The organism is Candidatus Accumulibacter phosphatis (assembly GCF_012939955.1).
Taxonomy (GTDB): Bacteria; Pseudomonadota; Gammaproteobacteria; order Burkholderiales; family Rhodocyclaceae; genus Accumulibacter; species Accumulibacter delftensis.
Genome location: NZ_SPMY01000064.1, coordinates 1 through 56,964, shown reverse-complemented (window position 1 = coordinate 56,964; position 56,964 = coordinate 1). Strand labels below are relative to the sequence as shown.

Below are 56,964 nucleotides of genomic sequence, written 5' to 3'. Positions count from 1 at the left end.
GGTGCGCACTGCGCAAGCCCAGCTCTCCGAAGCGCAGAGCCGCGCGCAGCTTGCCCTTGCCAGTGCGCGTCGTTCCGCCGAACTGCACGCGCGCGGTTTCGTCAGCCAGGAGGCGACCGACGCCAAGCGACAGGAAGCCAATGCCGCGACGGCGGCGGTCGACGCCAGTAGCTCCCAGCTGGCGGCGGCGCGGCGCGATCACCAACGCGCGCTGGCCGATGTCGCCGGTGTCGGCAAGCTGCGTGCGCAGGCGCGCCTGACGAGTCCCGCCGATGGCGTGGTCAGCGCGCGGCTGGTCGAACCGGGATCGACGGTCGTTGCGGGACAGGCCGTGCTGCAGCTCATCGATCCGGCCAGCCTGTGGATCAAGGCGCGCATAGACCAGGGGCAGGCGGGTGGCGTGCGCGTCGGGCAGGCCGCCGAGATCGTTCTGCGCGCGGAGGCCGGGCGTGTCTACCGGGGCGAAGTCCAGCGCGTCGATTGGCAGAGTGACGCGGTGACCGAGGAGCGGATCGTCAATGTCGGCTTCACGGCGCGTCCCGATACGCTCTCGATCGGTGACCTGGTCGAGGTGACGATTGCCACCGTCGAACTGGTCGACGCGCAGTGGCTGCCCGCAGCGGCGGTAAAACGCATCGATCAGCAGGACGGCGTCTGGCAGATCCGGGACGGGCACGTTGTCTTCCACCCGGTAGAGGTGGGCATCACCACCCTGGATGGTCGCAGTCAGATCCTGGAAGGCCTGGCCAGCGGCGACGAAGTGGTCGTGCACAGCGAGCAGGCATTGCGGCCCGACGCGAAAGTCAAGGTCGTCGCCGCCATCGTCGCCAGCGCAGAAAGCGTTGCTAGCGTAAGTTCAGGACGATGATCAATCTGGCCGGCCGCGACATCCTCAATGGCTGGGGCAAGTTCCTGTTCACCGGCATCGGGCTCGGCTTGCTGATCGGGGTGACCTTGTCGATGGCGGGAATCTATCGCGGACTGGTTGACGATGGCCGCGTGCTGCTGAGCAACGGCGGTGCCGACCTGTGGGTCGTGCAACGCGATACGCTCGGCCCCTACGCCGAACCCTCGAATGTTCGCGACGACGCCTATCGCGCGCTGCTCGGCGTCAAGGGCGTGGTCGAGGCCGGCAACGTCACCTATCTGACGATGCAGATCGAAGACCAGGGCAAGGATGTACGGGTGATGCTTGTCGGCTTCCAGCCCGGGCACCCCGGCGAGCCCGGCTACCTCGTCGCCGGGCGTCCGATCACGCGCTCGCACTACGAGGCGATTGCCGATATCAAGACCGGCTTTCGCCTCGGGCAGCGCATCCGTATCCGGCGGCACGAGTACACGGTGGTCGGCTTGACCCGCCGCATGGTGTCGTCGGGCGGCGACCCGATGGTCTTCGTGCCGCTGCGCGATGCGCAGGAAGTACAGTTTCTCAAGGACAACGACGCCCTGGTCAATGAACGTGCACGCACGGCGGCCAATCCGGCGTTCAATCGCCCCGCAGTGCCGGGACTGCTGGAGGCCGTACAAGTCAGCCAGGCCAGCAGCCGGACGGTGAATGTGGTCATGCTGCGGCTCGCGCCGCACGCCGACGAAGCGCTCGTCGCCAGCGAGATCAGGCGCTGGAAGCACCTCGAAGCCTATACGCGTGCCGAGATGGATGAGATCCTCGTCGCCAAGTTGATCGCCACGTCGGCGAAGCAGATCTTCATGTTCCTGGTCATCCTGGCGATTGTCAGCGCGGCCATCGTCGCCTTCATCATCTACACGATGACTTTGAACAAGGTGCGCGAGATCGCCGTGCTCAAGCTGATCGGGGCGCGTAACCGGACGATCGCCACGATGATCCTGCAGCAGGCGCTCGGCCTGGGGGCGATCGGCTTCCTTGTTGGCAAGACGGCAGCCACGCTGTGGGCACCGATCTTCCCCAAGTACGTCCTGCTGCTCCCCGGGGATGCCGTGCGCGGTGCGCTGCTGGTGCTGGCGATTTGCGCGCTGGCGAGCGTCGTCGCCATCCGCGCCGCGCTACGCGTCGATCCGGCGACGGCGATCGGGGGATAGATGCCCGCGGCGATCGAAATCAGCGGCCTGACCAAGCGCTACGGCGTCGGCGATGCCGCGGTTGACGCGCTGAAGGGCGTGGACATGATCGTCCAGCCGGGCGAGGTCGTCGGGCTGATCGGCCCCAGTGGCTCGGGCAAGAGTACGCTGCTCAAGTGCCTGGGCGCGGTGATCGAGCCCAGCGCCGGGCGTATGGCGCTGGCCAGCGAGGCGATCTACGACAACGGCTGGCAGGTGGCCGATCTGCGCGCCTTGCGTCGCGATCGCATCGGCTTCGTTTTTCAGGCGCCCTATCTCATTCCTTTCCTCGACGTTACCGACAACGTGGCGCTGCTGCCGATGCTGGCCGGTGTGGCCAACGCCAGCGCGCGCGAGCGGGCGCGGGCGATGTTGACGGCGCTCGATGTCGGGCATCGCGCCCGGGCACCGGTGGCGCAACTCTCCGGCGGCGAGCAGCAGCGGGTGGCGATCGCTCGCGCGCTGGTCAACCAGCCGCCGATCATCCTCGCCGACGAGCCGACGGCGCCGCTGGACAGCGAGCGCGCCTTGGCTGTCGTCCGGATCCTGAACGAGATGGCACGGCGCTTCGCAACAGCGATCATCGTCGTCACCCACGACGAGAAGATCATCCCGACTTTCCGGCGGATTTATCACATCCGTGACGGGCGCACCTATGAGGAAGCAGGCGAGGGGCGGGCGGCTTGATCCGCGGCGGCTGAGCAAAGGAAACGTCCGGCGCTTGTCGGCAGCCGTGAATCGCGCTCGTGTGCCCGAGCTGATTGCCTAAACCTCGCCTAAACCTCGCCTAAGCCTTGTCGATTCCCCGGCGCTCGCGCATCGTCCGTCCGATGCGAGCCAGATCATCATCGCTCAACAAGCGCGCAGCCATCGGCAAGAGTTCCTTTTCCTCGCGCTCGATGTGGCGCGCATAGCGAACGGCCAGCGCTTCGACATCGTCGGCGACGAGTGGCACGCACTCTCCCGCCGCCAAACCTTCGAGGAGGTCGCGCAGGTGTCGCCAACTCGCTTCGAGTGCGCGGTGATCGGCTTTCAAGCCGTCGATCATTTCGCGCAGGCAGATGGCATCAGAACCGGCCATCGATTCGATCAAGGCCGGGAAGAGGTCGTCTTCCTCATCGGCATGATGGTGCATGGCGGCGGTGTCGAAGTAGTGCATTACCCTGGTCGCAGCTGTACGCGCTTCTTCGTCGACGCCGTGGGCAAGCAGGTAGGGAACCAGGCGTCGCAAGGTCGCGCATTGCGTTTCAATCCTGCCGTGGCAGGCGGAAAGCATCTCCAGAGGCGCCTCGGTGCCGACGGTCGGTGCGGCAAAGCCCGGAATGCGGGTAGTCACTCGGCTTGCTTCGCGCAACTCGCCGAAGACTGCGCGACGGCCTTGAGGTGGCGGGCGGTACAATCGCGGCCGATGGCCAGCGAACCGACGATCGTGCCGCTGCCGTCTCTCACCAGGCCGAAGCTGAGCTCCACGTAAAGCTTGCGCCCATCCTTGTGCATCGAGCGGGTCGTGAGTACCTGGTTCCGGTACTTCGTCTGGCCGCTGCTAACGGCTTTGTGAAAGCCGTCCCAATGCGCTTTTCGGAGTCGCTCCGGAATGATCACGTCCATGCTCTCGCCGAGGACTTCGGCCGCGGAATGGCCGAAGACGGTTTCAGCGCCGCGATTCCAGACGCGGATCGCGCCATTGCGATCGGCGAAAATGATCACATCCGGGGCCTGATCCACTAGCGCCCGATAGAGATCGGAATCTGTGTCCTCACACGCGGCAGTTGCCTGCATCCTGGCACTCCTTTTCACTTGGTCGAATGAGACAAGCGCTCGCCATCGTTGCTATTCGCGGCCGAGCGTCGTTAGGTCGGGGACCGTGAATGTTCCCTGCAAGGAGAGGAGTTCGCGGCGATGAAGGCCTGCCAGTTGCTCAACGCATTCGTTGCCTTTTTCGGTCAGTTGCACATCCACCTGCCGCCGGTCGCTGCTGCTGACGCTACGCTGTACCAGTCCGGCCGCCTCGCACCGTGAAATCAGCGACACGACCCCATGATGCTTCGCCTGCAGGCGTTCAGCGAGTTCGCCCACGTTCGCCGATTGCCGCCCGGGAAAGCCTTTGATCTGGAGCATCAACAGATACTGCAAGGGCGTGATTCCGTTCCGGTGCGTCAGCTCTTCGCTGAAGCGCAGATAACGACGCAGCTGGTAGCGGAAGTTGGCAAGTGTTTCGAAATCGGCCTTTGAAATATGGTCGTCGGGCATTTTTCTTGCGGGCGCTTAGCCATGATTTGTATCACGGCATGATATAGTTAGCTGGACGCAAGGGCAAGGTGTCTGGCCGCGGTGTTTCGCGAGCTTCTCCTGGCAGGCGTCATCCCGCGGCATCCCCAGGCAAAGGCGACTCAACCGAACCCGATGACTACTGACCCACATACACACGGCCTCTCGACGCTCTGCATTCACGCCGGCACGCATCTGGATCAGGCCACCGGTGGCGCGTGCAGCCCCATCTTCACTTCCACGGCCTACGCGTTCCCGAATCCGGCCAAGCAGAACATCTATCCGCGTTACTTCAACACGCCCAACCAGCAGGTCATCAACCGCAAGCTGGCAGCGCTAGAGAAGGGCGAGGCGGCGCTTGTCTTCGGCTCGGGCATGGCGGCCATTTCCACTTTGCTGCTCGCTCATCTCAAACCTGGCGAGCACGCAATTTTCCAGAACGATCTCTACGGCGGCAGCATGCGGCTGATCAGCAGCGAACTGCCGCGGCTCGGCGTGCAGCTTTCCTGGGGGGGCGAACGTGGCGGAGTTCGCCGCCGCCTTGCGACCGGAAACACGCTTGATCTACGTCGAATCGCCGTCGAATCCGCTGCTTCATTGCATCGATCTGGCCGCACTGGCTGCGCTTGGCAAACGCCACGGCGTCTTGACGGTCATCGACAACACTTTCGCCACGCCGATCAACCAGAACCCGATTCCGCTGGGCATCGATGCGGTCATCCACAGCGCTACGAAATACCTCAACGGCCACAGCGACGTGAACGCGGGCGTGGTCGTTGCCTCCGCTGAAATTGTTAGCCGCGTCACCGAGAGTGCGGTCAACTTCGGCGGCATGCTTGATGCGCACGCCTGTTCTCAGCTGGAACGTGGTCTGAAGACGCTGGCCCTGCGCGTGCAACGGCACAATGAGAATGCCGCGACCCTGGCGCGCTTTCTTGCCTCGCATCCGGCGGTGTCCAAGGTCAATTATCCCGGCCTGCCCGAACATCCCGACCACGCCATCGCGGCGCGTCAAATGCGTGGCTTTGGCGGCATGCTGTCGTTCGAGCTGTGTCAGCCGGAACGGCTGGATGGCTTGCTGAGCCGGCTGCGTATCGTCATGCCGGCCTTGAGTCTCGGCGGCGTGGAGAGCCTGATTTGAGTTCCCAGCCGCAGTACGCATCGCACGATGACCCCCGCCGAGCGACAGCGTGCCGGCATCAGCGACGGTCTATTGCGCGTCTCTGCAGGCATTGAGGATGCGGAGGACCTGCTCGAAGACTTTTCCGAAGCACTCGCCGTGGAATGATCGTCGTCCTGGCCACCACGAGGGAATCTTGCTTATGAGCAGCACTCACAACACGCAGTCCGCCCCATTGATGATCGTCGGCGAGGTGGCGTCTGCAGGTCTTGCCCGCGGACGCGCTCTGCTGTGCGATTGCGCCCGAACGCAGACAGCCGTTCCGCTCCGGCAGGTGAGCGAGGCGGAGGTGCACGCTGAGGTCGAGCGTTTCGATGCCGCGGTGGTCGCTGCCGAGGGGAAACTGCTGGAAGTTCAGGAGAACGTCCGGCGGACTTTGGGGAAGGACGAGGCGGAGATTTTTGAAGCGCAAATCCTCCTCCTGCGCGACGTGCAATTGCGCGATGCGGTGTGTGCGCTTTGCCTCGAAAAGCGGATGAATGTGGAGGCTGCGGTCGAAGAAGCGATCAAGCAGTTGATGGAATTGTTCGGCCACCTCGAAGATCCCTACTTCCGCGAGCGTGCCGCCGATCTGTACGACGTCGGCAGACGCCTCCTCGATCACCTGGCGGAAGACGGGCTGCCGGATGTTCCTGCTGTTCACGAGGGATGCGTGATCGTCACCAGCGAAATTCTCGCCTCCGTCGTTGCTCGCCTGGAAGGCCAGGGCGTGCGTGGCTTGATTGTCGAAAAAGGTGGCCTTACAGCGCACGCCACCATCCTTGCCCGCTCGCTCGGTATCCCCACGCTCGTCCAGGTGCCGGAGGCGACCGGGAAAATTCGTGCGGGCGATCTGGTGATCGTCGATGCTCTGGCCGGACGCGCCTTCATCAATCCGCAGGCCGAAATCCTGCGTAAGTACGATCAACTGGACAGCAACCTGCAAGTTCACCAGGGCGTCCTGAAGAGCTTGATCGGCCTGCCGACGGTCACTCGCGATGGCGTCGAAATCAAGCTCTGTGCCAACATCGGGCAGACTGCCGACGCGCTGGCGGCGGCGAACGTCAAGGCTGATGGGGTCGGACTGTATCGCACCGAGTTCGTCTTCCTGGTCCAGGATCATTTCCCCTCGGAAGACGAGTAGTACCAGTTCTACCGCGCCACGGCGGAGCACCTGCAACCGGCGCAAACGGTGATCCGCGTTCTCGATGTCGGCAGTGACAAACCGCTCAGCTACTTTCCGCTGCCCCGCGAAGCCAATCCGGCCATGGGCTTTCGGGGCATCAGGCTGCTGCTCGCGCATCCCAAGCTGCTGCACACGCAACTGCGGGCCATCCTTCGGCTGAGCGCGACGCATCCGGTCGCCATTCTTCTGCCGATGATCGACGGCATCGACGACTTGCGCGCGGCGAAAGCGGCGATCGACCATGCGAAGGAGGAACTCACCGCAGCCGGCCAGTCGTTCGATCCACTGATCCCGGTCGGGGCGATGATCGAGACGCCTTCAGCGGTGATTCTCATCGAGCACCTGGCCGACGAGGTCGACTTCTTCAGTGTCGGCAGCAACGACCTCGTCCAGTTTCTGCTGGCTGCGGACCGGATACGTGGCGAGATGGTGTCCACCTATGACCCCTTGCATCCGGCGGTCATCCAGGTGCTCGCCAAGCTGGTGACGGTGGCCAGGAGCAAAGGAACACCAATCTCTTTGTGCGGGGAAATTGCCAGTGACCCCACCTACACCAACCTCTTGATCGGCCTCGGATTTCGAAGTTTCAGTGTCAGTCCAGGACGGTTGCTGGACATCAAGCACGCCATTCGCGCGACCGACCTAAAACAGGCTGAAAAGCTCGCCGAGCAGGTTCTGTCGGTGCACTCGACGGGCGCCATCCGGGCGCAGGTGCAGGACGACTGGAACCGGCGTCGCCCGGTTGCTTCGCCCGAGTTCAACAGCCCAACAAGTCTCGTCGGCACGTCGCTCGCGGTGACACACAACCTTGCTCGTCAGCGCTTCGAGGCGCAGGCAGGGGAAAGCGCCTCGGCGTTTCTGAGCTACCGCGTCGAAGGCGAGCGCGTCATTCTGGAGCACACCTTCGTACCGGACGCGCTTCGCGGCCAGGGAATCGCCGCGGATCTGGTTCGTGTCGCGCTGGATGAGGCGCGGCAACGGCACTGGAAGATCGTCCCGCGCTGTTCCTATGTAGCCAGCTTCATTGAGTGCCACCCGGAATGCGCCGACCTGGTCGATCGCCGGGAAGTAGACCTGAACTGACGCACTTGCTTCGGTCGGGGGTGTTTTGACGCCGGCTCCATGGAGTCGTTGCGGCAGCATTTACCAAGGCTGTTTTTCCCGAAAATGGCGGCCCACAAAGAACGGAGGATTGTGTGAACGAGATCATTTCGAAACTGCTCGTGGAGCATCGAAACCTGGGGAAACTGGTCGGACTACTGGATCGCCTTCCTGTTGATATGACGGATCCGAAACTCGACGAAATCACGCTGCTGGTTGACGTCTTCGCTTACCTGACCTGCTTTCCAGATGTCCGTCATCACCCGGTCGAAGACCGGATTGTCGCCAGTCTCCTCGCGCAAAATGCGCTGTCTGCCGACATCGCTGACGAGATCGAAAGGCAGCATTGTGTACTGGCCAGGCAGGGCACGGACTTGATGCGTGACCTCGAGTCGGCTGCGCGCGAGGAAACCACTTCGTGGCACGCCGCTGTGGTCAGCGCCCGGCTATACGCTGAACGCCTTCGCCACAACATGGCGGTCGAAGAGCTCGCCGTTTTTCCCGTGGCTGAACAGCGTCTTGGCGACGCGGATTGGCATGCGATTGCCGCTTTATTGACACCTGAGCCGGCAGATCCGCTCTTTGTGTCGCTGACCGAGAAGCGCTTCGTCGACCTGCGCCGAGTGATCGCCACAGAAGCCGATTGTGATTGCTTCGACGATCCGGAAGTAGGGCGGTGATGGTGAGGAATATCGCGGAGCATCGCCCTCGCTTCGCGGTTCTTGGTGAGCTTCCGCTTACGACGTCAAGCCGGACCTGGCTTGATCTACAGAAAACCGGACGACAGCGTGCTGCAACTCGTCCGTCTCGGTTCGCACAGCGAACCCGGATTGTGAAAGGTCTGGCTCAATGGAACTCGAAAGCTTTCTTTTCTCCGCGATACTTCTGCTGAGCGCAGCAGCGGTCGGCGTGGCGCTGTTCAAGCATCTTGGGCTGGGATCGGTGCTCGGATTGCTCGTGGCGGGGATCGTGGTTGGCCCGCATTCTCCCGGCCCCTCTGTTACGACGCATGTCGATGAGGTGCGGCATTTCACCGAGCTGGGCGTCGTGCTGCTGCTGTTCGCGATCGGGCTCGAGATGCGTCCCGCGCGGCTGTGGGCATTACGCCGCGAGGTGTTTGGCCTGGGGTCGCTGCAGATTTTGCTCTCGGGCCTGTTGGTCGCGGGCTACATGCTTTTCTACCTCGATCGCTGGGAAACGGCGCTGCTCGCTGGCCTCACCATGGCCCTGTCGTCGACCGCCTTCGTCATCCAGTTGCTCAACGAACGGGGGGAACTGGCCAGCACCCACGGACAGGCGTCGTTTGCGGTGCTGTTGATGCAGGACCTGGCCATCGTACCCCTGTTGGCAGTTGTGCCAATCCTCTCCCAGACCGGGGTTCTGTCGATCGAGGTGCCGCTTTGGAAGCAAATCGGCCTGGTGATCGGCACTCTGACTCTGCTGTTCGGCTTCGGTCACTACGTGGTGCCCAGGGTCCTCGAGCAACTGTCTCGGCAGCGCAACCGCGAGGGGTTCATTCTGGTCGTGCTGCTGGCAGTGTTCGTCGCTGCCTGGGCGACCAATGAGGTTGGCCTGTCGATGGCACTGGGCGGCTTCGTCATGGGCATGCTGTTATCCGGATCACGCTATGCCTACCAGGTAAAGGCCTACATCGAGCCGTACAAGGGCATCCTGATGAGCGTCTTCTTCGTCGCCGTCGGCATGTCCATCGAACTGGAGGTCCTCGCCGCTGAACCCTGGGTTTTTATCCAGCAAGTGGCCATCATCCTGTTGATAAAACTGGCCGTAATGTTTGCTCTGGCGCTGGCGTTCCGATTCACTGTCGAATCGGCCATCCGCATGGCCGTGCTGCTCGGGCAGTCGGGGGAGTTCGGATTCGTGCTGTTCGGTGCGGCGCGTGGACTGGGCGTGATCGACGACCGTACTTTCGTGGTGTCGGTGGCGGTGATATCGATCAGTATGATGTTCACGCCGCTGATGGTGCGTGCGGGCGATGCCCTGGTGCGGCGCCTGACGAAGCCAAGCGTCGGGCCGACCGGCGCACCTGTCCTCGCGGCGGGGGACGCGGAGGGTGGTACGGTCATCATTGCCGGCGTACGGTCGGGTAGGGCACACCGTCGCCATGATTCTGCGTGCCAGTGGTGTACCGATCCTGGTGTTCGACAAAGACCCTGCGCGGGTTGCCCAGGGTCGGGCCGATCACCTGCCGGTTCACTATGGCGACCTGGCCGATCCGGAACTGCTCGCCGCGGCACCGGTCGAGCACGCGGCGCTGGCGATAATCACCGTCGATCACATGCCAACAGCGATCGCGGCCTTGGCACACCTGCGCCACCAGTATCCGCAACTGCCGATCATTGCCCGGGCACACGACCTGGAGGCTACCGCGAAACTGGAAGAAGCCGGCGCTACTCGGGTGTTTCCCGAGGTGGTGGAGAGCAGTCTTCGTCTCGGGGCTGAGGCGCTGCAGATGCTCGGCGTCGCGGCCGAAAGCACCGAGGGTCTGTTGCAGGGCGTGCGTGGTACCGACTACGCGCTGGTGCGCGAACCCTCTGCGCGTGGCTCCGGCCCCGATACCGAGGAGACTGGAGAGAGAAGACAGCGCAGTAGCAGAGTGCGCCGCGGCAGCGCAGACTTCTGAACCGCCGACAGGGTTGTGAAGGCTGTGCGATGGGCAGCCCGGGCCGCCGAGCGACATTCTTCGTAGGAGGTACCTGTGACCCACTCACCTGATTCATCCGAGCGGGCGGAAAAGCACCTCCGCAGCTTGCGCCACGAACGTGGGGCCGTGTTGGCGCCCGCGACCTGCCGCTATGAGCGGCTCACATGCTGACAGTCCCCGGCACTGCCGCGAGACTGTCGCTTCGTCAGGAGAGAATGGTCATGGCACTATCACACGCCAAGTCGGGCGATCTGGTGAACATCCAAGATGCCGCCGCCGAGTTCAGTAGCAATACTTCAGTCACGCTGGTGCGCGATGATCATATCGAGATCTTCCGCCTGGTCCTGGGTGCCGGCACCCACATGCAGGAGCACAGCGCTGCCGGTGCCATGACGGTGCAATGCCTGGGAGGCGAAGTGGATTTCAGTTGTCACGATAAAACCCAGACGCTGCGGCCGGGCGACCTTATCTATCTGAACGATGCGGCGCCGCATGCCCTGCATAGCAAACAGGGGACCATCCTTCTCATTACCCTGATGTTGCATCGCAAGTAACTGCTGTGGCATGGATGCGTGGGTAACAGCTTCGGCGGGTGTTGACCATCGGCGTGAGTTCGTACTGACACGGGCGAAGGCCTGCCAGCCACTGTTACGAGTCATCCACACTGGTTCATCATTGTTCTTGCACGGAAGCTCAAGATGCAATCGGCGTGCACAGCCGGGCTTACACCAGTGGGCGCTCTCCGGTAGAGTGCGCATCCTGTCCCTTGCCGTCGCCGCGGGGCAGGGCCTCACCGCCAGAGATGGCGATGCCAATGGGCGAAGCGAGAACCTGCCATGCACATCACCCAGCACACTGACTATGCACTGCGCGTACTGATCTACCTCGGGACCAACGAGGACCGCTGGGTGACCATCCAGGAAATCGCGGACCGCTTTGCCGTGTCGCGCAACCACTTGATGAAAGTCGTCAGTCGTTTGATCCGTGGCGGCTATGTTGATGGCTTGCGCGGCAAGGGGGGCGGTTTGCGGCTTGCCTGTCCAGCCACGACCATCGTTGTCGGCGATGTTCTGCGCCATATGGAGTCGGGCATGGACCTGGTCGAGTGCTTCGGCAAGAACTCTACCTGCATTCTGGATCCCGATTGCCAGCTGAAGCTTGCGCTTTCAGAGGCCCTCGCTGCGTTCCTCAAGGTGCTGGATGGCGTTACGCTTGCCGATCTGCTCGGCAAGAGCGAACGGGTGATCCTTCACGTCCTGCGCCCTGTGCTAGCCATTCCCAAGTAGCTCCTCCGCATTTGGCGACAATCGTCGCCAACTTCATTCGGTTCTGCCGTCACATAAGAAGCATTTTGTTTGCATCTTTTATAAGAGGTATTTAGAATGCCACTTAAAGAAGCTTGTCGCCGTTTCGTTCCCTTCCATTGGTTTTACCGATACCGTAAAGGAGCTTTATCATGCATAACACACGCAAGCTGTGGATCTGGCTAGCGCTGATCTGCGTGCTTTCCTTCGCCGCGCTGGGCTGGGTTGGCCGCGAGATTTTCGTGCACGCGCCGCCCATTCCGACGCAGGTGGTCAGCAGTGACGGCCAGGTTCTCTTTTCCGAAGGGCAGGTGCAGCAAGGCCAGCAATCCTGGCTCTCGGCCGGCGGCCAGCAACTGGGCTCGGTCTGGGGGCACGGCAGCTATCTCGCGCCGGACTGGTCAGCCGACTGGCTGCACCGCGAAGCGGTTGCGCTGCGGGCGATCTGGGCACAGCGTGATTTCGGCGCCGCCTACGAGCACCTTCAGCCCCGTCAGCAAGCACAGCTCGATGCACTGTTGAAGACCGAGCTCCGCCGCAATACCTACGACGCTGGCAGCGGCTCGATCAGCCTGAGTGCTGATCGAGCTGCCGCAGTCGCGCAGGTGGCAAAGCACTACGCCGACCTCTTTGGTGGCGAACCGGCGCTCGATGCATTGCGCGAGCAGTACGCGATGCCGGCCAATATTCTGCGCGACGCAACCGATCGGCAGGACCTGACGGCTTTCTTCTTCTGGAGCGCCTGGTCGGCTGTGACCGACCGCCCGGGCGAAAGCAACTTGAGCTACACCAGCAATTGGCCACACGAGCCGCTGGTCGGCAATACGCCGACGACCGGTACCGGCGTCTGGTCGATCGCCAGCGTCATTCTCATGCTCGGGGCGATCGCGGCGATGATCTTCTTCCACTCGACCAGCCACGAAGCAGGTGACCCAACCCCGCCAAAGGCTGACCCGCTCTTCAACTTCAAGGCAACGCCATCGATGCTGGCCACCCGCAAGTATTTCTATGTGGTCATCGCGTTGATCCTGGCGCAAGTCGGCATGGGCGTCATCACCGCACACTATGCGGTCGAGGGAACGAGCTTCTTCGGTATCCCGCTCGGCGAGATCCTGCCCTTTACCGTCAGTCGAACCATCCACACGCAGTTCGCCGTGCTGTGGATCGCCACCGCCTGGCTGGCCACAGGCCTCTACATCGCACCGGCGATTTCCGGCAGCGAACCGAAATACCAGCGCCTGGGTGTCAATGTTCTGTTCTATGCCTTACTGATCATCGTCGCCGGCTCGACGGTCACCGGTTGGCTGGGCACCTTGCAGAATATCGGTAACGACTACAGTTTCTGGATCGGCAACCAGGGGCTCGAGTACACCAGCATGGGCCGTGTCTGGCAGATCCTGTTGTTCGCTGGTCTGCTGATCTGGGTAACGCTGCTCGGCCGCGCCCTGATGCCGGCGCTGCGCACACCCTCCGAAAGCCGCGGGCTGATCGCCATGGTCTTCCTTGCTGCGCTGTGCATCGGTGGCTTTTACGCGACTTCGCTGGCCTGGGGCCAGAAAACACACTACGCGATGGTCGAATACTGGCGCTGGTGGCTGGTGCATCTGTGGGTCGAGGGCTTCTTCGAGGTCTTCGCCACGGCCGTCATTGCCCTGCTTTTCACCCGTCTCGGCCTGATCCGCGCGGCGACCGCCAACAGCGCGATCATCCTGGAAACCATTGTCTTCCTGTTCGGCGGCATTCTCGGCACACTGCACCATCTCTACTTCACCGGCACGCCGACTTCGGTTATCGCCATCGGCGCCATGTTCTCGGCACTGGAAGTGGTACCACTGGCCATGATCGGCGTCGAAGCATGGCGCAACTATCAGCGTTCGCAAGCAGCACCCTGGGTGCGGGCGTACAAGTGGCCGATTCTGTGCTTCATCGCCGTTGGCTTCTGGAACGTCGTCGGCGCCGGCCTCCTCGGCTTCACGCTCAATACGCCGATCGCCCTTTACTACATGCAGGGAATGAACATGACCGCAGCGCACGGTCATGCGGCTCTGTTTGGCGTCTATGGAATGCTCGGCATCGGCCTGCTGCTGTTCTGTCTGCGTGGTCTTGCGAACCACGGGGCGTGGTCCGACAAGTTGCTCGCTCTGACTTTCTGGTCGCTCAATATCGGTCTGGCGATGATGGTCTTCATGTCGCTCGTTCCGGCCGGTGTCTACCAGGCGTGGGCTAGCATCAGCGAGGGTGTATGGTTTGCACGTTCGCCGGCTTTCGTGCATTCGTCGTGGATGGAAACCTTCGTCTGGTTGCGCGTCCCGGGAGACATCGTTTTTGCTCTTGGTACGCTGTTCCTGGCCATCTTCGCTGGGCGCTTACTGATTGTGCAACGTAATCCGGCAGCCGTCGCCAGTGCCAACGCGTTTGCCGGCAAGACGATGTAGGACTGGATCAGGCGAGAGTTCCGGGGCAAGGGCCGGTGGCCCTTGCCCCGCACTTCCATCTGCCGTATGTCAATCCGCACGGAGCGCGACCACCAGACCATGCCAAACGCCACGGCCAGCCCGAGAAAGCGCGTCATCGCGATAAAGCCCATCGTCGACCCGGACGCCAAGTCTATCCACGCTCGATCAACGGTTACTTTCAACGTTGGCGCTGGGCCTTCATCTGGTTGACCCAACTCGTCTTCTATGGCCTCTGCTGGTTGCCCTGGAATGGCCGGCAAGCGGTTCTGTTCGACCTCGATACGCGGCGCTTCTACCTGTTCGATCTCGTCCTCTGGCCGCAGGACGCGATCTATCTGGCGATCCTCCTCGCCCTCTCGGCGCTGGCACTGTTCCTGTTCACCGCCGTCGCCGGGCGCTTGTGGTGCGGCTATACCTGTCCGCAAACGGTCTACACCGAGATGTTTCTGTGGTTGGAAAAACTCGCAGAAGGTGAGCGACCGAAACGCATGAAGCTCGACGCTGCACCTTGGTCGGTGCACAAGTTGGCCGTCAAGACTGCAAAGCACACCCTCTGGATCGCGCTTGCCCTTTGGACTGGCCTGACTTTCGTCGGCTATTTCACGCCTATTGGCGACTTGACCCACGGCATCGTCGAGCTGTCGCTTGGCCCGTGGGAGCTATTCTGGGTTCTCTTCTACGGCGCTGCCACCTATGGCAACGCCGGTTTCATGCGCGAGCACATGTGCAAGTACATTTGCCCGTACGCGCAATCACTCTACGCGATTCGCTACTGGCCGCTACTGTCACGGGCACGGCTAGACGGAAAACCCGGCTAGCCTGTTTCTTCCCTCGCTTGACCTTGAAGGCGAGGGACAGGTCATTCCGCGCCTGGAACGGCTCGACCAGGAGACGGCGCTCGAACCGTAAGCAGAAATACACCTTCCGCATTGCCTGCGATCGGGTCATGCGTCTCGATCCCGGGAAGACATGTGGACAGACTGGCAGCCACCACTATTGCCAATCCGCGCAGCTGCACATCCATAGCCGCCCTTTCGCACGGCAGAATTGAGAATAGTTGACCATTGTCAACAACTATTCGGCGGTTAAGGCGTAAATCGACACCTCGGCTTGGCGTTTTGCCGGCCGCAGGACCAAACATGGAGGATTCAGGAAAATGACGACTCATCGCAGATTGCGTAGTACCGCCATATTGCTTGCCGCTTCTTTGCCATTGGCCTTGGGCAGCGCCTGTGCACAGGAGGATGCCAAGAAACCGATTTCACAGGTCGAACAGAGCTATCAGGCCGGCGACTCGTCGCCGGTCGGCGACACCGCGATGCACCACAACATCAACCCGAAAGCGCCTCCGATGACCAAGGAGGAATTCGAGAAGGCCAAGAATATCTATTTTCAGCGCTGCGCTGGCTGCCACGGCGTACTGCGCAAGGGCGCAACGGGCAAGCCGCTGACCACGGACAAAACGCTGGCTAGCGGCACTGAGTACCTGAAGGTCTTCATCACCTACGGCTCGCCCGGCGGGATGCCAAACTGGGGGACTTCCGGGGATCTGACCGAGGCCGAAGTGGACATGATGGCGCGCTACGTCCAGCAGGAACCGCCCGTGCCGCCTGAATGGGGAATGAAGGAGATGATGGCCTCGCTGAAGATCAGCGTGCCGCCCGAACAGCGCCCGACGAAGAAGATGAACAACCTGGACCTGGACAACCTCTTTTCGGTGACGCTGCGTGATGCCGGCAAGATCGCGCTGATCGACGGCAAGACCAAGAAGATCGTCAAGATCCTGCCGACCGGCTACGCCGTACACATTTCCCGGATGTCGAAGTCCGGGCGCTACCTGTACGTGATCGGTCGCGATGCCCGCATCAACCTGATCGACCTGTGGATGGCGGAGCCGACCAACGTCGCCGAGATCAAGGTAGGCCTCGAAGCGCGCTCGGTCGAAACCTCGAAGTACAAGGGCTACGAAGACAAGTACGCGATTGCCGGTACCTACTGGCCGCCGCAGTTCGTGATCATGGACGGTGATACGCTCAATCCGCTGAAGATCGTATCGACGCGCGGTTCGACGGTCGATACGCAGGAATACCATCCGGAACCGCGCGTGGCGTCGATCGTCGGTTCGCACTACAACCCCGAGTTCATCGTCAATGCCAAGGAAACCGGCAAGATCATGGCCGTTAACTACTCGGACCTCAAGAATCTGAAGATCACCATCATCGACGCCGCGCGATTCCTTCATGACGGGGGCTTCGACTCGACGGGCCGGTACTTCATGGTCGCCGCCAATGCGTCGAACAAGATCGCGGTGGTCGATACCAAGGAGGACAAGCTTGCCGCGCTGGTCGACGTCGGCAAGATCCCGCATCCTGGACGCGGCGCCAATTTCGTCCATCCGAAGTTTGGTCCGGTATGGGCGACCAGCGACCTGGGTGACGAGTTCATCAGCCTGATCGGCACCGACCCGATCAAGCACAAGGCACAGGCATGGAAGGTCGTGCAAACGCTTACGGGGCAGGGAAGCGGCTCACTGTTCATCAAGACGCATCCCAAATCGACCAATCTTTGGGTCGATACACCGCTCAATCCGGAAGCGAAGATCAGTCAGTCGGTTGCCGTCTTCGACATCAAGAACCTGGACAAGGGTTTTGAAATCCTGCCGATTGGTGATTGGGCCGACCTTGGCGACGATGGCGCCAGGCGCATCGTGCAGCCCGAGTACAACGTGGCCGGCGACGAGGTCTGGTTCTCGGTGTGGAGCGCCAAGGACAAGAATTCGGCGCTGGTCGTCGTTGACGACAAGACGCGCAAGCTGAAAGCAGTGATCAAGGATCCGGAGTTGATCACGCCGACCGGCAAGTTCAACGTCTTCAACACCCAGCACGACGTCTATTGAGCTATTGACGCAGGAGAATGCGGGGGCCGGTTGGCCCCCCGTTTTTCTTGCGTTTGGCAGGTCCCGATACCTGTCTTCCCGGTGAGGCTACCCCATGGGAACACAAGCGAGGGACGAAGCCGATGGAAGGAGAATTGCCATGAGAACCGATACTGATGTGCGTGCGCGTATCGACACCAAGACAAAGAAGCGCGCCGTCGTCGCGCTCAAAGCAATGGGCCTGTCCATTTCGGACGCTATTCGCCTGTTGATGGTGCACGTAGCGGATGAGCGCTGCTTACCGTTTGAGGTCAATCTGAAGAGCGTGAAGACAGGCAAACGGCAGCCTGTGGTCAGCGCTTCGACTACACAGCGCGCCGCAAGAGAATAGCTCGTAAAGCTTTCCGTTCCGCCGCACTCCAAACCCCTTCATTGGCGGCCGCTGGCCAAGTAACATGCCCTTGGCTAAAGCTCTCCGCGTCAAAGCGAAGAATTCACCAGGAAGTCACGCCGCTGGTGTGCTCAGCAGAAGGCCAGAAGCCGGGCGGCTGCCTATTCCCACTCGATCGTCGCCGGCGGCTTGCCCGAGATGTCGTAGACCACGCGGTTGATGCCGCGCACTTCGTTGATGATCCGGTTGGATACCTTGCCGAGCAGGCTGTGTGGCAGTTCGGCCCATTGCGCGGTCATGAAGTCCTGCGTTTCAACGGCGCGCAGGGCGACGACGTATTCGTAGGTGCGACCGTCGCCCATGACGCCGACCGACTTGACGGGCAGGAAGACGGCGAAGGCCTGACTGGTTTTCTCGTACCAGCCGGCGGCACGCAGTTCGTCGATGAAGATGGCGTCGGCGCGGCGCAGCAGGTCGGCAAATTCGGGCTTCACTTCGCCGAGGATGCGCACGCCGAGACCGGGGCCGGGGAAAGGGTGGCGATAGACCATGTCGTGGGCCAGACCGAGGGCGACGCCGAGTTCGCGGACTTCGTCCTTGAACAGCTCGCGCAGCGGTTCGAGCAGCTTCAGGTTGAGATCTTCGGGCAGGCCGCCGACATTGTGGTGGCTCTTGATGGTGTGGGCTTTCCTGGTCTTGGCGCCGGCGGACTCGATTACATCGGGGTAGATGGTTCCCTGCGCCAGCCATTTGGCGTTGGCCAGCTTGGCGGCCTCGACCTGGAAAACTTCGACAAACTCGCGGCCGATGATCTTGCGCTTCTGCTCGGGATCGGAGACTCCCTGCAGATGGCCCATGAACTGTGCACTGGCGTCGACATGCACCACCTTGACGCCGAGATTGCGGGCAAAGGTGTGCATAACCTGCTCGGCTTCATTGAGGCGCAGCAGGCCGTTATCGACGAAAACGCAGGTCAGCTGGTCGCCGATGGCGCGGTGGATCAGCGCTGCGGCCACTGACGAATCGACGCCGCCCGAAAGGCCGAGGATGACTTCCTCCTGGCCCACCTGGGCGCGAATCCGGTCGACCGCTTCGCCGACGTAATCAGGCATGTTCCAGTCGTGGCCGCAGGCGCAGATGTCGCGCACGAAGCGGCCGAGGATGTCCTTGCCCTTGAGGGTGTGCGTGACCTCGGGATGGAACTGTACGGCGTAGAACTTGCGCTCTTCGTCGGCCATGGCGGCGATCGGCGTCGATGGGTTGCTGCCGATCAGCTTGAAACCCGGGGGCAGGGTGGTGACCTTGTCGCCGTGGCTCATCCAGACGTCGAGCAGCCCGTGCCCTTCACCGTTGCGTCTATCCTCGATGCCCCTGAACAACTCCGAGTGGCCGCGGGCGCGCATTTCGGCATAGCCGAATTCGCGCTTGTTCGAGCTTTCGACGCTGCCGCCCAACTGCGCCGCCATCAGCTGCATGCCATAGCAGATGCCGAGCACCGGCACGCCGAGTTCGAACACCACCTGCGGGGCTTTGAAGTCCTCGACGTCGTAGACCGAATTGGGGCCGCCGGAGAGGATGATTCCCTGCGGCTGGAAGTCGCGGATGAAGTCCGCGGAGACGTCGTAGGGATGCAGTTCGCAGTAAACCTGCTGCTCGCGGACGCGGCGGGCAATCAGCTGCGCGACCTGCGAACCGAAGTCGAGGATCAGAATTCTTTGGTGGGACATGGCGACGCCTCAAATGAAGCGGGCGGCCCGTAGCCGCCCGTGAATCGTCAATCGATGCTCAATCGACGTGGTAGTTGGGAGCTTCCTTGGTGATCTGTACGTCATGGACGTGCGATTCGCGGACACCGGCCGAGGTGATCTGGACGAAGGTCGCCCGTGCGTGCATTTCGGCGATCGTCCGGCAGCCGAGGTAGCCCATCGACGAGCGCAGGCCGCCCATCAACTGATGAATCACCGCCAGCACGGAGCCCTTGTAGGGAACGCGGCCTTCGATGCCTTCGGGGACCAGTTTGTCGACGTTGGCCGTTTCTTCCTGGAAATAGCGGTCGGCAGCGCCGGCGGCCATGGCGCCGATCGAACCCATGCCGCGATAGGATTTGTACGAACGTCCCTGGAAGAGTTCGACCTCGCCGGGCGCTTCCTCGGTGCCGGCGAAGAGGCCGCCGAGCATGACCGCGTTGCCGCCGGCAGCGATTGCCTTCGAGATGTCGCCGGAGTAGCGAATGCCGCCGTCGGCGATCATCGGCACGCCGCAGTCCTTGAGGGCATCATGGACGTTCTGGATGGCCGTGATCTGCGGTACGCCGACGCCGGCGACGATGCGCGTGGTGCAGATCGAGCCCGGGCCTATGCCCACTTTGACGCCGTCGGCACCATGGTCGACCATCGCCAGCGCCGCTTCTGCGGTGGCGATATTGCCGCCGATCACCTCGACATCGGGAAAGTTCTTCTTGATCCACTTGACGCGGTCGAGCACGCCTTGCGAATGGCCGTGCGCGGTATCGACGACGAGGACATCGACGCCGGCTTCGGCGAGCAGTTCGACGCGTTCTTCGGTGCCTGGGCCGACACCGACGGCGGCGCCGGCCCGCAAGCGTCCGGAAGCGTCCTTGCTGGCGTTCGGGTGTTCGGTGGTCTTGATGATGTCCTTGACGGTGATCAGGCCGCGCAGTTCGAAGGCGTCGTTGATGACCACCACGCGTTCGAGACGGTGCTTGTGGATTACCGCCTTGCCTTCTTCGATCGTTGCCCCTTCAGGGACAGTCACCAGGCGATTCTGCGGCGTCATGATGTTGCTCACCGGCTGGTCGAGTTTGGTTTCGAAGCGCAGGTCGCGGTTGGTGACGATGCCGACGACGACTCGGCCATCGAGCACCGGAACGCCGGAGATCTTGTGCAGGGTGGTCAGCGCCAGCACCTCGCGCACCGACATGGTCGGCGGTACGGTAATCGGGTCCTTGAGGATCCCGGACTCAAAACGCTTGACCTTGGCGACTTCGGCGGCTTGCACTTTTGGGCTGAAGTTCTTGTGCACGATTCCGATGCCGCCTTCCTGCGCCAGGGCGATCGCCAGGCGCGCCTCGGTGACGGTGTCCATGGCCGCCGAAACCAGCGGCAGTTCGAGGCTGATGTTGCGCGTCAAACGCGTCTTGAGCGTGACATCGCGTGGCATTACGGAAGAATGGGCGGGAACGAGGAGCACATCATCGAACGTCAGCGCCCGTTGGATTAAACGCATAGCCTTTGATCCGAGGTCACAAAAACGTATTATACAGCGTGCTCCCTTACCGCTGAACGCCCATGAAGCGCATTGCTCCTGCTGCCGCCATGCTACTTGCCGCCTTCGCTGCGCAGGCGCAGATTTATCAATGGCAGGACGAAAACAACACGACGGTAATTTCCGACCGACCGCCTCCCGGGAGCGTCACGGGCGCGCGGAAAATCGAAGCCGATTCCCCACCAGCGAGCGAGGCCAGCGACCAGACCCTGGCTGACCGCGAGATGGCGTTTCGCAAGCGTCAGAAGGAATCGCAGGAAGGCGCCGAGCAGGCCGACAAGGAGCAGCGCCTGGCGGCGCAGAAAAAGGAAAACTGCGCGAGCGCGCGTCGCTCGCTGCAGCTTCTGGAGTCTGGCGAACGCGTGGCAATGCGTGACAGCAAGGGCGAGCGCTACTACCTCGACGAGGCGCAGCGCACGCAGGCGATCGCCAAGCTACGCCAGGACGTGCAGGCCAGTTGCCACTGAGAGAAGCGTGGAGGGTGAAGTGTGCTATGGACGCTGCGGAAGTGCTGGCAAACGCGCTGCGCGAATCCTGCTTTCTCGCCTACTCGCCTTCGCCGGCGCCTTTTTTCATGACCTTGCCTTCGGCGGCACGTTGCTTGCGCACTTCTTTCGGATCGGCAATCAGCGGGCGGTAGAGCTCGACGCGGTCCTGATCGCGTAGTTCTGCATCGGGCTTGGTGAGTTTGCCGAAAATGCCGATCTTGTTTTTTGCGAGGTCGATTTCCGGGTGCTTTGGCAGCAGTCCGGACGCCTCGATCGCCTCGCGCACGGTGCTGCCCGCGGCAAGCTGCAGGCTGACCAGCTGCTGCTTGTCTGGCAAGGCGTAGATTACCTCGATGGCGAGCAGTTCAGGCATTGGGCAAGCCATGCACTTCGTTGGCGCGTTTTACGAAGGCGTCGACGAAAGTGTTGGCGATCTGGCTGAAAACCGGACCGATCACTTTTTCGAACATCTTGCTGGAGAATTCGTAGGATAGCTGGAACTCGATCTTGCACGCGTAGTCGGCCAGGGGCTTGAAACGCCAGAGGCCTTCAAGGCGGCGAAACGGGCCATCCACCAGGTGGATTCTCATCCACTGTGGCGACTCCTTGTCGTTCTCGGTGGTGAAATGCGAAGTCACGTTGCGGTAGTTGATGTGCAGCGTGGCGACCGTTTTCTGCTCGTCGCGAAACTCGCAGCGCGTCTGGCTGCACCACGGTAGAAACTTCGGATAGTCCTCGACACGGTCGACAAGGTCGAACATCTGCTGCGATGAACGTTCGATCAGCACCGATTTCTTGACCATGGCCATCCTCTGCCGTACCTCGTGAATCCTGTAGAATCAAATATTCTAGCATCGCACGCCCCCACCCACGCCCCAATTTCCCGAGAAAAGGCACCATGAGCATTGTCGCCAACAAGAAGGCTTTTCATGACTACTTCATAGAAGAGAAGGTCGAGGCGGGCTTGGTGCTGGAAGGTTGGGAAGTGAAGGCGATCCGCGCCGGTCGGGCGAGTATCAAGGAAGCCTATGTCGTCGTCCGCAAAGGCGAAGTTTTCCTTTTCGGGATGCACATCACACCGCTGATGGCGGCGTCGACGCACATCAAACCGGATGCAGTGCGTACTCGCAAGTTGCTGCTGCACGCCAGGCAGATAAGCAAGATGATCGGCCAGGTCGAACGCGCGGGCTACACGCTGCTGCCGATCGACCTGCATTTCCAGCGCGGTCGCATCAAGGTTGAAATTGGTCTGGCGAAAGGCAAGAAGCAGTACGACAAGCGGGAAGCCGACAAAGACCGCGACTGGGTGCGCGAGAAAGCGCGGCTGATGCGCGCCAAGGTCTAGGCCGCTCGGCCGGCTGCGGGCATGCGCAGCGCCTGGCCATCGGCCGCCGGCCGCGACTTCACATTAACGGTCATGACAATCGATACACCTCGGATCATGAAAGTCATGACCGCCCCTCTTCCCCCGGCCCTTCTCCCGCGAGGGAGAAGAGAGTTTCGTGAGTCGCTTGCGCGACTTCACATCAACTGAAGTGGCGCAAGGAGCGCTGTTGCCGCTGCTCCGAATCTGCGGCTTCGTCGAGCCGCTGGCGGACGAAATCGATATGCGTTTGCGCCGCCAGGCGAGCAGTTTCCGGCTCGTGTGCGCGAATCGCGTCGTGGATGGCCCGGTGTTGCGCCATCAGTTGCCGCCCGGTTTCCGGGCTCACCGCGATGTCACGGAGACTGCGCCGCACATGCTCGTGTAGCAGGCGCAGAACACTCCCCAGCAGGTGACCGAACAGCACGTTGTGCGCCGACTCCGCAATCGTCAGGTGAAAAGCGACATCGGCCGCAACCTGGGCACTGCGATCGTTCTCACCGTACGCTGCGTCAAGTTTCACGTAGGCTTGCTCCAGACGCTCCAGGTCACCCTCGGTTGCCCGCCGCGCAGCCAGTTCGGCAGCCGACCCTTCGATCAGATGGCGAAATTCGAGCACATCCTCCTGCAGGCGGGGGTGTTGCTCGATGAGTTGCTGCCAGGGATCCGAAAAACTGGTTGCGAGCCGGTCGGTGACGAAAGTGCCGCCACCATGACGGCTGATCAGCAGGTCCCGGGAGACGAGCTTCTTGATGGCTTCGCGCAGTGAAGGGCGCGAGACGCCCAGCTCGATTGCCAACTCGCGTTCGGCAGGCAGGCGGTCGCCGGGTTTGAGGGAGCCCTCGAGAATGCGCGTTTCGATCTGATGGGCGACGGCGTCAGGAATGCGCGGGAGCTGGAGCTTGGCAATATTCATGCTGATCTGTTGATGTCCTTGGCGGGTTCGCCGAAATCATTGCGCCGTTAATGTGAAAGTCGCGCAAGCGACTCACGAAACTCCCTTCTCCTTGCGGGAGAAGGGGCAGGGGAAGAGGGAAACGGTCATGACTTTCATGATTTGCGGTGTCTCCACGTGTCATGACCGTTAAAATGGTCTTACCCGTCTGTTTCGTCCGGCAGTCTACAAATTTTTTGCGGCTTCCATTCCTGCCCCGCGTATGGCGTGCCAGTTTAACCTTACGGCGCTACGAATTGCCGGTAATCGGGGCGCACTGGCTGCAGTGAGCGGCAGGCGATTGACAAAGGCAGGGGCTGCAATTAGTGTATTGGGTAATTGGTCTTACCACTTTTTGGTTGACCACTTTCCGCCGACAAGAGCACAGGAGACAGCCATGGATGCAGCAGGCCCTCGCCACTACCCGGCCAAGCCGGCCAAGGTCTACCTTTTCGGGACCTGTCTGATTGATATGTTTTGCCCGGAGGCGGGCATGGACGCTCTTCGCTTGCTCGAGCGCGAAGGGATCGAGGTCCTTTTTCCGGCCGACCAGACCTGCTGCGGGCAGCCGGCGCACAGCAGTGGCTTTCCCGAGCAGGCACGCGCCGTTGCCCAGGCGCAGTTGCAGCTCTTCCCGGAAGCGTGGCCGGTGATCGTTCCTTCCGGTTCCTGTGCCGGCACCATGCGCCATCATTATCCGGAGATGTTTGCCGACGATCCGCGCCTGAAGGCCGAGGCGACTGCGCTTGCCGAGCGGGTGTTCGAACTCAGCGAGTTCCTGGTGCATGTTGCCAAAGTCAATCTGGCAGACCAGGGTGTGCCGGCACGCGTCGCCTTGCACACTTCATGCGCGGCGCGGCGCGAGATGGGCACGCACGAGCACGGCCGCGCGCTGCTGGCGCAGCTGGGGGCGGTCGAGGTGGTGATGCACGAACATGAATCGGAGTGCTGCGGCTTCGGGGGCACTTTCTCGCTCAAGCACCCGGCGATCTCGTCGGCGATGGCTGGTGACAAGGTCGATGCGCTCAAGGAGACCGGTGCCGAGACTTTCCTGTCGGCCGACTGCGGCTGCATGCTCAGCCTGAACCACACGCTGCAGAAGCGGCGCGATGGTTTTCAGGGGCAGCACCTGGCGACTTTCCTGTGGCAGCGGACGAGTGGCGAAGGAGGACAGCAATGAGCGCGCGTGACAACATCCTGCAGCGCCTGCGCGCCGCGCCACAAGGCAGGGTGCCGCTGGCACCGGCTGTGCCTGCTTTCTATGCTGCCATCCGCGCGGCCACGCCAGCCAGCACGCGCGCGGCGAGAATCGAACTGTTCTGCGAAAAAATGGCGTTCTGGCACGGTGAAGTGCTGCGCGTCACGCAGGACAACTGGCCACAAAAGCTGCGCGAAATCTGCGCCGCCAAGGGCGTGCGCTCGCTGCTCTACGGCGAAGCGAGTGCACACGCCGAAGCGCTGAAGGCGGCCGGTATTGCCGGGCTGAAGCCTTACGACCGCCCGCTCGGCGAGTGGAAGAAGGAACTCTTCGAAGACACCGATGCCGGCCTGACTTCGACGCGCGGCGGGATCGCCGAAACCGGCACGCTGATTGTCTGGCCGGACGCCAGGGAGCCGCGCCTGATGTCGCTGGTGCCACCGATCCACTTCGCGCTGCTCGACGCCGATCAGCTCCACGACACGCTTTTCGACGCCATGCAGGCGCAGCGCTGGAGCGAGGGCATGCCGACCAATGCGCTGCTCGTCTCCGGTCCGTCGAAGACTGCCGACATTCAGGTCACTCTCGCCTACGGCGCGCACGGTCCGAAGGAGCTGGTAGTGCTGTTGCTGGACAACGCGGTCAACGCGGTCAACGAGGTCAACGACGAGGAAGGGCAATGAATAATAGCCAGCAGCTCAACTTCGTTCCGGCCAGCGAATTCAAGCAGCGTGCTTCCGTCGCCGTTGCCGATGCGCATCTGCGCAAGAGTTTTCGCGGCGCGATGGATTTCCTGATCAGCAAGCGCGCCGCGCAGTTCCCCAATCCTGAAGCGCTCGAACGTCAGCGCTCGCTCGCCGAGCACATCCGCAAGTACAGTCTGGCGCGGCTGCCGGATCTGCTCGAACAACTCGAGCGCAAGCTGACCGACAATGGCGTGCAGGTGCATTGGGCCGAGGATGGCGAAGAAGCCTGCGCGATCATCGTCGGCATTGCGCAGCGCCATTCGACGAAACTGATGGTCAAGGGCAAGTCGATGGTCAGCGAGGAGGTCGAGCTCAACCATGCCATGGCCGCCGCCGGTATCGACGCCCTGGAGAGCGACATGGGCGAGTACATCGTCCAGCTCGACGGCGAGAAGCCTTCGCACATCATCATGCCGGCGATTCACAAGACCAAGCAGCAGATCGCCCGCCTGTTTGCCGACAAGGTACCTGGCGCCGGCTACACCGAATCGGTCGATGAGTTGATCGGCATTGGCCGCGCCGTCCTGCGCGAGAAGTTCATGAACGCCGAGGTCGGACTGTCCGGGGTCAACTTCGCCGTCGCCGAAACCGGCACCCTGTGCCTGGTCGAGAACGAAGGCAACGGGCGCATGTGCACCACCGTCCCCGAAGTGCATATCGCCATCACCGGCATCGAAAAAGTGGTCGAGAAGCTCGAACACGTGCCGCCACTGTTCGGCCTGTTGACGCGCTCCGCGACCGGGCAGGCGATCACCACTTACTTCAACATGATCAGCGGTCCGCGCAAGCCCGGCGAGAAGGACGGCCCCGGCGAGATGCACCTGGTGCTGGTCGACAACGGGCGCACGCAGGCCTACGGCGACGAGCAGCTGCGCTCGACCCTGCAGTGCATCCGCTGCGGCGCCTGCATGAACCATTGCCCGGTGTATACGCGCATCGGCGGCCACGCCTACGGCACCACCTATCCGGGGCCGATCGGCGAAATCATCTCGCCGCACATGCTCGGCCTGAATGCCACGCACGTCCTGCCAACCGCTTCCAGCCTCTGCGGTGCCTGCGGCGAAGTCTGCCCGGTGCGCATCCCGATTCCCGAATTGCTGGTCCGCCTGCGCGAGGAAGCGCAGCACGATGCGCGGCCCGGACATGCTCCGCTGCGCGGTCAGGGCGCTGCCAAGAGCCGCCTGGTCGACGCCGTCTGGTCGGGCTGGGCTGCGCTGTACACCCGCCCGGCGCTATATCGCGCCTTTGGCTGGCTGGCGACTCGCTTTCGTGCGCTGACCCCGCCAATGCAGGGCGGCTGGACGGTCAGCCGCACGCCGATGAAGCCGGCGGCGCGGACGCTGCATGAGCTGATGGCGGAGAGGAAGAAGCGCTGAGACGCCAAGCGTCGCCGGCGAGGTGCGTCAGCAGTACGTCGGCCATGCTTGCCGCCCGGCGCCTGGCTCGTGAAACCGCGACACCAGCCCGCACGTCATTGTGAGGAGGCGCAGCCGACGTGGCAATCCAGTTCCATCGTCTCGCTATGTTCCGCCACAGTGACACAGTTACAACGCGAAAAGCCAAACCTCTGGATTGCCGCGTCGGCTGCGCCTCCTCGCAATGACGGTGGGTCGGCGTGGCGCTGATTGTTGATCCGGCGCTCCGCAGTCGGCAGGGTGAGCGGATCCCGTTGCTGCTTGACGGTCATGCCTACGTGGAGCCGTCAGCATCGCCCGCGCAGGTGCTCGACCGGCAGAGGACCCATCGCATACATGGATGGCGTCGCATTGAGAGACGAAAAATCACTGGAGAAGAATGATGTCTGAACCCATAGAAATCCTGCGCGGAGTTGTGCATCCGTGGTATTGCGATAACTTCGGCCATATGAATGTCCGTTGGTATAGCCATTTTTTCGATGACGCCGCCTTTCATCTTTGGCCGCTCTACTGGGGGAGTCACAAGAAAATGCAGGAGGAGTTTGGAGTGCATACGGTAACCGCCTCCGCGACGGTGCAGTTTTTGCAGGAGCTGCTGGCAGGGGATTTGATTTTGGTAGATAGTTCGCTGACCCGTATCGGCCGCAAAAGTTGTACTTTTACCGAGCGAATGTTGCATGTTGATACCAAGGAAGTGCATGCCACGTACGACACGGTAGAAGTCTTCTTTGACCCACAAACGCGCAAGGCAAAAGAAATTCCTGCCCCAATCAGGCAGGCCCTGGAAAATGCCTACCAAGTCGCTCCACAAGACCATTAGATCCGTGGTGGCTACTTCTGAACCGCTTGTAGGCGGCCCATTCCCGGGCCTTTCGTCCTATCCAGGACGCAACTTGGCTGTTGAGCGCCAGTAGCTTTCGCTTCGCAATCATCAGATTGGCAAGGGCGAACAGCGTGTGCAGTTGCGTGGCAGCTGACCAACCCCGCTCTTTTCAGAGACAGACCTGAGCTTGCCGCGCTTCATGGCAATCTCCCAGTTGACGTCCCGGTCCTTCAGTTCTTCCCGCTTGTCGCGCCGACATAGCTCGCATCCAGGAAGACTTCGATAGATAAATTGGATTTGCCTAATCCGGAGTAAGGGGCCAATCTCGCTCTCTCCAGTGAATGTCGCGTTGATGTTGTTCCACCCGGGAGGGGGGAAGCGTGAGTGGATCTGCTGTTTACCGAGACCGTGGCCGACGATGCGCCGGACTTGCAGCGGCTAGCCGCTTGCTGATGGCCACGGTGCTTCTCGTCCTTGGCGCCTGTACGACAATTAGCCCGGTGATCATTTCTCAGGAGCTAGTGCTCGAACAGACAGATCTTTCGCATACGCCGGGCGGACAGGCAGACGAGGAGTTCTACGGCGAACTGCCCGCGGTCATCGCCCGGGTCAATCGCTTGCGGATGCGCTATCTCGACGCCGTCAGCAGCGAAACGACGCTGAGCAACCTGATCAGCGCGGCGCTGATCCCGCTGTCTGCGGTCGCGATGTATCGCGGTATCACCAGCTCATCGGATTCGACGCAGAACTGGCTGGCCGCCGCCGGCCTGACCGGCGCCGCGGCTTATGCCTATGGCACGACCTTCACCTCGCAGCCGCGGCAGTTGATCTACGTGGCCGGCGCCGACGCCCTGGGTTGCGCATCGCTGGCCGCTCGCCCCTATCTCTACCGTCGGGACGAGATCGAAAGCGTTCGCCCACGCCCGGCGAGTGCAGCGATGCCTGTTGCCGCGCTCGCCAGCCCTGCGGTTGTGAGTCCTGCGGTCGTGACCCACTCCGTCGCAAGTCCGGACGGCGAGGTCGCAGCACCTGCAGCGGACGCCGCGAAACCTGCAGCCGTGGCCCACGACGCGGCACAGCCGACGCCGGCGCCCGCCGTGGCGAACCCGGACAGCGGCGGCAACAGCGGCGCGCGACCGACGCTGCTTGCTGCGATGGCGACCGCCCGTCGCGCATTGGCCACTTACGAACAGATTATTACCAGGGTCAACGCCAGCGTCGCGAGCTGGCCAGCTGCCGCAGCCGCCAAGTGCGGCAGGAAGGCGACCGCGATCGCGCCGAACACGGCTGCCGTCGACGCCAAGCTGTTGCGCATCCGGACCAGCAGTGAGAGCGACACTCAGTTTCGGCAATGCATGAAAGGTCCCGACGCGCGCGCCGTCGCGCGTGATCGTGCGAGTCGCGCACTCGTTCGGCAGCAGTCCGATGCTGCGTCGCAGCTGGCCAGGAAGGTGCGTGAAGTGATTGGCCGCGGCGAGGACCTGCTGGCCCGGATCAGGCTCGCGCCGGCACAGCTGACCGGCAAGGCGCGCGAGATCCAGAGTCAGGTGGCCGCCGAAGTCATAAAGACGCAACCCGACCTCAGCGCCATCTTCGCGGTCACCGAGGCGCTGCGCAACAACGCTTTCCGCTTTTCGGGCGCGACGCTGTTGGCGCCGGCGACGCCGGCGGCGCCGCCGGGAGTGGCGCCCGCGCAGGCAGGTGGCGTCGAGGCCGCGCCCAGCGACGCAGCGACGCAGGCCGTCGATGCGATGCAGCAGGCCGGTGAGGAACTGGCCGCCAGCACGGTTGATCTGCAGCACTGGCTGGAGCAGGCCGACATGTTGTCGCGCCAGGTCGCCGGCTTGTCGCGATGCCGCTTCAACGCCGCCGCCGGCAATGCCTTGCTGATGCTCAATCCCGAAAGCGACGAGATCCACCTCGGCGGCGGCGAGACCTTCACCTGGGTCGTCAGCGGCGGCTCCGGGGTGCCACGGGCGGCAGTGCTCGGCACGGCGCCCAGAGGCGCCGAGGTCAGCGTCAGCGGCGTCAATGGCTTGCAGGTGGTGACGCTGAAGATGCCGGCGACGGCACCGAATGTCGACTTTACGCTGCTGATCGCCGACGGGAGTGGCGTTGCCCGCCGCGAGGTTCGTGTTCGGCCAAAGGGGGAAACGGCTGGCGCTGCGGATGGGTCGCCGCCACCCGCGGCGGACAACCAGCGCACTCTTCCTGCCACACGGGACGACCTGCACAAGGTCTGCGCGCAGCGGCAGCTCGAGGACGATTGCCTTGTTGGCGGGCGGATGAAGGATGCGGTCGCGGATTGCAGGGCGAAGCTCGGCTTGCCGGGCACCACGAACAGCACTGACCCGCGAATCGTCGACGCCTTGTTGGCAGGCCGCTGCGGCAAGCCATGATCTGGCCGCCATTCTGCCCGCCGATCGTCGGTGCCACTGCCCAGGGCCCGCGACTGCTGTGCCGACCCGACTACCGCTCGGCACCGGTGCTGAGTGAACTTGCCGCCGCGCATCTGCTGTGGCTGTGGCGGCCGGCGCCATTGGCGCCATCGTCGCCATGGTTGCCGCTGGTACTTGCTTTTGCCGACGACGCTCCCGGAGGCTGTCTGCTCACACAGCTGTCGTCGGCCGACGGTCGCCAACGCTGGCCGGTGCGCTCGATTCGTGCGCCGCGCTGCGTCCAGCAAAACGTCGGCACGAGCATGGGCAGCGCCCGCAATGCGACTTGCAACGGACTGCCGGGAACGGCGGCGGCGATCCTGCGGGGACGTCGCGATGCGTCGCGCCTGTTCGTGCTCAGCGCCGCGCACGTCTTCGCCGGCAGCCCGGACGCCAGCGTCGACGACCAGATCGAGATTGACGGCCACGTCGTTGCCAGGCTGCGCGACTGGCAGCCCGTGCTCGGCGCGTGGCGGCCGCAGACGCCGATCGACGCGGCGATCGCCGAGATTTCAGCGCCGCAAGCAGACGTACTGATCGCGCGTCATCCAGGCATGGCGCAGACGCACGCCGGCAATCTCTCCTTCCTCGACCAACCCTTGAGCATCCTGTGCCAGCAGGGACCACTCGGCGCGCGCTTTCGCGGCTGGTGGTCGGGCTGGGTCGATGCCCCGGAAGTGCCCGGAATGCGGGATTACTGGCTCGAAAACGGGCTGGCGTATTTGGTCGACGAGCCAGGAACGGGGCCCGGCGACAGCGGCAGCGCGCTGGTCGACGCGCGCGGCCAATTGCTCGGCCTGCACTGTGCTGGCGCGCCACGTTCGGAAGTCGACTGGAACGCTCTCGGATGCCCGATCGGGCCGGTACTGGAGCGCCTCGGCTGCCGGCTCGGCGACGGCAGTCGGCACGGGCTCGCGCCTGCCGATAATCCGGTCCGTGTGCGGGCGGCGTCGCCGGCAGTGACGCCGCGCGTTGCCGACGCGCCGAGCAAGAGCAGCGAAGACACCTTGGCGCGGACGATCTGGGGCGAGGCGCGCGATCAGCGCAATGGTGCCGTGGCGATGGCCGCCGTCGCCCACGTCGTCCTCAATCGTTGCCGGAAGAAATCGTGGTGGGGCCGGACGATCACCGAGGTATGCCGCAAAGCGTGGCAGTTCACGTGCTGGAACGTCGGCGATCCCAATCTGAAGAAACTCCTCGCCGTGAACGAGGCCGATTCGCAATTCGTCCTGGCGCTGGCGATCGCCGGCGCCGCCGTGGCCAGGCTGGACGGCCGCCAGCACGCTGCGTCGGACAGGCTCGGTGACGACCCGACGCGCGGCGCCACTCACTACTACTCCGAGATCCTGTCGGTGCCACCGAAATGGGCGCGCGGCAAGCAGCCGTGCGCGCAGATCGGTCGGCATCGTTTCTTCAACGACATCGCTTGACGGATTGGGTACAGCATGGACAACCGCATCCTTGACGTAGCCATTGGCCTGGTGCTCGTTTTCGCACTGTCCAGCCTGATTGCCAGCGTGTTGGCCAGTTTCGTGAGCAACTGGCAGCAGACGCGCGGCAGCAACCTGCTCGCCGCCGTCGCCTCGATGCTCGGTGACGACGCGCAACTGGCTGGCAAGCTCTATCAGCTGCCGCTGGTGCGCACGCTCTACCTCAAGGACGGCAAACCGTCGTATTTGGAACCGGACATTTTCCTGAGCGCACTGTTCGAATTGCTCGGCAAGGAAGCGACACTACCCGTGCAGCGCGGCCAGGGAACGCCGCAGGGCTACGTCTCGGCGCTGCTGGCGAAGATCACACCAGCGGCCGGCAACGCCGCCACGGCGACGGGGCTGGCGGCGGTCGGCGAGACGCTGCAAAGCCTGTGCGCCGGCGTCGAAAACGATTGGCCGGCCTTCGAGGGGCGCGTCCGCCAGTGGTTCGTCGCTACCACTGATCGCTCGATCGGCTGGTTCACGCGCAAGACGCAAGCGCTGCTTTTTGGCGTCGGCCTGGCGCTGGCCGTAGTCCTCAACATCAACCCGATCGTCATCAGCATCGCCTTATGGAATGACCCGGTGCTGCGCGCGGCGACGGTCGCTGCCGCCCAGCAGGCGGTCGCCGAGCGCGAAGCGACGGTGCGCGCAGCGGCCGTACCGGCAGCCGCGCCGGCAGCGAGCGATCAGCAGCAGAAGGCTGTGAGCGCGCTGGCCAGCGCGCAGAAGCTCAGCAACGACGATATCGACCAGTTGATCAAGATCCTCAACGCCAGCAGCGGTAGTCGGGCAACCGCCTTGATCATGCAGGCCAGTAGTCTGCGCCAGGAAGTCCTGCGCGCGCGCAACATAGAAGCCATGCCGAGTCCACATTCAGAGCTGCTCGCCGAGGCGCAGAAGTCGATCGACGCGGGCCTGGTCAAACTGCAGCAGGACTTTGCCGGCGCCAGCGTCAGCGCCAGCAAGCCATTTCTGGCGACCCTGGAGCTGGCGCAGGCGCAGGCGAAACGGATCGGCCTGGCGATCGCCAACGAGCGCCACGTCGCAATGCCGGCGCCGCCGGCCGCGCCGCCGGCCGCGGACAGCACGCCTGGGTTTGCTGTGTGTCCGAGTGTCCCGGGGCTGGGCACGCTCCAGAATCTCGAGAGCAATGGCCCGGGCGACGGTAGTGCAAGAGCGCTCACACAGGGGCAGAACGAGTCCGCGCAGGGGAAAGCGGCGCTTGGTCAACTCTGCGCGCTTGGCATTCCGCTCGGCTGGAACGCTCGGCAGTGGCTGCCACCGGTGTTCGGGAGCGATGACACGGTGGCGACGCTGGGCAACCTTGCCGCGATGGTGCTCGGTTTTTTTATTACCGCCGTTGCCTGCACGCTGGGCGCGCAATTCTGGTTCGACCTCCTTGGCCAACTCGTGAAACTGCGTGGCACCAAGCCCAATGAAGCCGACGCCAGCGGCAAAGCCGGCACGGCTGGAGCGGCACCAAGTCCGCCGAGCGGCGCCGGCGGCCAGGCGCCAGCCGGCGCCAGCGGCCCCTTCCAGAATGTTTTGAACGAGTCGGAGCGGGCGCTCAGCGAGCAGCAGACGCGCGACATCCAAAGGGCGCTGAAAATGCCGAGCAGCAAGCTGAGCGGCGTCCTCGACGCCGACAGCCGGGAAGCGATCATCGCCTGGCATATAGAGACGCGCCGTGGTGGCTCGAATGAGCTGACCAGTCAGGACATCGCGACACTGCTGAACAACGAGCCGGCGGCTGGTGACGGGTCAGGGCCCGCGCCTGCCGATGACGAGGAGGAGGGCTGTGGCTGCGATGTCGCCATCGATGCCGCTGCGGCAAGCGCCGACGAGCAGCTGCCGGCGGCGAGAGGGGGGGTGCTCTGAGATGCCTGCTATCACTTATTCGCTGACCTGGTTACCCGATATCCTGCTCGGCGCCGGACTCAAGGTCGCCGAGGTACCCGGTTGGCAGAGCCGTGGCCGCGGTGACGTCGGCGCGATCTTCGGCGTCATCTGCCACCATACCGCCGGCCCGATGAGCGGCAACATGCCAAGCCTGCGAATGCTGATCGACGGTCGTCCCGACCTCTCGGGCCCGCTGGCACAACTCGGGCTGGGCCGCGACGGCACCTACTACGTGATCGCCGCCGGGCGCTGCAATCACGCCGGGCACGGCAGTTGGCAGGGGCGCAAGACGGGTAATGCCAGCTTCATCGGCATCGAGGCGGAGAACCGTGGCTTGCCCGGCGTCGACCCCTGGCCGGCGATCCAGATGGACGCCTACCAGCACGGCGTCGCAGCGATCCTTCGCCACCTCGGCAGGGGCGCCGAAGCCTGCGCCGGGCACAAGGAATACGCGCTGCCGCCAGGCCGCAAGCCCGATCCGCTATTCGACATGCCGACCTTCCGCAGCCGCGTCGAGGCGATCTTGGGCGGGCAACAGGTGCTGACGCTGATCCCGTCAAGCGAGCCGCCACAGCCCGGCGCGACGCAAGGCGCCCGCGCGACGCTGCGGCGCCCGCGCAGCGGCGATGTGGTCAAAGCGGTGCAGGCCAAGGTCGGCGTGACCGTCGATGGCGAGTTCGGGCCACGAACCGAAGCTGCGGTACGAGCTTTTCAGCGGCTTCATGGCCTGGTACCTGACGGCATCGTCGGTCCCAAGACCTGGGCGAAATTCGACGACGTTCCCTGACGGGCAACAGACTCAGCGGCTGGCACGCGCGGCTCAGGGGCCTTAACGAAGGATCAGACGCTGATGGTCGTCGCACTGCCGACGTCCATCACCGCCATATACCGTCGCCAGTTCTTGCCGCCAAACCCCTGCCGTTCTACGCCGCCGCAAACTGGCATCGCGTGCTCCGGAACAGAAGCCGCTACCACCGCCGCCTCAACTTGTCCGCGGCGAGCGGTGGCCGCCGTTCGCTGCTCGGGCCAGCGCGGCGCATTCCTTGTCGTCGAACGATAGGCCTTGAAGGAATAAGCAGGAAACTTTTTATTCTTTCGCAGTCTTTGGGCTTTGCGCTACCTTGGCGCGCTGCTTCGCCTACGCCCTCCCGACCCTTAGCCACAAAGGCCTGTTGATGTTGCTCCCCGAGTCACTGCATGCCCTGACTGTCGGCCTGACGCTGGTCGGCCTGTTTGCGTGCTTCGTGCGCGAATGGCTGAAGCCGGATGTGGCGGTGATGAGCGCGGTGGCCTTGCTGATGGCGCTCGGTTTGCTGACTCCGAAGCAGGTGCTCAGCGTCTTCAGCAACAGCGCGCCGATTACGGTTGCCTGCCTGTTCATCATCAGTGGGGCGCTGAGCAAGACCGGCTGCGTCGATCGCCTGGGTGACTGGCTGGGGGCGATGGCCGGCCACAGTGAGCGCCGCCTGCTGTTGGCAATGCTCGCGGTGGGTCTGCTGGTGTCGCCGTTCATCAACAATACGCCGGTGGTGATGGTGATGATTCCGGCGGTGATCACCATGGCCGGGCGCTACGGGGTGGCGCCGTCACGGCTGCTGATTCCGCTTTCCTACGCGACCATCCTCGGCGGCATGATCACCATGGTCGGTACCTCGACCAATATCCTGGTCGATGGCGTGGCGCGTCAGCATGGGCTCGAGCCATTCCGGATGTTCGAGATCAGTGCTCCGGCCATCGCCATCGCCTTGATCGGCTGCGCCTTGCTGCTCTGGTTGGCGCCGCGCTTTCTGCCCGTGCGCGAGACCTTGACGCAGCAGTTCACCGGTAGCGGCGACCGCCTGTTCATGAGCGAGTTGTTCGTTCCTGAAGGCTCCCATCTGGCCGGACGAAGCTTGCAGGAAGCGCGCCTGGCAAACGGCACGATCGAAGTGCTGAAGTTGTTTCGCGGTGACGAGGAGTGGTCCGCACCCTTGCCGGCGACGGCCCTGATGGTCGGCGACCGGCTGGTGGTGCATAGCCGCAGCAGCGCGATGATGGATCTGCGCAGCAGCACCGACCTGATGGGTGTGCAGGCACAGGTGGCTGATTCGCATGACCTGGAAACGCTGCGCCGCCGTGGGGTGGTGATGGTCGAGGCAATCGTCGGCCAGACCTCGCGTTACGTCCTGCGCCCGATCCGCGACCTCGACCTCACTGCCCGCTATGGTATCCACCTGGTCGCCGTGCATCGCAAGAACGCGTCGATTGCCGATATCGGCGACGACTTTCAGTTGCAGTTTGGCGACGTCCTGCTGGTCGAAGGCGGCTCGGCGCAGATCAAGCGCTTCTGCGAAAACGGCGATCTGTTCGCCATCACCGAAGGTCTCACGCCGGTGAGCAATCATCGCCAGGCGCCGATTGCACTGGCCAGCATCGTCGGCGTGATGACTCTGGCCGCTTTCAATGTGATGCCGATCGAAGGGCTGGCAATCATCGGCGCGGTGCTCGTCGTGGCGACTGGCTGCCTGCGCGCCGACGAGGCCTACAAGTCGATCGAATGGCCGATTCTGGTACTCATTTTCGGCATGCTGGCGCTGAGCATCGCCATGCACGAATCCGGACTCGACAAGTTGATGGCCAGCGCGCTGGTCGGCGTCGGCGGCAGCTTGTCGCCCTGGATGATGCTCTCGCTGGTGATTCTGCTCACTTCGATTGCCACCGAATTCCTCAGCAATAACGCCGTGGCGGTGTTGTTTACGCCGATCGTGATCGGTATCGCCGAACATCTCGGCGTCGATCCACGCCCCTTCGTGGTGGCGGTGATGTTTGCCGCCAGTGCGAGTTTCGCGACACCGATCGGCTACCAGACCAATACCCTGGTCTACACGGCCGGCAATTACCGCTTCGCCGACTTCGCGCGCCTCGGCATTCCGCTCAATCTGGTGGTCTGGGTGACGGCGAGCGTGCTGATTCCTCTGTTCTGGCCGCTGCAGCCGGTTTGAGGCAGAAGCGAGAAAGGCACGCAGTCGCCTCGACGCCGCGCGTCAAGCGCTCCTCGGCAGCTCTCGGCGCGGCGGAGTCGTAGCGTTCTCGGTCTCAGTCGCCGCTGGCTCGTGCTGCGGTGAGTGACGTGAGAGGAGAAGGGAGTTTCCTGAGTCGCTTGCGCGACTTTCACATTAAATGTCAGTGCAATGGAGTCGGTCCCGGTTGCGCGAATAGCTCCAGCGAGTGGTGGGATGGGCAAGAAGAGGGTGGTGGCCCACCAACTTCTGAGAAGCCAGGCTAGCTATCGTTTCGGATGCGCGACGAGAGGGCGCTGACCTGCCCCCGTAGCGGCGCGTTGGGGCCGCCAGCACCCCTGGCAAGCAATCGCCTTAGTTGTCGTTCGCGCGGCTTCTTCGCCAGCTTTCCAGCGCGTCGAGCGCAGCCTGCAGTGTCGGCAAGGGCACGATGCCGTCTTGCGCTGGCATGCGCTGGGCGCCTGCGCCACCCACCCAGAGCTCGACGGACGCCGGCAGCATCGCGCGCAGCTGGCTGAGCAGTGGACGCACCTGGCGTCCGGAAAAAGCTGCCGAAAGCGATACCGCTACGATGTCTGCAGCATGGGCCGCGGTGGCCAGCTGGATGTCGACCAGCGGCGTTTGCGTACCCAGTGAAATACAGGTGGCGCCGTCGAGGCCGAGCAAGGCCTCGACCATCAGCAGGCCGAGGACGTGCTGCTCGTCCGGCGGCGTCGTGAGCAGCACGCGTGGAGCGCCGCCTGTCGGCAGGTTGGCGATCGCCTGGTGCAACAGCGACTTGATCTGCTCGCTGTAGAGATGTTCTTCGAAGACCTGAAACTCGCCAGTCATCCATGCTTCGCCAACGGCGTCATTGAGTGGCGCGACGACGTCGATGACGAAACGCTGCAGGCCCATGCGCATCATGGCCTGGTTCAGCGCCTGGCGCAGCGCTGGAACATCGTTGGCCTTGAGCAGGGCGATCATCCTGGCGATCAGTGAAGCCTCGCCCGTCGCCGCCGCCTCGCTTCTGCCGCCCGAGGTGGCGACGCTGCAAAGCTGTTCGAACTCTTCGTCGCTAGCCGCCACCAGCCGGCCGGGGCGGTGGCCCTGGTCGATCAGGCGCTTCATCTGGCGCAAACGATCGACCTGCTCGGCCGGGTAAACGCGCTCCCCATTGTCGTCTCGCGTCGGTTGCGGGAAGCCATAACGACGCTCCCAGACGCGCAGCGTGTCCTTGCCCAGACCGGTGTCGCGCTCGACGGCGCTGATATTCATGGAGGGGAGAGTTGTCATGATGTCCTGGGCAAGTTGGCAAGAAAGCCTGTGAATTGCTTCGTAATGCCCAAGTGTCGCGCATATCTCAGAAGTTGTCCAGGACAAAAAAGAGAATTTGGCTTGACAATCGCTTTCTGCGCCCATATATTTGAGCCATGAATACTTATGTCCAGGACAAAAAGGGCGCAGAAATGTGGCTCTTTGCATTTCGATCGGTGCTCTCAATTGTCGATCTGGCGACCGATATTCCTCGGATGGCAGCGGAGAATCGTGCTTACAGGCGTGATCACGGCCGACGACACGAATGCTTTTCATGCCTGAAGTCTTCGTATAGCTGTCTTGTATGTCCTGGACAATTGGTGTCAGCTGACTTTCGCGCCAGGCGAGCGGTGAGCACCGCCACCGTGGAGCTTCCATGGATACCTCATCGACCGCAGCGGCAAGCAGATATCGACCAGCGGTCAGCAGTGATTTTCACTTTCTTCTCTCCACCGGAGACAGCGTCATGAATGCACCAGATAGCTTCTTTCTTCCCGACATCCAGGCCAGGGCCGACCAGCGTCAACTGGCGATCCAAAAGGTCGGGGTGAAGGGTCTGCGCTACCCGCTTGCGCTCCTCGATGCCGACGGCAAGGTGCAAAACACGGTCGCCCGCTTGTCCTTGTCGGTGGCTTTGCCGGCAGAGGTCAAGGGCACGCACATGTCGCGTTTTGTCGAGCTTCTCGAATACCGGCGTGCGCCGCTGAACGTCAATCGCCTGCTGCGCCTGCTCGACGAGATGCTGCTCCGCCTGGAGGCGACGAGCGGTGAGATCGAACTCGCCTTTCCCTACTTCATCAGCAAGGCGGCGCCGGTGTCGGCGGTCGAGAGCCTGCTCGATTACGACGTGCGGATGGTTGTCGCCAGGCGCGATGGCCAACGCAGCGAGTTGACGCTGGAGGTTGTCGCACCGGTGACCAGCCTGTGCCCCTGCTCCAGGGAAATCAGCGACTACGGCGCCCACAACCAGCGTTCGCATATCACGATCGTCGCGCGCTTGCGCTCGGGGATGAGTCCCGAGGAACTCGTCCGTCTGGCTGAGGAGGAAGCCTCCTGCGAGGTTTTCGGCCTGCTCAAGCGGCCCGACGAGAAGTGGGTGACCGAACGTGCTTACGACAACCCCAAGTTCGTCGAGGACCTGGTTCGCGATATTGCCTTGCGCCTGATGAAAGAGCCGCGAATCGCGCAATGGACCGTGAAGTCCGAGAACTTCGAGTCGATCCACAATCATTCCGCCTACGCGGAACTCAGCGGCGAAAACTCTTGAAACTGCCTGAGAACGAGGAGATGAAGATGCGTGGTGCACAGCGTATCGCCGTCGTCGGGGCGGGAATTTCCGGCCTGGCGAGCGCCTGGCTACTGGCCCGGAAACATCAGGTGACGCTCTACGAGGCGGGGGCAAGGCTCGGTGGTCATACGCACACCGTAGACGTGACGCTGGAAGGCGTGCGTCACCCGGTAGATGCCGGTTTTCTGGTTTTCAATACGCAGACCTATGCCAACCTTACGGCCATGTTCGCTCACCTCGGTGTCGCCAGCGTGGAGACCGAGATGTCATTTTCGGTCAGCCTCGAGGAGCCTCGTCTGGAGTGGGCGGGCAGCAGCCTGGCCACCGTTTTCGGGCAGAAGCGCAACCTCCTGCGGCCGGGCTTCTGGCGCATGCTCGCCGACATCCTGCGCTTCAACCGTGAAAGCGTCGCCTGGACCAGCGCCCATCCCGACGACGATCGCAGCTTGCGCGACTTCCTGGCTGCCGGGGGCTATTCACGGCCCTTCGCCGAATGGTATCTGTTGCCGATGGCGGCGGCGATCTGGTCTTGCCCGGCCGGGCAGATGCTCGACTATCCGCTCGCCACTTTCGTCCGCTTCTGCGGCAATCATGGCTTGCTACAGGTTTTCGACCGGCCGCTCTGGCGAACGGTCAAGGGCGGTGGCCGCGAATACGTCGGCAAGCTCGCCGCCTCGCTCGACGACATCCGCCTGGCAACGCCGGTGCGTCAGCTGCGGCGCACGGCGGCCGGCGTGCAGCTGCATACCGACATGGCGGTCGAGCACTATGACCAGGTGATCCTCGCTTGTCACAGCGATCAGGCCCTGGCGATTCTTGGCGACTCCGCCCGCCCCGCAGAGCGGCGTTTGCTCGGCGCGATCCGCTACGCAGCCAACCGCGCCGTGCTGCACACCGACGAAGCGCTGTTGCCGCGTTCGCCAGCCCTGTGGTCAGCATGGAATTATTTGTCCAGCAGCCAGGAGCTCGACCAGCGCCCGGTCAGTGTCTCGTACCTGATCAACCGCCTGCAGCCACTGCCTTTCAAGACACCGCTGCTGGTATCGCTGAACCCGCAGCGCGCGCCGCGCGGCGAGCGGGTGATTGCCGAATTCGACTACGAACATCCGATCTTCGACGCTGCGGCGATTGCCGCCCAGCGCGAGTTGCCGGCCATCTCGGGCGCCAGCGGGGTGTGGTACTGCGGCGCCTGGAATGGCTACGGTTTCCACGAGGATGGTCTCAAGTCCGCCTTGCAGGTGGCCAATGCCCTTGGCTGCCATGCGCCATGGCAGGGGAGAGATGCGCCTGCCACGACTGCTGCAGCGCTTGGGCGATTGACGGAACTGGCCGCGTGACCGCCGCATCGGCACGCCTTTTCTTCGGGCAAGTGATGCACCGCCGGCTGCGTCCGGTGGAGAACCGCTTCACCTATCCGGTGGTTTACTGCCTGTTGCCGCTGTCGCACATCGAGCAGACGCGCAGCGCCTTTTTCGCGGTCAATCGCTGGAACCTGTTCAGCTTCCATTTTGCCGACCACGGCGCCCGCGACGGCTCGCATCCGCTGGCGTGGATCAGTCCGCTCTTGCAGCAGGAGGGGATCACTGCCGACGGCGAGATCTGGCTGCAGTGTTTCCCGCGCCTCCTCGGCTTCGTCTTCAACCCGATCAGCCTCTGGTTTTGTCACGACAGCAGCGGCGATCTGAAGGCGGTTCTGGCCGAGGTCAATAACACTTTTGGCGAGCGCCATAACTACCTTCTGGCACATCCCGACGGCCGACCCATTCGCGACGGCGAGACCATCGAGCGGCGCAAGGTCTTCCATGTCTCGCCATTCATGGACGTCGCTGGCAGCTACCGCTTCCGTTTTCACGCGCGTGCCGGCAGGAGCGGCAAGCCGGATTGGCGGCTGGCGCGCATCGACCACGGCGATGCCGGCGGCGACCTGCTGCATACCTCGATTTCCGGCACCGCCGAGCCGCTCGCCAGCGGCCCCCTGCTGAAAGCCTTCTTCCATTTCCCGCTACTCACCCTTGGCGTTGTCCTGCGTATCCACTGGCAGGCGCTCAAGCTTTGGGTCAAGCGCGTTCCCTTCTTCAGAAAACCCGCACCTCCACTTGAGGAGACGACACGATGAATGCTCTCGAAAATGTACTCACCCTGCCGGCCGCGACCGCCGGCAAGCCAATGCCGCGCAGCGCGCGGGCGATTCTGGCACTGCTCGAAGGCCTCGAATACGGCAGCCTTGAAGTGCGTTTGCCGGACGGGGCAAGCCTGCATTTCGGCCAGGCGCGCAGCGACGACAGCGCCGCAGTCCTGGAGGTCGCCAGCTGGTCGGTTTTCGACTGGGTTATCGAGCGTGGCGATGTGGGCTTCGCCGAGGCCTGGATCGATGGCCATTGGCATAGCCCCGACCTCACGGCACTGCTGACCCTGCTGGCAAACAACCGCCAGGCGCTGGCGAAGGCCGTATACGGCCGCTGGTGGGCGCTCATCAGCGCGCGCCTGCGCCATCTGCTGAATGCCAACACCCGTGCCGGCTCGCGCCGCAACATCATGGCCCACTACGACCTCGGCAACGATTTCTACCGGCAGTGGCTGGATCCGACGATGAGCTACTCGAGCGCACTCTACTCGAGCGCTGCGCCGCGCTCGCTGGCCGCTGCGCAACTGGCCAAGTACCGGCGGATCCTGCAAAGAATCGACGCCCAGCCCGGCCAGCGGGTGCTTGAAATAGGCTGCGGCTGGGGCGCTTTTGCCGAAACCGCGGCGCGCGAGGCTGGCCTGGAAGTGGTCGGGCTGACGCTGTCACCGGCCCAGTTGCAGTACGCCAGAGAGCGGATGCGGCTGGCTGGCGTGGACCGGCAGGTGCATATCGAATTGCGCGACTATCGTGATCTGGTCGGCGAGCAGTTCGACCACATCGTCTCGATCGAGATGTTCGAAGCGGTTGGCGAGCGCTGGTGGCCGAGCTATTTCGCCACTCTGCAAAAGCTCCTGGCACCGACCGGGCGAGCCTTGGTGCAGAGCATTACCATTCGCGACGAGCTTTTTGCCCGCTACCGTCGCGGCACCGATTTCATCCAGCAGCACGTCTTTCCCGGCGGCATGTTGCCGAGTCCGTCGGTCTTCGGCGAGCAGGCAGCCCGTGCCGGCCTGGCGGTGAACGACAGCTTTGCTTTCGGGCGTGACTATGCGCGCACCCTGGCGGAGTGGTCGGCCAGTTTCGAACAGCAGTGGCCGGCGATCGCGGCGCAGGGATTCGACGAACGCTTCCGGCGCCTCTGGCGTTTCTACCTCGCTTACTGCCAGGCCGGCTTCAACAGCGGCGCTACCGATGTCATGCAGTTCGAACTGGCGCACGCGCGATGAAAGCGCTGTTCGCCCTGCTGCTCCTCATCAGCAGCACCCTGACGCAGGCGGTGCCTGACGCCCTGCGCCAAAGCGGCAGCGACTGGCGGCAATGGGGTAGTGGCGAAATGAGCTGGTTCGGTATTGCGCTCTATCGCGCCACCTTGTGGGTTGACGCCGGCCCGACCGCGGTAGCCATAGCGGATGCGCCAAGCGCCCTGCAACTCGACTATCGGCGCGACATCCCGCGCGCTCGCCTGGTAGAGAGCAGCGTCGACGAGATGCGCCGGCTTGGCGCCAGCGAAGCGCAATTGCAGCGCTGGCAGAGCGAATTGCAGCGCATCTTCCCGGACGTGAAGGAAGGCGAGACCATCGTCGGCGTGCACTATCCAGGGCAAGGCGCCGTCTTCTTCCATCGCGGGCGGCGCAGTGGTGAAGTCGCCGATGCCGATTTCGCACGCCTGTTCTTCGCCATCTGGCTTGACGAGCGCAGCCGCAGCCCCGATCTTCGCGCCGCGCTGCTTACCCGTCCGGAGAATTGAAAATGGCCATTGCGCAGGCCGCTGCCATCCCGCGCCGGCAACTTCTCGCCTATGGCGCACTCGGCCTGCCGCTGGCGATGGCCGCGCTGCCGGTGTATGTGCATGTTCCGCGCCTGTATGCCGACGCCGCCGGCATGAGCCTGAGCTTGCTTGGTGGCTTGTTGCTGGCGGCGCGGCTGCTTGACGCCGGCATCGATCCCCTGCTTGGTGGCTGGAGTGACCGGGCCGCGAATCGGCCGCGCCTGATCATGCTGGCGCTGCCCTGCCTGGCGCTGGGCATGTATGCCCTGTTGCACCCGCCCGCCGTCTCGGCACCCCTGTGGCTGCTGGCGTCGATGCTGGTCACCTACTTCGGCTTCTCGCTGGCCAGCGTCGCCTACCAGGCCTGGGGCGCCGAACTCGGTCGTGACGCCGGTGAGCGCACGCAGCTGACTGCCAGCCGCGAGGGTTTCGGCCTGCTTGGCGTGGTGCTGGCGGCGGCCGTGCCCGGCCTGATCTCGAGCGATCTGGCGGCCGGGCTATCCGGCTTGGCACAGGTTTTCCCCTTGCTCCTGCTACTCCTTGCCGCCTGGACATTTTCCGGTTCGCCGCCGGCGGAGACGCGGATACCGGCGAGAGGCAATCTCCTCGGTGAACTGCGCAGCGTGCTCGACGATGGGCGTTTTCGCTACTTGCTGGCGGTATTCGTGCTCAACGGAATCGCCGCCGCGCTGCCGGCGACGCTGGTACTGTTCTTCGTCGCCGATGTCCTGCAGGCGCAAGCCTGGAGCGGCGCTTTCCTGGCGCTCTATTTCGTCAGTGGCGTCGCCTTCCTGCCCCTTTGGGTCAGTCTCGCACGGCGCTTTGGCCGAGTGCGCAGCTGGATCGCGTCGATGCTCGTCGCCGTCGCCTCCTTTGCCTGGGCGTGGGGTCTGGGCGCCGGCGATGTCTGGCCCTTTGCCGTTGTCTGCCTGCTCTCGGGTGCGGCCCTGGGTGCCGACCTGACCTTGCCCGCCGCCTTGCTGGCCGATATAGCGGAAGCCCCCGCTGACGATCGTGGCGAGTCCGGCCGTTCGGCGCAGGCAGGCGCCTATTTCGGCTGGTGGAATCTGGTCGCCAAACTCAACCTGGCGCTGGCTGCCGGCTTGTCCTTACCGCTTCTCGATCTCGTCGGCTACCGGCCCGGGGCCGCCGCAGCCAGCGCCGCTCTGGCGGCGGTCTACTGTCTGCTGCCGCTGCTCTTCAAAGCCGTCGCCGCCTTGCTCGCCTGGCGCTGGCGCAACACTCTGGAGTTGTCTTCATGAAAACACTATGGCTGGCCTGCTTTGCCTGCGGCCTTCTTGGTCTGGGCGGCTGTTCCGGTGTGCCCGTCGAGCGTTACCGGGCCGAACAGCCGCCGCTCGATCTGGCCACCTACTTCAATGGCCAGATCGACGGCTGGGGAATGTTCCAGGATCGATCGGGTGCCGTGATCAAGCGCTTCCATGTGCTGATCGATGCAAAATGGGAAAAGCGTGACGGGGTCGATGTCGGCACGCTCGACGAGCATTTCTCGTGGTCAGACGGCAGCACTTCGCGCCGGGTATGGACGATCACGCGGGTCGACGCCGCGCGCTACATTGGCGTCGCCGACGACGTTGTCGGCGAAGCACACGGCGAGGCCGCCGGCAACGCGCTGCGCTGGCGCTATGTGCTGGCACTGCCGGTTGATGGTCGGGTGTGGAACGTCGATTTTGACGACTGGATGTTCCTGATCGACGAGCAGGTGATGCTCAACCGCTCGGAAATGCGCAAGTTCGGTTTTCGTCTCGGCGAAGTCAGCCTGAGCTTCAGGAAGCGCTGAGACCATGAATCCACAAATCGACGACTGGTCCGCAAAGCGCGTCTGGCTGCTCGGCGCGTCCACCGGTATCGGCGCAGCATTGGCCGTTGAACTGCTGGCGCGCGGCGCTCGTGTCGCGCTTTCGGCGCGTAACGCCAGCCGCCTGGCCGAGGTCGTCGCCGGGGTGGCGGCGACGGATGCGCCTGCGGCCGCCGAGCGAAGCTTGGTTTTGCCCTGCGACGCGGTCGAGGAAACAAGTCTGCGCGCCGCCTGGGACGAACTGCTGGCGGCGTGGGGCGGCGTCGATGTGGCGCTCTACGTCGCTGGCGATTACCAGCCGATGCGCGCCTGGCAGATCGATCTCGCCGCCGCGCAGCGCATGGTCGACGTGAACTTCGTCGCTGCGCTGACTTTCGCCGCTTGCGTCGTGCCGCAGTTGCTGCAACAGGGCCAGGGCCAGATCGGCTTCGTCGCCAGCGTCGCCGGCTATCGCGGGCTGCCGAAGTCGCTGATCTACGGCCCGACCAAGGCAGCGCTGATCAATTTCGCCGAAGCGCTCTATCTCGACCTGCAGCCAAAAGGAATTGGCGTGCGGCTGATCAACCCCGGTTTCGTCGCCACGCCACTGACCGCGAAAAACGATTTTGCCATGCCCGCCTTATTGACTCCCCAGCAGGCGGCGAAGGCGACGATCGCCGGTTTTGCCGGCAGCGTTTTCGAGATTCACTACCCGAAACGTTTCACGCGCGTGCTCAAGCTGCTCGCGCATCTACCCTACCGTCTCTACTTCCCGCTGATTCGCCGCCTGGCCGAGCGGTGATGGAAACCGCCATGAACAACACCGCCAGCGTAAACGCCCTGATTGCTTTCTACGAAGACCTCAGCCCGGTGAGCGTCGCACGTTTCCCGGAGTTCTACGCCGACGACGCTTTCTTCAAAGATCCTTTCAACGAGGTGCGAGGCGTTGTCTCGATCCAAGGCATCTTCACCCATATGTTCAGGCAGCTCAGCGCACCGCGTTTCGTGGTGCGCGAACGAGTGCTCGCCGAAAACGGCGCGCTGCTGGTTTGGGAGATGCACTTCCGGCGCGTGCTCGCGCGGGGCGGCGGCGAGGCGCAAGTGATCCGCGGCGCATCGCATCTCAAGTTCGATGCCGCAGGCAAGGTCGTCTGGCATCGCGACTACTGGGACGCCGCCGAAGAACTCTACGAAAAACTGTCCGGAATCGGCTGGCTGATGCGCTTCCTGAAGAAGAGGCTGGCCGCCTGAGCTGGCAAGCGACCGGCGTCACCATGCACGGCGGCTGTCATGCTTGCTGAAGGCCGCGTCGGGAACGGTGAATGGTTAATGGTGAATGCGCCGCCACACCAGCCCCCTCGCAATGACGGAGGGTGGGAGATGCTTGCCGAACGTCTCATCAAGAACGCAACACTACACTAGCGACGGGGGCAGAGCGTGGCGTGGACTTCGCCGAGCAACTGCCGGTAGGGGCGCGGCCTTTTTTGAAATGCCGCAGTTCCCGAGGCGTCAGCCACGAACATACTCTCGACCCAGCCGGTAAGGCTTGCAGTGAGCTCGCGCCCGTCCACTCCACGCCAGCACGTCATGGAGGATGATCAGCGTCGGCCGTTCGGATTCCTGAAGCAGGTCGGCGTCGGCCAGGCTAATGACAACCCTCTGCTTGCGGGCGCCGAAGCTCTGCGTGATGAGACCAGCCTCACACTCCCTCCATCAACTTGGTCGCTATCGGGAAGCGCTTGGCGAGGCCTTGGCTGGCTTCGAGGTGGCCTACTCGGTTGCTGAGGGACCGAGTATAGCCTCCACGGCACCCGCAGCCCTGCATGCGGGGATTTTCTATCCCTTACCACAAGCCGTGTCCGCATTTGCACGCTGGGTCACATGGGATCTCGGTAAGCCGCGTGACGAGAGGGCAAATCGCTGGGAGATCTGGCTTGGCGAACTCGTTTCCGGCCTGGCCGAGCATTATCGCGACCCCGGGCTGCTCCGTGACGTCGCCGGTTTGCTGACTGCCCACATCTCGCCGCAAGCGCCGACATCGGCGAGCTTGTTGATAGCCTTGGCGCAAGTCGACGAAGCCGACGATCGTCAAGCCGTGCTCGCACGCACCGACCCGGACAGCGCTCTGTGGCTGCGCCGCATCCGCGATCTGCCCGAAGCTCCCGCGAGGCCGCCGCGCCGGCGGAAATGATGTGGCTGAAGTTGCTGTGAGCCGACTTGCATAGTTTCTCGCACCAGGTGGCGTGTCCGAAGGGAGCAACGAGTTCGTCAGACCCACGAGTGGACGTAAGGTCAGGCAATCATAGCCACTGGCACTGGCACTGGCACTGGCACTGGCGATTCGCGACTATGTAGAAGTCAATGAATGGCAGATTGGCGATGTCAAGGCGGGGTTGGCGGAAGCAGATGCGGGGACTTCGCCAGCGATGATGACGTGCGGGCCGTGCAGGGAAAGAGGACCTGAAAGTCCGTTGGTTGCGCACTGCGCTACGGAACCTCGACGAGGAGGCGTCTTATATCTCGGCCGAAGACCCTGCAGCAGCTCGCGTGGTTGTGGGGCGCATTCTCGATGCAGTAGCCATGCTGGCGCAGCATCCCGCTTTGGGGCGGCCTGGTCGGGTACCCGGAACGCGCGAACTACCTGTGCCAAGAACGCGTTAGTTGATTCCGTATCGCGTCAGCGCCGACCATATAGAAATCCTGCGTGTGTTTCATACCTCCCGAAAACCGCTCAGGCGCTGGTGACTCACAGGCGCGGTATTGGCAGAAGCGTGTCAGCTGATCGCGATTACCAGCAACGGCAACGGCAGCCTGGCCGTTGGCCTGACGCTACGTGAATTCCGCGCTCGCTATTTTGCCGTCGAGAAAGTCTCCCGGGGACTGACCGTTTTCGCGAGTGCGCTCGAAGCGCTCGATGATCAGCCGCGTGGCAGCGGACATTCTGATGACCAGCGCCCGATCATGCTCGCCGAGCAGGTGTAGAGCCATGGCGTCATCGCCCGCCAGCGCTGCGCCGCTGGCGCTGGCCCGGAAGACATGGTGGCAATTGGTCTGCGATTCGTGGCTGAAGAGGAACTGCAGCGCATCGGAGAGCAGGCCGGTTTCTTCGGCGAGTTCGCGGGCGGCTGCCTGCGCGAGCGATTCGTCCGCGTTGATGCCGCCGCCGGGTAGCAGCAGCATTCCGCCGCGGTTTTCGACGAGCAGGATTTTGCCGTCGATCTCGACGATGACGGTGGCTCTTTGGCGCTTCATGTGGGTACTCCGTGTCTCCGTGTTGCCTGGGGGCTTTGTCGGGTGTTGTGGCCGCGCGCTAGACAATCGCCAGCCCGGCGCATTCGATGGCCACCAGCGCTTTCGCGTGATTGAAGTTGCTGGCCCGGCCGCAGGCGTAGAGGCAACAGGCGAGTTGATTGGCGATTGGCAATGGTAGCGAGGCTTCGCCGGCGAGGACGCGGTGCATCCAGGCGACGGTGGCGCCGGCATCGCAGGTCTCGGGCAGTTGCGGCAGGCTCCTGAGGCTGTCGCGCTCGGCTTCGAAGAGGATGTCGCTGACGCCGTCGTGCAGATGTTCGATCAGCGGGCGGCGCTTGGGGTTGGCGAAAGGTTCGCCTTCGCTGCCGCGCAGGAGGAGGGCGTGCGCGCCTGCGGCGCTCAGGACGGCGCGCATGCTGGTGATGTAGTCGGGGTGCGTCGCCGCAGCCAACAGCAAGGCTTCGCCGCGGAAGGGGTCGAGCATCTTGACCAGGCTGTGGGCGCTGTTGCGCAGTCCGAGGCGGTTGCGCAAGGCGAGTTGTCGGTCGAGGCCGGGAGAGATGAGCGGCAGCGGCACGTAGGCCAGGCCGTATTCGTCGATCGCCAGTTGTGCCTGCGCCAGGCTGCTGCAGGCTTGCAGGCCAAACTCGGCAAAGATTTGCTCGCTGGTGACGCGTCCGTAGTCGGCGCTGAGACCGTGTACCAGCACCGGCACGCCGAAGCGCTGCAGGAGCAGCGCCAGCAAGGGAGTCAGGTTGGCGCTGCGGCGAGCGCCGTTATAGGTGGGGATGAGTACCGGGCGAAGGTGACCGGCCGGTCGAGCCAGGCTCGGCAGGCGTTCGTTGGCGGCAGCGAGGAAGCCGACCATCTCGTCGATGGTCTCGGTTTTCATGCGCAGGGCGATGGCGATCGCACCCTGTTCGAGGTCTGGCACCTGGTCGTCGAGAATCGCGGCGTAGAGCGCCTGTGCCTCTGCGCTGGACATGTCGCGGGCGCCTGCTGCGCCGCGCCCGATTTCCCTGATGACCGCCGCCAAATTCATGTTTTCTATCCCTTCGCTAGCCGCCATGCCGCCTCCGATAGTGTCTTCAGGAAACCACTTCGGTGGTGGCGCGCTGGGTCTGAGTGGCGACCATCTGCCGCAGTTCGGGAAGACACGATCCGCAGAAGGTACCGCATTTCCGCTTTTCCTGCAGGACTGCCAGCGTGGCGCCGCCTTCGAGGTCGGCCTTGATTTGTGCTTCGCTGACGTCAGCGCAATTGCAGACGATGCGGCTGCGCTGCGGCAGCTTGCCCGGCCGCTTGCCGATCGGTGCGACCGCCCAGCGGATCAGCGCCGGGTCGAGCGCCGCCTCGGCAGCATCGCTTCCTTCGGCTTCCGCAGCCATCACTTCCTTGAGCCACGACTGGGCCTGTGTTTCGCCGGCGAGGCGAATGCCGATCAGCTTGCCGTTCGGGGCGAGGGCACGCTTGCTGATCTGTCGGCGCTGATCGGCGTAAACGATCGCCGCCGCAGCGTCGGCGTCAAGGCCGAACAGCGCGTCGATCTCGCGCAGGCGGGATTCGGGGAGTGCTTCGCCGTGTGCCGCGCGGAACACCACCAGTGCTTCGCTGCGTCCGTAGAGTCCGACGCTGGCCAAGGCGAATTCGGGGAGCAGGCTGCGCGCCCTGGCGAGCAGGGTCAGCGCCGCCAGTTCTCCGCTTCCCGCCTTGCGCAGAACGACCAGTTGCCACGGCAACTCGGCCTGCTCGACAGCGACGGCGGCATGCTTCAGTTCGGGTTGCTGCGAGAACGGGTCGTACGCCGAAAGGGTGAGCGCGTTGACGCCGGCGCTGTTCATGAACTGGCTGCCCCAGTGCATCGGCATCCATGCGCGTCCGCGCACCAGCCCATCGTCGGGTTTGACGCGCACATGTACCTGACCGCGGGCATTGCCGACGCGCACCACATCGCCGCCGGCCAGGCCGCGCTGGCGCAGGTCGGCGGGGTGCATCGAGAGCAGCGGTTCGTCGTCGAGATTGAACAAGCGGGCGACGGTACCGGTGCGACTCATGCCGTGCCATTGGTCACGCAGGCGGCCGGAGAGCAGGCTGATCGGATACCTCTCGTCGGTGCTTTCGGCGGTCGGCAGGTGCTCGACGGCGACGAAGCGGGCGCGACCGGAGGGGGTCGGGAAAACGCCGTCGGCGTAAAGGCGCTGGCGGCCACTGCTCGCCCCTTCGGGGAACGGCCACTGCTGCGCTCCGCTGCTGTCGAGTAGCGCATAGCTCAGGCCGGTGATGTCGAGATCGCGGCCGCGTGTGCTCTCGCGATGCTCGTTGAAGATCGCCTCGGGACTGGCGTAGGGAAACAGCTGCCCGGTCAGCGGCTGGCCGAACCGGGCCCCGAGCCGGTGTGCGAAGTCGACGACTATTTCCCAGTCGGGCCGCGCTTCACCCGGCCGCGACACCGCAGGCGTGATGTGGGTGATGCAGCGCTCGGAGTTGGTGACCGTGCCTTCCTTTTCTCCCCAGGTGGTTGCCGGCAACATCAGGTCGGCGTAGGCCGCGGTGTCGGTATTGGCGAATGCTTCCTGGAGGACGACGAAGTCAGCAGCCTCGAGGGCGGCGCGCACTTCGCTCTGGTCGGGGAGCGATTGCGCCGGGTTGGTGCACGCGATCCATACCGCCTTGATCTCGCCGCGCTTGAGTGCGGCAAAGAGTTCCACCGCTGCCTTGCCGGGCTGCGCGGGAACCGAGGGCAGGCCCCACAGGCGTGCGACTTCGGCGCGGTGTTCGGGGTTGGCGAGGTCGCGATGTGCGGAAAGCAGGTTGGCCAGGCCGCCGACTTCGCGGCCACCCATGGCGTTCGGTTGCCCGGTCAGCGAGAAGGGGCCGGCGCCGGGCCGGCCGATCTGCCCGGTGGCCAGGTGCAGGTGGATCAGCGCGGCATTGTTGTGCGTACCGTGCGAGGACTGGTTGAGGCCCTGGCAGTACAGCGACAGCGCTGCCGCCGACTTGCCGAACCAGCGCGCGGCCTGGATGATCTCGGCCTCGGCGAGGGCGCAGATTTCGGCCACCACCGCCGGCGGAAAAGCCGCGACCGTCTGTTCCAGCGCGGCGAAGCCCTCGGTGTGCGCGGCAATGTAGTTGCGATCGACCAGTTCCTCGGCGAGCAGCACGTGCAGCAGGCCGTTGTAAAGGGCAATGTCGGTGCCTGGCTTGAGCGGCAGATGCAGGTCGGCGATGGCGGCGGTTTCACTGCGCCGCGGGTCGACGACGATGATGCGCAGATCGGGATTGGCGGCGCGCGCATCTTCGATGCGGCGGAAGACGATGGGATGGGCGACCGCCGGGTTGGCGCCGGCGATGAGCAGGCAGTCAGTGGCGGCGATGTCTTCGTAGCAGCACGGTGGCGCGTCGGCGCCGAGCGTCTGCTTGTAGCCGGCCACCGCCGACGACATGCACAGGCGCGAGTTGGTGTCGACGTTGTTGGTGCCGATCAGGCCCTTGGCGAGCTTGTTGAAGACGTAGTAGTCCTCTGTGAGCAGCTGCCCGGAAATGTAGAAGGCGACGCTGTCCGGACCGTGCGCGGCGATGATCTCGGCGAAGCGCCCGGCGGCATGCTCGAGCGCCTCGTCCCAGCCGACGCGCTGGCGCGGTATTGCGCGCTCGCGACGCAACTCGGGATAGAGCAGGCGATAATCGGGGCGCGCCGTGAGGTGCAGCGAGGCGCCCTTGGTGCACAGGCGGCCAGCGTTGGCCGGATGCGCGGGGTCGCCGCGCACGCCGACGATGCGCTCGTTCTCGGTTTCGATCAGCAGCCCGCAGCCGACGCCGCAGTAACAACAGGTGGATTTGACTTGTTTGATCATGGTTTTCTTGCTCCTGCTTGTGCCTAGCAAAAGCCGTGCCATGGAGGCAAGTCGTTGATCTGGATAAAGCAAGGGCTCAGCTGTGGGCGCCCCAGCCCTTTTGTGGTGCGCCGTAGGCAAGTGCGTGCCTTGATACGGGGCGGTGGGGAATTGCGCCGGCGAGTCCGCCGCTTCTCATTTTGTCCGTGCGCGCTACATTATCGAATGGCGGAGTATTTCCAGCCGTGGAAATTCGCCAAGTTCTGATATCTGGCCTGCAATTCTTCCCAAACACGGGGAACTCGAGAAAATACTCACTGCCTCACCCGGTCGCCGGGTGACAAACCCTGGGCTATACTTCTTTCCCCAATTCACTCAATCTGGAAATATGCCATGCGCTTCAGCCTGCTCCGCCGCACCCTGTTTGCCGCGCTTCTCACGGCTCTGCTGGTCGCCTGTTCATCGACTTCGGTGATCTCCGAGTGGCGCGATCCGGGCTATCACGGCGCGGCGCTCAAGAAGATCCTGATCTACGTCGCGGCGAGCGAAGACGCCACCCGGCGCACGGCCGAGGATCGTCTGGCGGCGTCGTTTCCCAAGGGCACGCAGGGGGTGCCGAGCTATACGCTTTTCCCGGAGGCGAAGGAGATCAACGCGCAGAACGAGAAAGCGATCGCCGCGCGTCTTCAGAAGGAAGGCTTCGACGGTGCGCTGACGGCGCGCCTGGCCTCGGTGGATAAAGAGAATGTCTATATGCCGCCACAGACCTATCTGGCGCCGACGATGCTCGGGCCATACGGGTCTTTCTACGGCTATGGCACCTTTGCCTACGCTTCGGTATATACCGTTCCCGGCTATACCTATCAGGAGAGCAAGTACATGATCGAGACGATTCTTTACCAAATCCCAGGCGGGAAGATGCTGTGGACGATGACCACCGAATCGGTAAGTCCGGATTCCCGTCAGCAACTGATCAAGGAGGTCGCGGGCCTCATTGATGGCGAATTGAAGAAACAGGGATTCATCGCCGGCTGAACGCGCTTGCGAACGGCCAGTCATCTGGCAGCTTGTTGTTTTTTAATGGCCCGAATGGGCTTCTAACCAAGGACTGAAAATGATATTTCGCACTCTCGTCGCTGGCGCTGTCGCAGCTTCATGTTTTCTTGCCACCCCGGCAGCGGCTGATCAATCCACTCTGGACAGAATCAAGGAAACGTCGACCATCAAGCTCGGCCACCGGGAGAACTCGCCACCGTTCTCCTTCGTTGGCGACGACAAGAAGGCAATGGGCTACAGCGTCGATCTGTGCCTGCGCGTGGCTGATGACATTGCCAAGCAGTTGAGTATTCCGGATCTGAAAGTGGAGTGGGTGGCGGTGAGTGCAGAAAACCGCTTCGACGCGGTGAAGAATGGTGATATCGATATCGAATGCGGCAACACGACCCAGACGATAGGGCGCCGCGCGGACTTTGACTTCAGCCTGACGACTTTTGTCGATGGCGCCAGCATGCTCTTTCTCCGCGATGGAAATCCGAAGTCGCTAGAGGATGTCAAGGGGCAGCGTATTGTCGTCGTCGCCGGAACGACGACCGAAAAAGCAATGGACCTACTCGCCGCCGACAAGAATCTGGGACTGCAGGTGCTCAAGGTCAAGGACCATAAGGAAGCCTTGGCGGCCCTGAAGAGCAAGAAGGCGACCGCCTATGCCGCGGATCGCACGGTATTGATCACCACGGCGCTGCTCGGTGGCGGCGGTACGGAATACTCCATCGGTGATAATCAGTTTACCTACGAGCCCTACGGTCTGATGATGCGCCGCGATTCGGACATGCGCCTGGCCGTCGATCGCTCGCTGGCACAGTTGTATCGCACTGGCGAAATCGGCCCCGTCCTCCAGAAATGGTTCGGGCCGCTTGGCAACCCGGGCGAAGTGCTGAAGGTGATGGTCCTTCTCAATGCTCTGCCCGAGTAGATCGTCCGGCCGGGCGCAAGCACTCAGCACGCGCTTGCGCCTGCCTTGCCCGGCCCGCCGGGCAAGGTGAAGCCGTCGAGTGCGACGAAGGGCGACTGGCCGCCGATCAGGTCGGCGAGTGCACGGCCGCTGGCCAGCGACAGCGTGAAGCCGAGTGCGCCGTGGCCGACATTCAGCCACAGCTTGCGGTACGGGCTGTGGCCGAGGATCGGCCGTCCGCTCGGTGTCGCCGGTCGCAGGCCGGCCCAGCCCTCAATCTGCTCGTAATTGGCCGCAGCAGGGAAAGCGGCACGTGCTTCGGCGAGCAGGGTTGCCAGGCGCTGCGGCGCGATGGCGCGGCTGTAGCCGCCGATATCGGCAATGCCGGCAACGCGCAATTGCCCATCGAGGCGGGCATAGACAATCTTGCGCTGGAAGTCGGTGACGCTCAGGGTCGGCGCAGCGTTCGGGTCGCTGATCGGCGCCGTCAGGCTGTAGCCCTTGAGTGGGTAGATCGGCAGCGCCAGGCCCAGCGGACGCGCCAGGCGCGCACTGTCGCAGCCGCTGGCGAGGAGGTAGGCGTCGGCTTGCAGCAGTCCGGCGCTGGTTTCCACGCCGACGATTTCGCCCTGTCTGACTCTGAGACCCTGTATCGAGGTGTCAAAAAGGCAGCGGTTTTCCGGCGCTGCGGCGCGCATCCTGGCCAATAAGCCGATGCTGAAGCGATAGCAATCCGCGCTGTCCTCGCTCGGCGTGTGCACGCCGCCGACGATTTTCCGGCGCAGGCCGTCCAGGGCCGGTTCGCGATTGATGCACGCCGCGCTGTCGAGCACCTCCTGGCGGTAGTCGCTGTCGGCGACCAGGCCTTGCTGGAATTCGACCTGGCGGCGTGCGTTCTCCAGGGCCGCCGCATCGCGGTAGACGACCAGCTTGCCGCTGTGGGCGTAGGCGCAGTCGAGGCCCGGCTCGCGGATGAGCAGTTCGTGCATCAGACGACGGCTGGCGTGCCCGAGGCGCAACAGGTGGCGGGTCGTTTCCGCGCTGCAGCGGCCGCGACAGGCAGCGAGAAACTGCAGGCACCAGCGCCATTGCCGAGGGTCCAGTTGGGGACGAAAACGGACCGGGGAGGTCGGGGAGAGTAGCCAGGGGACAAGCTTTGGCCACACCCCTGGGTCAGCCAGCGGTGCCACGTAGCTATAGCTCAACTGGCCGCCGTTGGCGTAACTGGCTTCCAGGGCAGCGCCCGGGTTGCGGTCTACGAGTGTGACTTGATGGCCGTCACGCGCCAGATAGTAGGCGCTGGTGATGCCAACCACGCCGGCACCAAGAACGATTACGTGCATTCTTTCTCCCTGGACGGTGCCCGCCAATGAGGGTGTTTCCCGACTGTCGGCTTCTCGCCGGGCTTGCCTGTGAGAATCTGCTGCCGTGTGCCATTACGCGGCATCAACCGCCGGCCGTCGGGCGACTGGCCATGATAAGCCGTGTGGGAAAAAGAAAAAGGGGCCATCGTCAGCCGATGGCCCCAGCTTGTCACCGGCGACGGCGCGATCAGCCGATCTTGAACATCAGCGAATTGGAACCCGAGTTGAGGGCCACGCTGATCGGTTGCTGATGCGTCGTCGGGCCCCAGAACTGGCGCGGACCCGGTGACGTGAAGAGGTCGCTGGCGGCCCACTCGTCACGCCGCGAGGCAAAGAACTTCATCGCCGGCGAGTCCATCTTGACCAGCGCCTTCTCGATCACGAACTCATCCTGGCCGTGGCGGCGCTCGATGTTGAGCAGGCCGGCGAGCGGAATCGCCTGCGGCACGCCGCCGCTGGTCAGCCCGGTGATCGTCGCCATGTAGCCGCTGTGGCCGTCGAGGATCAGCGAGCCGGCGGTCAGGCCGAGGTTGTAGGTGTAGGCAGCGTCGAACAGTGTCGGCGCGCCGCAACGCCCTTCGTAACCGAGGAAGTGGCTGTGCGCGGCAAACGGGACTTTGCCGTCGAGTTCCTTGACGCGCGCCTTGGTCATGTCGATCAAGAGCTGCTCGGTGGGGATCAGCGAGACCTGCAGGTTGCCGTGCGAGTCGCGCTCGGCGAGCAGCATGTCGACGATGTAGTGCGGCAGGGAAGCCAGCAGCTTGCCGTTGTTGGCACTTAGCTTGCTTTCGACGAAAGCCGCTTTCTTGTCGTCGGCGAGAGCGGCGAAAGCCGTGGCCTCATGCGCCAGGACGTCGTTGAGCTCGGCGATCATCGCGTTCATCTCGGGGATGAACTCGATCAGGCCTTCCGGGACCAACAGTACGCCATAGTTCATGCCCTTCTGCGAGCGCTCGACGACGACTTTGGCGATGCTGTCGATGATGCTCGCCAGCGACATCTTCCTGGCCGCCACTTCCTCGGAAATGATGGCGATCGCCGGCTTGGTCTGCAGCGCCACTTCGAGTGCGACGTGCGAGGCGGAGCGACCCATGAGCTTGACGAAGTGCCAGTATTTCAGCGACGAGGCGGTGTCCTGCAGGACGTTGCCGACCATTTCGCTGTAGATCCGGGTCGCCGTATCGAAGCCGAAGGAGATCGCCAGCAGGTCGCCGAGTTGCAGGTCGCCGTCGATGGTCTTCGGTACGCCAATGACCTGAACGCCGGAGCCGTCGGCCTTGACGCCGCGGTACAGCGATTCGGCGAGTACGGCGGCGTTGGTGTTCGAATCGTCACCGCCTACGACGACGATGGCGTCGAGATTGTGCTTGATGCAGGTGTCGCGAACCTGCGCGAACTGGGCGTCGCTCTTGATCTTGGTGCGGTCCGAACCGAGGAAGTTGAAGCCGCCGGTGTTGAGGACGAAGTCAACGTCGGCATCGTTGATTTCGAACAGCGAGCCTTCGAGCAGGCCCTTGGGGCCGGCCTTGACGCCGAGCAGGGTGTTGCCGAAGCCAAGAACCCGCTTCAGGCCGCAGACGACGTTGTGACCGCCAGCGGCAGGGCCGCCCGAGAACAGGACGGCGACGCGTTTGCCCTTGATCTGGTTGGTCCGGCTGCCCGCGGAGGTGAGTACGACATTGCCCGATGCGGCGACCGTTTTCGGGAATTGCTTGGCGACGGCCTCGCTGTCCTTGGTGCTCAGGACG

Annotated in this window: 48 protein-coding genes and 7 pseudogenes (1 of these 55 only partly in view); 41 read left to right on the top strand and 14 right to left on the bottom strand. The window is 63.4% G+C overall.

The features are described 5' to 3' along the window. The 3 genes in view from E4Q23_RS19175 to E4Q23_RS19165 are tightly spaced (each overlapping or abutting the next) and all read left to right on the top strand, a layout consistent with a single transcriptional unit that may run on beyond the window. Positions 1 to 868, top strand: partial view of an efflux RND transporter periplasmic adaptor subunit gene (locus tag E4Q23_RS19175; RefSeq protein WP_169068126.1) — the 3' portion only. Its footprint begins 344 nt before the window's first position; only the last 868 of its 1,212 coding nucleotides appear in the window; its start codon lies off the left edge, out of view; the stop codon is at positions 866 to 868. Beyond that, positions 865 to 2,058, top strand: a complete 1,194-nt coding sequence (locus E4Q23_RS19170; protein ID WP_169068125.1) for an ABC transporter permease — start codon at positions 865 to 867, stop codon at positions 2,056 to 2,058. Before E4Q23_RS19175 ends, E4Q23_RS19170 begins: the two co-directional genes overlap by 4 nt. Further along, entirely contained in the window at positions 2,059 to 2,763 is a 705-nt protein-coding gene (locus E4Q23_RS19165) for an ABC transporter ATP-binding protein (RefSeq protein ID WP_169068124.1), read from the top strand. It abuts the gene before it with no gap. Positions 2,764 to 2,863: 100 nt separating this feature from the next. Here the strand turns inward: E4Q23_RS19165 and E4Q23_RS19160 are convergent, their stop codons facing one another. The 3 genes from E4Q23_RS19160 to E4Q23_RS19150 are packed head-to-tail and all read right to left on the bottom strand — an operon-like array spanning position 2,864 to position 4,326. Then, a complete protein-coding gene (locus tag E4Q23_RS19160; protein WP_291997773.1) occupies positions 2,864 to 3,412 on the bottom strand; it encodes a hemerythrin domain-containing protein in 549 nt (182 codons plus the stop codon). Next, complete coding sequence (locus tag E4Q23_RS19155) at positions 3,409 to 3,855, bottom strand: PAS domain-containing protein (RefSeq protein ID WP_169068123.1); 447 nt, start codon at positions 3,853 to 3,855, stop codon at positions 3,409 to 3,411. Before E4Q23_RS19155 ends, E4Q23_RS19160 begins: the two co-directional genes overlap by 4 nt. 51 nt (positions 3,856 to 3,906) lie before the next feature. After that, positions 3,907 to 4,326, bottom strand: coding sequence for a MarR family winged helix-turn-helix transcriptional regulator (locus tag E4Q23_RS19150; protein WP_169068122.1), 420 nt, complete (start codon positions 4,324 to 4,326; stop codon positions 3,907 to 3,909). Between the two features lie 153 nt (positions 4,327 to 4,479). On the opposite strand from E4Q23_RS19150, the pseudogene E4Q23_RS19145 reads away from it, so the two are divergent. From E4Q23_RS19145 to E4Q23_RS19090, 14 genes and pseudogenes are all read left to right on the top strand, one after another. Further along, a pseudogene (locus tag E4Q23_RS19145) lies at positions 4,480 to 5,632 on the top strand (trans-sulfuration enzyme family protein). Next, positions 5,583 to 7,316 (top strand): annotated as a pseudogene (gene ptsP / locus E4Q23_RS24195) (phosphoenolpyruvate--protein phosphotransferase); the annotation flags it as partial. The pseudogenes E4Q23_RS19145 and ptsP, both read left to right, overlap by 50 nt. A gap of 54 nt (positions 7,317 to 7,370) precedes the next feature. Beyond that, a complete protein-coding gene (locus tag E4Q23_RS24190; RefSeq protein ID WP_336511738.1) occupies positions 7,371 to 7,772 on the top strand; it encodes a GNAT family N-acetyltransferase in 402 nt (133 codons plus the stop codon). A 113-nt stretch (positions 7,773 to 7,885) separates the two neighbouring features. Next, positions 7,886 to 8,470, top strand: a complete 585-nt coding sequence (locus E4Q23_RS19130; protein WP_169068119.1) for a hemerythrin domain-containing protein — start codon at positions 7,886 to 7,888, stop codon at positions 8,468 to 8,470. A 64-nt stretch (positions 8,471 to 8,534) separates the two neighbouring features. Further along, a pseudogene (locus tag E4Q23_RS24185) lies at positions 8,535 to 8,626 on the top strand (type II toxin-antitoxin system mRNA interferase toxin, RelE/StbE family); the annotation flags it as partial. A 13-nt stretch (positions 8,627 to 8,639) separates the two neighbouring features. Continuing rightward, positions 8,640 to 9,710: pseudogene (locus E4Q23_RS24970) on the top strand (cation:proton antiporter); the annotation flags it as partial. A gap of 202 nt (positions 9,711 to 9,912) precedes the next feature. Continuing rightward, positions 9,913 to 10,152: pseudogene (locus tag E4Q23_RS24965) on the top strand (NAD-binding protein); the annotation flags it as partial. A gap of 108 nt (positions 10,153 to 10,260) precedes the next feature. Next, positions 10,261 to 10,431: a hypothetical protein gene (locus E4Q23_RS24960; protein WP_336511739.1), complete on the top strand. Its 171-nt coding sequence runs from the start codon at positions 10,261 to 10,263 to the stop codon at positions 10,429 to 10,431. Between the two features lie 185 nt (positions 10,432 to 10,616). Continuing rightward, positions 10,617 to 11,006: an AraC family ligand binding domain-containing protein gene (locus E4Q23_RS19115; RefSeq protein WP_248595589.1), complete on the top strand. Its 390-nt coding sequence runs from the start codon at positions 10,617 to 10,619 to the stop codon at positions 11,004 to 11,006. Between the two features lie 282 nt (positions 11,007 to 11,288). Beyond that, on the top strand, positions 11,289 to 11,738 hold the full coding sequence (locus E4Q23_RS19110; protein ID WP_169068118.1) for an Rrf2 family transcriptional regulator: 450 nt from the start codon (positions 11,289 to 11,291) through the stop codon (positions 11,736 to 11,738). A gap of 170 nt (positions 11,739 to 11,908) precedes the next feature. After that, positions 11,909 to 14,191, top strand: coding sequence for a nitric-oxide reductase large subunit (locus E4Q23_RS19105; protein WP_169068117.1), 2,283 nt, complete (start codon positions 11,909 to 11,911; stop codon positions 14,189 to 14,191). Between the two features lie 185 nt (positions 14,192 to 14,376). Continuing rightward, positions 14,377 to 14,964, top strand: a pseudogene (locus E4Q23_RS19100) (4Fe-4S binding protein); the annotation flags it as partial. 404 nt (positions 14,965 to 15,368) lie between these two features. Then, positions 15,369 to 17,108 (top strand): nitrite reductase, encoded by a 1,740-nt coding sequence (locus E4Q23_RS19095; RefSeq protein WP_169068116.1) that lies wholly within the window; start codon positions 15,369 to 15,371, stop codon positions 17,106 to 17,108. 133 nt (positions 17,109 to 17,241) lie between these two features. Then, positions 17,242 to 17,478, top strand: a complete 237-nt coding sequence (locus tag E4Q23_RS19090; RefSeq protein WP_336511737.1) for a type II toxin-antitoxin system RelB/DinJ family antitoxin — start codon at positions 17,242 to 17,244, stop codon at positions 17,476 to 17,478. A 161-nt stretch (positions 17,479 to 17,639) separates the two neighbouring features. Here the strand turns inward: E4Q23_RS19090 and guaA are convergent, their stop codons facing one another. Next, positions 17,640 to 19,205 (bottom strand): glutamine-hydrolyzing GMP synthase, encoded by a 1,566-nt coding sequence (gene guaA / locus E4Q23_RS19085; RefSeq protein WP_169068114.1) that lies wholly within the window; start codon positions 19,203 to 19,205, stop codon positions 17,640 to 17,642. A gap of 58 nt (positions 19,206 to 19,263) precedes the next feature. Next, on the bottom strand, positions 19,264 to 20,724 hold the full coding sequence (guaB, locus tag E4Q23_RS19080; protein WP_169068113.1) for an IMP dehydrogenase: 1,461 nt from the start codon (positions 20,722 to 20,724) through the stop codon (positions 19,264 to 19,266). A gap of 62 nt (positions 20,725 to 20,786) precedes the next feature. Between guaB and E4Q23_RS19075 the strand changes: the two genes are divergently transcribed. Beyond that, entirely contained in the window at positions 20,787 to 21,230 is a 444-nt protein-coding gene (locus tag E4Q23_RS19075; RefSeq protein ID WP_169068112.1) for a DUF4124 domain-containing protein, read from the top strand. Between the two features lie 79 nt (positions 21,231 to 21,309). Here the strand turns inward: E4Q23_RS19075 and E4Q23_RS19070 are convergent, their stop codons facing one another. After that, entirely contained in the window at positions 21,310 to 21,624 is a 315-nt protein-coding gene (locus tag E4Q23_RS19070; RefSeq protein ID WP_169068111.1) for an RnfH family protein, read from the bottom strand. Beyond that, complete coding sequence (locus E4Q23_RS19065; protein ID WP_169068110.1) at positions 21,617 to 22,060, bottom strand: type II toxin-antitoxin system RatA family toxin; 444 nt, start codon at positions 22,058 to 22,060, stop codon at positions 21,617 to 21,619. The genes E4Q23_RS19070 and E4Q23_RS19065 overlap by 8 nt, the downstream gene beginning before the upstream one ends. Positions 22,061 to 22,149: 89 nt before the next feature. Here E4Q23_RS19065 and smpB point away from each other — a divergent pair, with 89 nt between their 5' ends. Continuing rightward, positions 22,150 to 22,596 (top strand): SsrA-binding protein SmpB, encoded by a 447-nt coding sequence (smpB, locus tag E4Q23_RS19060; protein ID WP_169068109.1) that lies wholly within the window; start codon positions 22,150 to 22,152, stop codon positions 22,594 to 22,596. 181 nt (positions 22,597 to 22,777) lie between these two features. Here smpB and E4Q23_RS19055 read toward each other — a convergent pair whose 3' ends face one another. Continuing rightward, positions 22,778 to 23,530 (bottom strand): FadR/GntR family transcriptional regulator, encoded by a 753-nt coding sequence (locus E4Q23_RS19055; protein WP_169068108.1) that lies wholly within the window; start codon positions 23,528 to 23,530, stop codon positions 22,778 to 22,780. A 415-nt stretch (positions 23,531 to 23,945) separates the two neighbouring features. On the opposite strand from E4Q23_RS19055, the gene E4Q23_RS19050 reads away from it, so the two are divergent. The 9 genes from E4Q23_RS19050 (at position 23,946) to E4Q23_RS19010 (ending at position 36,523) form a co-directional block, all read left to right on the top strand. Beyond that, complete coding sequence (locus tag E4Q23_RS19050) at positions 23,946 to 24,728, top strand: (Fe-S)-binding protein (protein WP_169068107.1); 783 nt, start codon at positions 23,946 to 23,948, stop codon at positions 24,726 to 24,728. Next, positions 24,725 to 25,429 carry a LutC/YkgG family protein gene (locus E4Q23_RS19045; protein ID WP_169068106.1) on the top strand — a complete coding sequence of 235 codons (705 nt, stop codon included), beginning with the start codon at positions 24,725 to 24,727 and terminating at the stop codon, positions 25,427 to 25,429. The genes E4Q23_RS19050 and E4Q23_RS19045 overlap by 4 nt, the downstream gene beginning before the upstream one ends. Continuing rightward, on the top strand, positions 25,426 to 26,868 hold the full coding sequence (locus tag E4Q23_RS19040) for a LutB/LldF family L-lactate oxidation iron-sulfur protein (protein ID WP_169068105.1): 1,443 nt from the start codon (positions 25,426 to 25,428) through the stop codon (positions 26,866 to 26,868). The genes E4Q23_RS19045 and E4Q23_RS19040 overlap by 4 nt, the downstream gene beginning before the upstream one ends. 421 nt (positions 26,869 to 27,289) lie before the next feature. Beyond that, positions 27,290 to 27,727, top strand: coding sequence for an acyl-CoA thioesterase (locus tag E4Q23_RS19035; RefSeq protein WP_169068104.1), 438 nt, complete (start codon positions 27,290 to 27,292; stop codon positions 27,725 to 27,727). Between the two features lie 455 nt (positions 27,728 to 28,182). Next, positions 28,183 to 30,129, top strand: coding sequence for a hypothetical protein (locus E4Q23_RS19030; RefSeq protein WP_169068103.1), 1,947 nt, complete (start codon positions 28,183 to 28,185; stop codon positions 30,127 to 30,129). Continuing rightward, on the top strand, positions 30,126 to 31,598 hold the full coding sequence (locus tag E4Q23_RS24180) for a cell wall hydrolase (protein WP_248595588.1): 1,473 nt from the start codon (positions 30,126 to 30,128) through the stop codon (positions 31,596 to 31,598). The genes E4Q23_RS19030 and E4Q23_RS24180 overlap by 4 nt, the downstream gene beginning before the upstream one ends. A 15-nt stretch (positions 31,599 to 31,613) precedes the next feature. Next, positions 31,614 to 33,521, top strand: coding sequence for a hypothetical protein (locus E4Q23_RS19020; protein ID WP_169068102.1), 1,908 nt, complete (start codon positions 31,614 to 31,616; stop codon positions 33,519 to 33,521). Position 33,522: 1 nt separating this feature from the next. Then, complete coding sequence (locus E4Q23_RS19015) at positions 33,523 to 34,329, top strand: peptidoglycan recognition protein family protein (RefSeq protein ID WP_211203841.1); 807 nt, start codon at positions 33,523 to 33,525, stop codon at positions 34,327 to 34,329. Positions 34,330 to 34,717: 388 nt separating this feature from the next. Continuing rightward, on the top strand, positions 34,718 to 36,523 hold the full coding sequence (locus E4Q23_RS19010; protein WP_169068101.1) for an SLC13 family permease: 1,806 nt from the start codon (positions 34,718 to 34,720) through the stop codon (positions 36,521 to 36,523). 372 nt (positions 36,524 to 36,895) lie between these two features. Here the strand turns inward: E4Q23_RS19010 and E4Q23_RS19005 are convergent, their stop codons facing one another. Beyond that, positions 36,896 to 37,798 (bottom strand): MerR family transcriptional regulator, encoded by a 903-nt coding sequence (locus E4Q23_RS19005; RefSeq protein ID WP_248595587.1) that lies wholly within the window; start codon positions 37,796 to 37,798, stop codon positions 36,896 to 36,898. A gap of 505 nt (positions 37,799 to 38,303) precedes the next feature. On the opposite strand from E4Q23_RS19005, the gene folE2 reads away from it, so the two are divergent. The 11 genes and pseudogenes from folE2 (at position 38,304) to E4Q23_RS18950 (ending at position 47,561) form a co-directional block, all read left to right on the top strand. Beyond that, the gene (gene folE2 / locus E4Q23_RS19000; protein ID WP_169068099.1) at positions 38,304 to 39,104 is read left to right on the top strand and encodes a GTP cyclohydrolase FolE2; all 801 of its coding nucleotides are present in this window, start codon (positions 38,304 to 38,306) and stop codon (positions 39,102 to 39,104) included. A gap of 26 nt (positions 39,105 to 39,130) precedes the next feature. Further along, positions 39,131 to 40,462, top strand: coding sequence for an NAD(P)/FAD-dependent oxidoreductase (locus E4Q23_RS18995; protein ID WP_169068132.1), 1,332 nt, complete (start codon positions 39,131 to 39,133; stop codon positions 40,460 to 40,462). Further along, positions 40,459 to 41,241 carry a DUF1365 domain-containing protein gene (locus tag E4Q23_RS18990; RefSeq protein ID WP_336511736.1) on the top strand — a complete coding sequence of 261 codons (783 nt, stop codon included), beginning with the start codon at positions 40,459 to 40,461 and terminating at the stop codon, positions 41,239 to 41,241. The genes E4Q23_RS18995 and E4Q23_RS18990 overlap by 4 nt, the downstream gene beginning before the upstream one ends. Further along, on the top strand, positions 41,238 to 42,476 hold the full coding sequence (locus E4Q23_RS18985; RefSeq protein ID WP_169068097.1) for an SAM-dependent methyltransferase: 1,239 nt from the start codon (positions 41,238 to 41,240) through the stop codon (positions 42,474 to 42,476). The genes E4Q23_RS18990 and E4Q23_RS18985 overlap by 4 nt, the downstream gene beginning before the upstream one ends. Continuing rightward, positions 42,473 to 42,997: a chalcone isomerase family protein gene (locus tag E4Q23_RS18980; RefSeq protein WP_169068096.1), complete on the top strand. Its 525-nt coding sequence runs from the start codon at positions 42,473 to 42,475 to the stop codon at positions 42,995 to 42,997. The genes E4Q23_RS18985 and E4Q23_RS18980 overlap by 4 nt, the downstream gene beginning before the upstream one ends. 2 nt (positions 42,998 to 42,999) lie before the next feature. Further along, on the top strand, positions 43,000 to 44,280 hold the full coding sequence (locus tag E4Q23_RS18975) for an MFS transporter (RefSeq protein ID WP_169068095.1): 1,281 nt from the start codon (positions 43,000 to 43,002) through the stop codon (positions 44,278 to 44,280). Then, positions 44,277 to 44,819, top strand: a complete 543-nt coding sequence (locus tag E4Q23_RS18970) for a DUF3833 domain-containing protein (RefSeq protein WP_169068094.1) — start codon at positions 44,277 to 44,279, stop codon at positions 44,817 to 44,819. The genes E4Q23_RS18975 and E4Q23_RS18970 overlap by 4 nt, the downstream gene beginning before the upstream one ends. 4 nt (positions 44,820 to 44,823) lie before the next feature. Next, positions 44,824 to 45,618 (top strand): SDR family NAD(P)-dependent oxidoreductase, encoded by a 795-nt coding sequence (locus E4Q23_RS18965; protein WP_169068093.1) that lies wholly within the window; start codon positions 44,824 to 44,826, stop codon positions 45,616 to 45,618. A gap of 11 nt (positions 45,619 to 45,629) precedes the next feature. Beyond that, positions 45,630 to 46,067: a nuclear transport factor 2 family protein gene (locus E4Q23_RS18960; protein WP_169068092.1), complete on the top strand. Its 438-nt coding sequence runs from the start codon at positions 45,630 to 45,632 to the stop codon at positions 46,065 to 46,067. Positions 46,068 to 46,503: 436 nt separating this feature from the next. After that, positions 46,504 to 47,007, top strand: coding sequence for a hypothetical protein (locus tag E4Q23_RS18955; RefSeq protein WP_169068091.1), 504 nt, complete (start codon positions 46,504 to 46,506; stop codon positions 47,005 to 47,007). 269 nt (positions 47,008 to 47,276) lie between these two features. Further along, positions 47,277 to 47,561 (top strand): annotated as a pseudogene (locus tag E4Q23_RS18950) (type II toxin-antitoxin system RelE/ParE family toxin). Between the two features lie 84 nt (positions 47,562 to 47,645). Here the strand turns inward: E4Q23_RS18950 and E4Q23_RS18945 are convergent. The 3 genes from E4Q23_RS18945 to E4Q23_RS18935 are packed head-to-tail and all read right to left on the bottom strand — an operon-like array spanning position 47,646 to position 51,922. Continuing rightward, on the bottom strand, positions 47,646 to 48,068 hold the full coding sequence (locus tag E4Q23_RS18945) for an NUDIX domain-containing protein (protein ID WP_169068090.1): 423 nt from the start codon (positions 48,066 to 48,068) through the stop codon (positions 47,646 to 47,648). A 58-nt stretch (positions 48,069 to 48,126) separates the two neighbouring features. Next, positions 48,127 to 49,137, bottom strand: coding sequence for a DNA-binding protein YbiB (ybiB, locus tag E4Q23_RS18940; RefSeq protein ID WP_248595586.1), 1,011 nt, complete (start codon positions 49,135 to 49,137; stop codon positions 48,127 to 48,129). A gap of 19 nt (positions 49,138 to 49,156) precedes the next feature. Next, entirely contained in the window at positions 49,157 to 51,922 is a 2,766-nt protein-coding gene (locus E4Q23_RS18935) for a nitrate reductase (RefSeq protein WP_169068089.1), read from the bottom strand. 372 nt (positions 51,923 to 52,294) lie between these two features. Here E4Q23_RS18935 and E4Q23_RS18930 point away from each other — a divergent pair, with 372 nt between their 5' ends. Further along, positions 52,295 to 52,936 (top strand): hypothetical protein, encoded by a 642-nt coding sequence (locus E4Q23_RS18930; protein WP_169068088.1) that lies wholly within the window; start codon positions 52,295 to 52,297, stop codon positions 52,934 to 52,936. A 79-nt stretch (positions 52,937 to 53,015) separates the two neighbouring features. Further along, entirely contained in the window at positions 53,016 to 53,873 is an 858-nt protein-coding gene (locus E4Q23_RS18925; RefSeq protein ID WP_169068087.1) for an amino acid ABC transporter substrate-binding protein, read from the top strand. 23 nt (positions 53,874 to 53,896) lie between these two features. Here the strand turns inward: E4Q23_RS18925 and E4Q23_RS18920 are convergent, their stop codons facing one another. After that, positions 53,897 to 55,222, bottom strand: coding sequence for a D-amino acid dehydrogenase (locus E4Q23_RS18920; protein WP_272873717.1), 1,326 nt, complete (start codon positions 55,220 to 55,222; stop codon positions 53,897 to 53,899). A gap of 181 nt (positions 55,223 to 55,403) precedes the next feature. Further along, the coding region (locus E4Q23_RS18915; protein WP_169068085.1) for a diphosphate--fructose-6-phosphate 1-phosphotransferase at positions 55,404 to 56,964 on the bottom strand (1,561 nt) is incomplete at its 5' end.

Coding starts and splice junctions, on each gene's coding strand:
- E4Q23_RS19170 (WP_169068125.1), top strand. CDS start 865: ATGATCAATCTGGCCGGCCGCGACATCCTCAATGGCTGGGGCAAGTTC.
- E4Q23_RS19165 (WP_169068124.1), top strand. CDS start 2,059: ATGCCCGCGGCGATCGAAATCAGCGGCCTGACCAAGCGCTACGGCGTC.
- E4Q23_RS19155 (WP_169068123.1), bottom strand. CDS start 3,855: ATGCAGGCAACTGCCGCGTGTGAGGACACAGATTCCGATCTCTATCGG.
- E4Q23_RS19150 (WP_169068122.1), bottom strand. CDS start 4,326: ATGCCCGACGACCATATTTCAAAGGCCGATTTCGAAACACTTGCCAAC.
- E4Q23_RS24960 (WP_336511739.1), top strand. CDS start 10,261: ATGCTCGGCGTCGCGGCCGAAAGCACCGAGGGTCTGTTGCAGGGCGTG.
- E4Q23_RS19115 (WP_248595589.1), top strand. CDS start 10,617: ATGCTGACAGTCCCCGGCACTGCCGCGAGACTGTCGCTTCGTCAGGAG.
- E4Q23_RS19110 (WP_169068118.1), top strand. CDS start 11,289: ATGCACATCACCCAGCACACTGACTATGCACTGCGCGTACTGATCTAC.
- E4Q23_RS19105 (WP_169068117.1), top strand. CDS start 11,909: ATGCATAACACACGCAAGCTGTGGATCTGGCTAGCGCTGATCTGCGTG.
- E4Q23_RS19095 (WP_169068116.1), top strand. CDS start 15,369: ATGACGACTCATCGCAGATTGCGTAGTACCGCCATATTGCTTGCCGCT.
- guaA (WP_169068114.1), bottom strand. CDS start 19,205: ATGTCCCACCAAAGAATTCTGATCCTCGACTTCGGTTCGCAGGTCGCG.
- guaB (WP_169068113.1), bottom strand. CDS start 20,724: ATGCGTTTAATCCAACGGGCGCTGACGTTCGATGATGTGCTCCTCGTT.
- E4Q23_RS19075 (WP_169068112.1), top strand. CDS start 20,787: ATGAAGCGCATTGCTCCTGCTGCCGCCATGCTACTTGCCGCCTTCGCT.
- E4Q23_RS19070 (WP_169068111.1), bottom strand. CDS start 21,624: ATGCCTGAACTGCTCGCCATCGAGGTAATCTACGCCTTGCCAGACAAG.
- E4Q23_RS19065 (WP_169068110.1), bottom strand. CDS start 22,060: ATGGCCATGGTCAAGAAATCGGTGCTGATCGAACGTTCATCGCAGCAG.
- smpB (WP_169068109.1), top strand. CDS start 22,150: ATGAGCATTGTCGCCAACAAGAAGGCTTTTCATGACTACTTCATAGAA.
- E4Q23_RS19055 (WP_169068108.1), bottom strand. CDS start 23,530: ATGAATATTGCCAAGCTCCAGCTCCCGCGCATTCCTGACGCCGTCGCC.
- E4Q23_RS19050 (WP_169068107.1), top strand. CDS start 23,946: ATGGATGCAGCAGGCCCTCGCCACTACCCGGCCAAGCCGGCCAAGGTC.
- E4Q23_RS19045 (WP_169068106.1), top strand. CDS start 24,725: ATGAGCGCGCGTGACAACATCCTGCAGCGCCTGCGCGCCGCGCCACAA.
- E4Q23_RS19040 (WP_169068105.1), top strand. CDS start 25,426: ATGAATAATAGCCAGCAGCTCAACTTCGTTCCGGCCAGCGAATTCAAG.
- E4Q23_RS19035 (WP_169068104.1), top strand. CDS start 27,290: ATGTCTGAACCCATAGAAATCCTGCGCGGAGTTGTGCATCCGTGGTAT.
- E4Q23_RS19030 (WP_169068103.1), top strand. CDS start 28,183: ATGGCCACGGTGCTTCTCGTCCTTGGCGCCTGTACGACAATTAGCCCG.
- E4Q23_RS24180 (WP_248595588.1), top strand. CDS start 30,126: ATGATCTGGCCGCCATTCTGCCCGCCGATCGTCGGTGCCACTGCCCAG.
- E4Q23_RS19020 (WP_169068102.1), top strand. CDS start 31,614: ATGGACAACCGCATCCTTGACGTAGCCATTGGCCTGGTGCTCGTTTTC.
- E4Q23_RS19015 (WP_211203841.1), top strand. CDS start 33,523: ATGCCTGCTATCACTTATTCGCTGACCTGGTTACCCGATATCCTGCTC.
- E4Q23_RS19010 (WP_169068101.1), top strand. CDS start 34,718: ATGTTGCTCCCCGAGTCACTGCATGCCCTGACTGTCGGCCTGACGCTG.
- E4Q23_RS19005 (WP_248595587.1), bottom strand. CDS start 37,798: ATGAATATCAGCGCCGTCGAGCGCGACACCGGTCTGGGCAAGGACACG.
- folE2 (WP_169068099.1), top strand. CDS start 38,304: ATGAATGCACCAGATAGCTTCTTTCTTCCCGACATCCAGGCCAGGGCC.
- E4Q23_RS18995 (WP_169068132.1), top strand. CDS start 39,131: ATGCGTGGTGCACAGCGTATCGCCGTCGTCGGGGCGGGAATTTCCGGC.
- E4Q23_RS18985 (WP_169068097.1), top strand. CDS start 41,238: ATGAATGCTCTCGAAAATGTACTCACCCTGCCGGCCGCGACCGCCGGC.
- E4Q23_RS18980 (WP_169068096.1), top strand. CDS start 42,473: ATGAAAGCGCTGTTCGCCCTGCTGCTCCTCATCAGCAGCACCCTGACG.
- E4Q23_RS18975 (WP_169068095.1), top strand. CDS start 43,000: ATGGCCATTGCGCAGGCCGCTGCCATCCCGCGCCGGCAACTTCTCGCC.
- E4Q23_RS18970 (WP_169068094.1), top strand. CDS start 44,277: ATGAAAACACTATGGCTGGCCTGCTTTGCCTGCGGCCTTCTTGGTCTG.
- E4Q23_RS18965 (WP_169068093.1), top strand. CDS start 44,824: ATGAATCCACAAATCGACGACTGGTCCGCAAAGCGCGTCTGGCTGCTC.
- E4Q23_RS18960 (WP_169068092.1), top strand. CDS start 45,630: ATGAACAACACCGCCAGCGTAAACGCCCTGATTGCTTTCTACGAAGAC.
- E4Q23_RS18955 (WP_169068091.1), top strand. CDS start 46,504: ATGAGACCAGCCTCACACTCCCTCCATCAACTTGGTCGCTATCGGGAA.
- E4Q23_RS18945 (WP_169068090.1), bottom strand. CDS start 48,068: ATGAAGCGCCAAAGAGCCACCGTCATCGTCGAGATCGACGGCAAAATC.
- ybiB (WP_248595586.1), bottom strand. CDS start 49,137: ATGGCGGCTAGCGAAGGGATAGAAAACATGAATTTGGCGGCGGTCATC.
- E4Q23_RS18935 (WP_169068089.1), bottom strand. CDS start 51,922: ATGATCAAACAAGTCAAATCCACCTGTTGTTACTGCGGCGTCGGCTGC.
- E4Q23_RS18930 (WP_169068088.1), top strand. CDS start 52,295: ATGCGCTTCAGCCTGCTCCGCCGCACCCTGTTTGCCGCGCTTCTCACG.
- E4Q23_RS18925 (WP_169068087.1), top strand. CDS start 53,016: ATGATATTTCGCACTCTCGTCGCTGGCGCTGTCGCAGCTTCATGTTTT.